This is a genomic window from Leisingera sp. ABM4_103 (assembly GCF_056158685.1).
Genome location: NZ_JBSWTU010000009.1, coordinates 1 through 55,287 on the forward strand (window position 1 = coordinate 1; position 55,287 = coordinate 55,287).

Below are 55,287 nucleotides of genomic sequence, written 5' to 3' on the forward strand. Positions count from 1 at the left end.
TCATGCCCGGCCACATAGACCTGCCCGTTGCGGTCGCTCGCCATCAGGGTGGAGCGGCGCGGCGCCTCATAGGTGGCGGACGGTTTTGCCTCCAGCCCGGCGCTCGCGTCATAGACGGCAAATTCCGGCTGCATTACTTCATAGCGGTCGGTTTTCTTACGCACAGGATTGCGCACCGTGTAGATCTGGCTGCCGTCCTTGGACACCGCCAGCGATGCCAGCGAGCGGCGGGTCACATCACCCTCGGACTGGGCGGCGTGAAAGACCCTCTCGCAGGTCCCGATATCGACGCCGACCACATCCTGCCAATGGTTCAGCAGCACATAGGCGATACGGTTGTCCGGCGACATGGCAATGACGCCGGGCGTCACATTCGCCCCCAGGTCGCAGTCGGCCTTGACCGAGCGGTCCTCGGCATCAAAGACATAGAGGTTGGAGGGCCGGGCCACCGTCACCAGAAGGTCGCCAGCGGCCAGCGGCAGGGCTGAAGCGCAAAACGCGGCAGCAGCAAAAAGCGCGGATTTCATGATGCAGGTCTCCTCAGGTTTCGGCGTCGGTGGGATAGGTGGCGCCGAGCGCCCGCCAGTCCTTGGCGGCATTGGGCGCGCCCTCGTCCCAGTTCGGGTGGTTGACCATGATGTCGGGCACCTGCGCGGGCCACCAGCAGGGGTCGGAGCAGCCGTAAAGGTCCGCCTCCATCGGCTGGCACAGGGCGGCAAGCCCGCCAAAGGGATCGACCTCCCAGCCCGGGTCGAATGTGGTGGCGCATCCGGCGGTCACGGTCTGCATCGCGCGGACCTCGTCCATCTGGCCTTCGGCCGCGGCCTGCTGAACGCGTTCGGCTTTCTGATTGAGCGGTTTCATTTTCCAAACGCCCTCCTCGGCGCAACATGGTGGTGAAAGAACTGCGGCGCCTGGGCGATCAGCCGGGCATAGGCGGCCACGCCAAAGTCGATCCAGTCGCGCATCAGGTCGCAGTAGTGATAGGTCGGCATCATCGGGTCGCTGAAATGGGCATAGCTCTCGTGGTAGCAGCCGCCCGCGCACAGGTTGCGGATCCGGCAGGTGGCGCAGCCCTTCTCGGTGCGGTCCGACCGCGCTTTGATGAACCCCGACAGCTCCTTGCGCTTGATGCCCTCATCGACGGTGCCGAACTGGTCCATTTCCGAGCCGGTGAACCGGTGGCACAGGTTCAGCGCGCCGTCGTGATTGACCGCCAGCATCCCCACCCCGGCCCCGCAGGGCAGCGCCTTGGAGCGCCCCTCGTAAAGGTCGCTCATCATCTGATGCATGTTGGAAAAGCCGATGTTGCGGCCCTCCAGCGCCGCCTCGAAATAGAGCCTGCCAAGGGATTTCATCCCCTCGAACACCTCCAGCAGCTCGGCACCGTTGAGGTTGAAGGCATCCATGTCTCCCGAAGTAACCGGCGAGAAGCCCACCTCGGCAAAGCCGATATCGTTGATCAGATGGTCCCAGATCTCGACAATATTGGTGACCCCCGCCGTCAGGGTGACACGGGCGCCCACCGGCTTGGACTTATACCGCGACAGCAGCAGCCGCGCCTTGGCGGCCACGGTGTCATAGGTGCCCTTGCCGCCCACGGTCTTGCGGTTCAGGTCATGCTGCGCCTTGGGCCCGTCGATGGAGACCGTCAGGCCAAAGCGATGGTCGTCCAGCCAGCCGATCAGCGGCTCGGTCAGCAGCGTCGCGTTGGTGGTGAGGCTGAAGTTCACCGCCTTGCCAAGGGCGGCGAAATGCGGCTCGGCCCAGTCCACCACCTGCCGGATCAAGGGCAGGTTCGACAGCGGCTCGCCGCCGAAGAACACGATGTTGTAGCTGTCCCGGTCCGGGTTCTCCGCCAGCAGCATCTCCGCCGACTTCCGCGCGGTGTCAAAGGCCATCTTCTGCCCCTTGGACGGCACTGCCAGATCCTCCTTGTAGCAATAGGAGCAGGCCAGGTTGCAGCCGGTGTTGACGTTCAGAACGATGGTAGTCAGCGGAAAGGTCTCGATCTCGATCGGCGGCCGTTCCGGCTGCAGCGGGCGGCCGTCATTGACGATATCCAGCCGCACCAGCCCGTCGAGCCGCGCCGCCGCGTCCTTGGCCGCAAACCGCGCTTCGAACTCGTCCATGGAGAACGCCTGCTCCTGCGCCGCATAGTCGAGAATATCCCGGTCCACCCTGTCCATCTCGAAGATCGAGGTGGTGGGCACATGGAACAGAACCTCCCGCCCCTCGACCTCAACCCGGTGCGCATTGGCCGGCTGATAGTGAAAGTCTTTCATGATCTCTCCCCCTTTCTCAGCGGATCGGCGGGTCAATGAAGCGCTGCACGGTGACGATCAGCATCGCCTCCGCCTGCTGGCCCATCGCCTCGGCCTGCACCGTCAGCTCACCCGCGTTGTTAGCGCTAAATGGGCGCTCGGGATTTGGGCCGGCAATGGCGGGCATAAAGATACCGTTGGCCTGCATTTCCCCTGCAAATTCAGTGTCTTTCATGTGCGCTGCGTGCTCATGCGCGTTGGCCACGGTCCATTGCGCCTCAACCCGTCCGATGCGCACATCATCCTCGGTCCCGGCCTCGCCGTCCGGCCCGTTCCACATGCCCACCGCGTTGAAATAGGCAGGCACCGCCGCCGGGCCTTCCTCACTGCCGCCGCCGACGCGGGCGATGGTGAACTCCGGCTCCACCTTCAGGCTGTCGAGCGAGGTGTAATGGGCGATCTGCCCCTCTGCCCCGCCCGCGCTGAAGGTGACAACACCATTGCCCTCAGCCGCCAGCGACAGCGCCGCACCATAGGTGTTCGCAGCCGCCTCACCGGCAGAGCTGTCCAGGCCGTCCAGCCCGGTGCCAACCACCTGCACCTGCCCCTCCCCTGCCGGGACGGCAGAGGGAACGGTGCCCAGGATGACGCTGCCAGCCCCGTCCCGCACACCGCTCAACGGCGCGCCCAGGGCGTCGTTGCTGCGGTCGAACTGGCGGCCCTGCAGGCTGTTGCCATCCTCCGACAGCGCCAGCACCTGGCGGTAGGCGGTGCTGCCAATGTCCAGATTGGCGCGCCATTCATAGCCCGTGTACAGGTTCATCTGCCCCGACGCCGGATGCGCGGTGCCATCCGCCGTCACGAACGCGCCGCTGACCTGATAGGGCGAGGCATCGCCCGTCACCGTCAGCTTGCCATAGGCCTCGCCGATGCCGGGCAGGTCGGTCATCACCACCCAATCGCCCGCCACCGGCTGTTTCTCCGCCGCCTGCCAGTCCGTCCAGGCAGCCGTTTCCAGCGGGTTCTGCTCCGCCAGATAGCCTGCAATCTCGGTCCGGGCGATCTTGTACCACTCCCGGTCGCGGCCAAGCGCCTGGTATTCGATGGTCGGGAAATGGCCGACATGGAAATCCATGTGCAGCTCCCATTCCTCTGCCGTGCGGTTCTGCAGCAGCGCCCGCGCGCCGGTATGGCAGCGCGCGCACATCGAGGCGAAGGGCTCGTCAAAGCTCTCCTGCGCGTTCGGGTCCTTCTCCAGCGCATAGCGGAACGGCGCAGCCTCGGACGGCGCCAAACCTTGGGTATCCGCCAGGTGCTGAACGATGGCGCGGCGGTCCCCGGCGCTGATGTCCAGACCATGCGCCTGCTGCATCCGGACGATGGTCATCATCCAGCCCTCGGGGCTTTTGCGCTGGCCGCTGATCCGGCTCAGACCGCCCTCCTCCGCCGTGTGGCAGCTTGAGCAGGTGTTTTTCAGCAGGTCCTCGCTGGCCAGTGCCGGCACCGCGCCCGCCGCGGATATCAGAAGTGCAGCCGTCAGGCCGCGGGGTCGTAGTTGCATGGATCAGTCTCCCTGTTTGCAGTATCCCAGGGGATCTGCGCCCCCTCGGTAAACCCTTGTGACAAAAGCCATTGGTGGATCGCCCGCGCCACCTGCGGCGGGGCCTCTGGCAGAATTGCGCTGTGAAAGCGGGCCGCGTCCGGCAGGGGCTGGCCGTTCAGGCGGCGCAGCAGCGGCACGATCTCCTGCCCGGCGGTAAAAGCCGCGCCGCCCGGGGCATCGCGGGTGATCAGCACCTCGCGCCGCACCAGATACCCGTCCTGCACCACCACCCGCATCGCGGTGTGCGGGCGAATGTCCGTGTCATGCGCCGGGGCCTCATCCGGCCAGGCAGCGCGCTGCTGCCAGAAGGGCGTTTCAAACCCCGCCTCGCGGTAGAAGTCCCGGCCCACCCGGGCCTGGCGCCAAAACGTCTCAGCCACCCGGTTACGGTAGAAATCGCGCGCCAAGTCCGCCTCTCCGGCCAGCAGCGCCCGCGCGATGGGCACCGCCATCAGCGCCGAGGACACCGCCCAGAACATCCCGTGCCCCGACAGGGGGTCCAGCGCCACCGCCGCATCACCCAGCCGCGGGCAGCGCGGGTCCAGATCCAGTGCCGCCAGCCGCGGCGCAATTGCATGAACAACGGAGCGGCGGGGCAGCGGGGTCTCTCCCGCCACAGCGCTCCACAGCGCTGCCACAGCCGTTTTGCCACCTGACTGCCCCAGCGAGGACGCAGCGCCCACCGCCTGCAGCCACAGCCGGTCCCGGTCCACCGGCACCGACCAGATCCAGCCATCGGGCCGGGCCTCGATCCGCGGCGTTTCCATGTCTCCCGCCTGCGGCGGCACAAACCCGGCAACGGAAATCGTGTCCGGCCCTACCAGCTCAGCGCGGTGCAATTTCGAACTCTGGCGCGGCGCGCGGCGGCCTCGGGCCTCGAACAGCAGCCGGGCGGAAAGGCACCGGCCACCGACCAGCCGGATTTCACCGGCCTCGGGCCGCACGCTGGCCACTGCCGCAAAAACAAGGCTGACACCCTCGCTCCGCGCCGCCTCCAGCAGCCCGGTATCAAAGGCACGGCGGTCGGCCAGATGCTCGCTGTTCTGCCCGCCCTGGAACGCGCCCCAGCTGACATGGCGCTGTGCCGCAGGGCCGATCCCGGCCAGCGGCAGCCCATGCCGCGCCAGGATCGCGGCGACGCGGGCGGACATCCCCTCATACCGGGGGCCACGCGGCGGCAGGGTGGCCAGCGCCACGCTGAACCCGGCCCGCGCCAGCAGAACCGCCGCCACCGACCCGGCCGGGCCGCCGCCTGCAATCGCAATATCAAAGGTGCCTGTTTGAGGTGCCATTTGCCTAGGCTGCCCTGCCGGGCGGTGCCGTGTGGCGGACACATCCGGACAACAACCCGACATTTCCGGACAGAATCGGCCGCTTGAGCGCTGCATACGGCAATTTTTCTGGAATAGCGGATTTTTGCGGTATTCTGGCGCAATCCTGAGGAACTGCGCGATGCCACACACCTATCAGCCCCGGATTTCCGCCTCCACTTTGAACGACCCGCTGCGGGCCGTTGAGTTCATGAATGGCGATGCCGCCACGATTTCCCGCAACGCCGGGATCAGCCCGCAGGACCTGGAGGGCGAGATCGGCCTGAAGAAGTTTGTGGACTTCTGCGAGCACGCCTCCGACCAGCTCGGCCTCCCTGATTTCGGCTGGCGGGTCGGATCGGTCTTTAATCTGCAAAACCTTGGAACGCTTGGGGAATACATCATGCAGGCGCCGACGCTCGGGGCCGCCCTGGCGCTGTTCCGCAATGCCTTTCCGATGGTGCAAAGCGACTCGGAACTGAGATTGACGATCGATGGGGACAAGGCTCGGCTGACCTACCGGATCCTCGACACCCGCATCTGGCCGCGGCAACAGGACGCGGAGCTGACACTGTCGGTGTTCCACAGCCTGATCCGCTCTGCGACCGGCCCGGACTGGCGACCCGAGCTGCTGTCCCTGGAGCACGAATCAAGCGCGCTGCACAGCCGCAGCGCCGCCGGGCCGCGCTGCCCGGTGCAGTATGCGGCGCCCTCGAACACGCTGGTGTTTTCCGCGGGCCTGCTGGAACTGCCTCTGGCGGGCGGCGAAAACCCGGCGTTCAAGACCGCCTCGCAGTCGATTGTCCGCACCGCCCGTCAGAGCGAACGCGATGCACCAGTCACCGTGCGGGTGCGCCGCGAGCTGTTGATGCGGATCGGCCGCGAAGGATTTGAGCAGACGGCCATCGCAGCCGCCCTGGGCATGTCGCGCCGCACCTTGCGGCGGCGGCTGGAGGATGAGGGGCAGAAGTTTTCCCGCCTGCTTGCAGGCTGCCGGATGGAGATCGCCAAGCGCATGCTGCTGGCCCCGGGCGCGCAGCTGCACGATATCTCGGAGCGGCTGGGCTATTCCGAAGTCTCCGCTTTCGAGCGCGCCTTCCGCCAGCACGAGGGCGCGACCCCCAGCCAGTTCCGCAAGCAGTCCTGTTCAGACAGCTCCGGGGCTACGGTCCGGAAACCGGTCTCAGCCGCCAACTGACCGGCTGCGCCGTTGAGAGGGTCGCGCTCCCCCCGGCCCGAGCCCGCACGGAGAGGTTTCGCAGCGAAACCTGCCGGTGCGGTCACAACCCTTAGAAGGAATTTCATGCGTTCCAAGAGTGCAGGTTGTTGGGCGAGCGGCATTGGGTTTCGCTGCGAAACCAGGGGCAAGCGCCCTGCCCGCTCAGCCGTTTTCCAGCAGATGGCGCACGTTGTCCATCACCGCGTCGACCAGTTCCGCGGTCACTTCGCTGCCGGAAAAGCGGATGGCATAACCGCTGGGGCCGAGCTCACGCTCGATGGTGATGCCCCGGGCCACCCGGGTTTTGCGCGCGCGTTCGATCTTTTGCGCGGCCTTCGGGCGGCCGCCGCGGCTGGGATCCTGCGGCGCGCCTTCAGCTTGTTCGATCAGCGGCAGCATGGCATCCCATTCCTCCGCGGCTGAGCGCCCGCCGGCCTGTTCCAGCGCGGTGCGGAGAGGTTCCGCCAGCCCGGCCCGCAAGGCGCCCGCAAGCCGCAGGCACTGGCGTTCGTTGAGGCCGGTAGCGTAGGCCAGCATATCGCCCAGCTCCTCGTGGATCAGGGCGAATGAGCGGATCTTGGAGCGCTTGGCCTTGGAGGCAGTCTGGAACAGCACCGCCACCGCCTCGTCAACGGTGGGGAACACGCCGTCATGCACCGCGGAGGCAGCAGCGCGGCCCCGCTCGTACTGGCTGAGGCCGGAGCGAACCTCGTTTTCCTCGATCATCGCCACCAGCGCATCGGCGATGCTGCCGGGGGCGCGGATGAAGGCGGGGATGGTCTGGAACCGGTCTCCACCGCTGAGCGCATTGAGGCGGCGGATCGCGGTCAGGCGGCGGTAGCCGGATACCAGCGCGTATTTCCCCGCGTCCTCGTGGTTCTGCGGCTCGAACACCTCAATGGGCAGGCGCAGGCCGTTGACGGAGATCGAGCTCATCAGTTCCTGCATCTCGTCTTCGTCCATGACGATGCGGTCGCGGTTCAGCGCCTCGGCGGTGATGTCGGTGATCGGCAGCTCCACCGCCACCAGCCCCTTTTCTTCCGCCGCGCGAAGCCGCTCGGCATCGGCGCGGTCGCGGGCCGCGGCCTCACGGCCTGCCTGGGGCAGGGGGTCGGCATGGCGGGCGGCGTCGGCCACCACATCGGCAATCGGCGGCCGCAGCCCGGGGCTGCGGGCCAGGTCGCGGTCGATGCCGGCTTCGATTTCTTTCAGCGCCTCGGGCGAGGGGGTCTCAAGCTGTCTGCGGCGTGCCATCTGCTCTGTCCTCTTCGTTGCTCTGTTCTGCCTGCTCCATCTGCTGATCGCGCCACCAGCTGCCGATCAGAAGCTCCTTGAATTCCGCATAGGTGCGGTCGAACACCTCGCGGCCGCGGGTGTAGGTCTCGCGGTTGAAGTTTCGGTAATCCGCCTCGTAGATGCCGGATACGCTTTCGCCGGCCTGGCCGACCAGGGCGGTGTAATCCTGGCGGTAGGCGTTCATCATGTCGCCGAAATAGGCCTGAATCACATTGGCCAGATCGGTCTGCTGGCTGGCGTCAAAACGGGTGATTAGGGCGCGCACCACGTCCCATTCGAACTTCATCTCCGGCAGCCCGGCGCGGCGGCGGGCGGCGTTCTCGCCATCCTCGATGGAGGCGAAGGTGGAATAGAGCATGTCGAAGAAACGCCCCGTCGAGTTGAACTCCAGGAACGACGCGCCCAGGGGCACCATCAGAATGTCGGCGGCGGCCAGCGCGTTGATGGTGAGGTAGCCAAGGGCAGGGGGGGTATCCAGCAGGATGATGTCGTAGCCGTCCAGCGCGCCGCCCTGGTCCAGCGCGTTGGTCAGCGCGTCCCACAGCGCCCAGTTGCGCAGGCCCATGCGCCAGACCGGGATCTGGAACTCGGCCCAGTAGAGGTTCAGCTGGGCGCCGATCAGGTCGATGTTAGGCCAGTGGGTTTTCTGGACCACGTTTCGCAGCGAAACCTCCCGCGCCTCGGTCAGAGTCTCATCCAGCGGGATCGGGTCTGAGCCAGCGGCGGCGCGGACCTTGTTCTCGGCCTCCACCGCCTCGGCATAATCGCGGGCGAGCAGGGGGAAGACGGTCTGCCATTCGTCGGCCACCTGGCCGCCCAGGATCGAGGTCATCGAGCCCTGGCTGTCGAGGTCCACCACCAGCACCTTGTAGCCGTCGAGCGCGGCGGACATCGCCAGATGCGCGGCGGTCGAGGTCTTGCCGACGCCGCCCTTGAAGTTGGCGACCGCGACCACCTTGGCGGGCAGGCCTTCGGGGCGGTAGGGGCGGTATTCCTTGGTGGAGATGCCTTCCTCCGCGAAATGGTCGCGCAGTTTCAGCACCTCCTCCAGCGTGAACCATTTGGAGCCGCTGGCGCCCTCGCCCTGGGGCAGGTCGGGGTTCTTGTTCAGGACCCGGCGCAGGTGCGCGGGGGCGACGGGGATCAGGTAGCGGGTGATCTCCCAGGTGGAGAATTTACGCAGCCGCTTGCGGCCGTCCGGCGCGTAGCCGCGCTTGGCCAGATCATCGCGCCCCCGGCCTGCAAACGCCGCGGCCTTGGCGAATCTGGCGGTGTCGACCAGCTCGCCCAGCTTGGCCGCTGCCGCCTCCGGATCCAGGTTGAAATAGGGGGGCAGGGGAGTGTCCGGTTTCTTTGCCATGTCTCGTGTGCCTCGGTAAAATCGCCTGTTTGGCGTGTTATCACCGTTTTTGTCGCACATCTGTGGGAGAGAGTGAATCATTATCTGGCAGCGCATCTGTTTTCCGCTGCCGTCCGTAATCCGCGGAATAAATGTCTCTTTTCCCCAAGAAATACTATGGCACAAACAGGTTGAAATGTTGTGAATTTTTGATTCAGTTTAGAGTCTTTAGGTCTGGTAATCCTTTTGATTTCATAGGCTTGAGCTTGTTTGGGAACCCGCATCCGGGAGCAAAGGAACCGGTTTGCAGGATCATGGGTACCTGTCTGCGGGAGCAAGGGTCCCGATTCGCGGGAGGACGGGTACCCGTGCCCCTGAGACCCGAAATCGGGCGGTTTGAGCGCCCGGAACGGCCGGAAACCGGGGGATTTGGGCGCTATCCGGGGCCTGCGGGGGCCGGTCCGCTTTAAAGGTACCCGTTTCCGGGATGGCCTTCTCCCGTAAACGGGTCCCCAAGCCGGGATTGAGCGCGGGTTCCTTTTGCGCCATAGTCTGTCCAGAGCAGAATCCCCGCAAGAGCGTCAAGCCGCCAGGGGCAAGAGGGCAGGGCGATGGATCCAGACGATATCCCGCACAGCAAGCTGACCGGGCCGTTGCGCCGGGGGTCGGTCAAGAAGAATGTCGCCGCGATCCATGTCTCGGGCAAGCTGACGCTGCTGCAGCGCAAGCTGTCCAATGTGCTGTTGCTTAACGCCTATGACGCGCTGATCTCCAAGCCCAAGCACCAGATCGATGCGCAGACGCTGTGCATGATGGTGGGCTATAACTCCAACGATATGGAAACCCTGAAGCAGTCGCTGCGCAGCCTGGCGGAGACGGTGGCGGAATGGGACATGCTGGATGAGAACGGCAAGCAGGAGTGGGGGGTGAGCTCGCTGCTGTCCTATGCCAAGCTGCAGGGCGGGGTGTGCGAATACGCCTATAGCCCGGCGCTGGCGGAGAAGCTGCATGATCCCAAGGTTTTTGCCCTGATCAATCTGAACATCCAGCGGCGGTTCACCAGCGGCCATGCGCTGGCGCTGTATGAGAATTGCTACCGGTTTGTGCGGACGGGCTCGACCGGGTGGTGGGACATTGCGCTGTTCCGCCGCCTGATGGGGGTGGACGGCAGCGCCTATTACGAGAGCTTCAAGCACCTGAATGCCAAGATCATCAAGCCGGCAGTTGCGGAGGTGAACAAGACGTCGAACATTCTACTGACGCCGGAGTTCAAGAAGATGGGGCGGCAGGTGGCCGAGGTGCGGTTTCTGATCAAGGAGAACCCGCAGCTGGCGATGCTGGATATCGACGATGGCGCCGGGGTGCGGCAGGGGGCGGTTTACGGCCAGCTGATGGAGCTGGGGGTGAGCGACCGGCTGGCGCGGCAGTGGATTGCCGAGCATGGCGAGGACTATGTCGCCGAGAAGGTCGGCTATCTGAAGGGGCGCAAGGGGGTGGACAGCCCGGTGCGTTACCTGAGCGCGGCGCTGAGGGACGATTATAAGGACGCGCCTGCCGAGGCGGTGAAAGAGGTTTCCCCGGAGGTGCTGGCGGCAGCTGAGGCGCGCAAGGCGGCGGAGGCTGAAGCGGCGCGTAAGGCTGCGGTAGAGGATGCGGCCAAGGCGCGGGAACGCACGCTGAGGGCGCAGCGGCTGGAGCGGATCCGCGATCTGGCGGCGGGGCGCTCGCCGACCCAGCGGGATGCCGACAAGCGGCTGTTCCTGAGCCGTCTGGAGGATGAGATCGACCGCGAGGAATTCCGCAACCGCGGCTGGGCCGCAGCCTTGCTGGCCAGCCAGATGGCGGAGTTCTGGGAGGAGCTGATACCCGGCGCGTTCGAGGAACTGGCCGGATAGGGCAGGGGACCCGGATCAGAGCGAGGCGGCGGCGCGGCTGGCCTGGTCGTAGTGCCCGGACAGCGCCCGCAGGCTGCGGGCCAGCTCGCGCAGGTCCTTGCCCGGCAGGTCAGCGGCAGAGAGACCGTCGAGCAGGCATTGGCGGCGCACGTCGCGGTAGGCCGAGCACAGCTCCGCGCCCTCGGCGGAGGTGCGGTAGAACACTTCCTTGCCGCGCTTTTCCGAGGCCAGCAGCCCGGCCTTGAGCAGCTTGCGCAGCCCGTAGTTCACCGTGTGGCTGTCCTCGATGTTGAGCAGGAAGCAGATGTCGGACAGGCGCTTGTCCTTGCCGCGGTGGTTGACGTTGTGGAGGATCAGGATTTCCAGCGGGTTCAGATCCGGCTGGCCGGCCGCCGCCATGCAGCGGGTCATCCAGCGGGAAAAGGCGTTGGAGGCGATGATCAGGCCGAATTCCAGCTCCGACAGCTCCCAGCCTTCGCCCTCTGCCAGGTGGCGGGAGGAGACGATTCGGCGGGAATCGGGTTTCTTTTCGGCCATGTTTTGCCCCTTCTTTGTTGATAAAACCCCGGCGTTTTATCTGCATGTGGTCATAAAAGGGCAAAGTATCAAGGAGATCAAGCAGGCTGTCAGAGCGTTGGCGGCTGCCGGGCGGGGCAGGGGTGGAGGTTGCATCTTGGCAAAACGTTGACAAATTATCAGCGTTATGGATACATTATTGCAATGTTTCGCATTGGGAGGTAAAAATGCAATTTTCGCGTATGCTGGGCGGCGCGGCCGTTCTGATCGCCGGGCTGTCGGTGCCGGCCCTTGCTGCAACCTGGGACATGCCGACGCCCTATCCGGACGCCACGTTCCACACCAAGAACATCGCAGAGTTTGCCAGCGACGTTGCCGAGGCGACCGAGGGCGGGCTGGAGATCAAGGTCCATTCGGCCGGATCGCTGTTCAAGCACCCCGAAATCAGCAAGGCCGTGCGCAGCGGCCAGGTGCCTGCGGGCGAGTTCTTCCTGTCGCTGCTGGCCAATGACAACCCGGCGTTTGGCGCCGACTCGCTGCCGTTCCTGGCGACCAGCTATGAAGAGGCCGAACGGCTGTGGGCGGCGCAAAAGGACGTGATCGACGGACTGCTGGACGAGCAGGGGCTGATGGCGCTGTACGCCGTGCCGTGGCCGCCGCAGGGGCTGTACACCACCAAGGAAATCAACAGTGTCGAGGATCTGGCGGGGCTGAAGTTCCGCACCTACAACGCGACGCTGGAGCAGTTCGCCAACCTGGCGGGCGCCGCGCCGACGCAGGTTGAGGTGCCGGACATTCCGCAGGCCTTCAGCACCGGCCGGGTCGAGGCGATGATCACCTCGCCCTCCACCGGCGTGAACTCCAAGGCGTGGGATTTCCTGACCCATTACACCGACATCCAGGCCTGGATCCCGAAGAACATCGTGGTGGTGAACAAGCGCGCGTTCCGCCGTCTGGACGAAGCCACCCAGACCGCCATTCTGGAAGCTGCGGCTGAGGCCGAGGCGCGCGGCTGGGAGATGAGCCGGGCCGAGACCAGCAGCCAGATCGAGGTGCTGAAGGAAAACGGCATCACCGTGTCCGAGCCGTCGGAAGAGCTGATGGAAGGCCTGCGCGCGATTGGCGCAGAGATGCTGGAAAACTGGAAAGGCGAGGCCGGGGAGGCCGGCGCCACCCTGCTGAACGCCTACCAGCAGTAACATGACCTTGACCGGACGCCGCGGGCGGCGTCCGGTCTCCTGGGGAGGAGGAGCAGCCATGCGGGTTGTGCTTGATTTCATCTACCGTGCGGCCGGCGGGCTGGCAGCACTGTTTATCGTGGCCATTGTGGCGCTGGTTTTTGCGCAGGTGTGCCTGAACCTCGCTGACAAGATCGCGGTGGCGCTGACCGGAAACGGCGTTGGCCTGACGATCCCGTCCTATGCGGATTTCACCGGCTTTTTCCTGGCGGCTTCGACTTTTCTGGCGCTGGCCTATGCGCTGCGCGCAGGCGGCCATATCCGGGTGACGCTGGTGACCAACCGCTTGCCGAAGGCTGCCCACCGGGCGGCGGAGCTGGGGGTGACCCTGCTGGCACTGGCGATGAGCGGCTATGCCACCTGGTACATGGGGCTGCTGCTGCTGGAATCGCTGGAGTTCGGCGACCGAAGCGCAGGCATGGTGTCGGTGCCGCTGTGGCTGCCGCAGGCGCCGGTGGCGCTTGGCCTTGCGATCCTCACCCTGGCGCTGGCGGACGAGCTGATCTCCATGCTGCGCGGCGCGCTGCCCTCCTGGGAGGGCAAGGGCGAAAATCTTCTGAGCGAATAGGGGATCATCATGTCGGTTGCCGCGCTTTCCATCATTCTTCTGGTCCTTCTTTTCCTGTTCCTGGGCGCCGGCCTGTGGGTGGCCTTTGCCCTCTTGGGCGTGGGCATCGCCGCGATGGCGCTGTTCACCGAGGCGCCGCTGGGGCTGGTGATGGCCACCACCATGTGGGGCCACAGCAACTCCTGGGCCTTGGCGGCGCTGCCGCTGTTCATCTGGATGGGCGAGATCCTGTTCCGCTCGCGCCTGTCGGAGGACATGTTCACCGGGCTGTCGCCCTGGATGAACCGGCTGCCCGGGCAGCTGCTGCATGTGAACGTCTTTGCCTGCGGGATCTTTGCTGCGGTGTCGGGGTCGTCCGCGGCCACCGCCGCCACCATCGGCAAGCTGTCGATCCCGGAGCTGGCGCGGCGCGGCTATCCTGAGAAGCTGGTGATCGGCACGCTGGCCGGGTCCGCCACGCTGGGGCTGCTGATCCCGCCGTCTATCATCCTGATCGTCTATGGTGTGGCGACCGAGCAATCCATCGCCCGGCTGTTTGTCGCAGGCGTGCTGCCCGGCGTGCTGCTGGTTGGTCTTTTCGTCGGCTATGTGGTGGTCTGGGCGCTGCTGAACCGCAGCAAGCTGCCCACTGAGGACATTGCGGCCACCTTCCGCGAGAAGCTGAAGCGCGCCCGCAGGCTGCTGCCGGTGGTGCTGCTGATCGGCGGGGTGATCGGCTCGATCTATGCGGGGATTGCCTCGCCCACCGATGCCGCCGCCGTTGGCGTGGTGCTGGCGCTGCTGCTGTCGTGGCAGTCCGGCTCGCTCACCCGGCAGAGCTTTACCGAGGGGCTGATGGGGGCGACCGTCACCTCCTGCATGATCGCCTTTATCCTGGCGGGGGCGTCGTTCCTGACCGTGGCGATGGGGTTCACCGGCATTCCGCGCATTCTGGCGGAGTGGATCGGATCGCTGAACCTGTCGACCTTCACCCTGCTGGCGGCGCTGACCATCTTCTTTGTGATCATGGGCTGCTTCCTCGACGGGATTTCGGTGGTGGTTCTGACCGCCTCGGTGATCATGCCGATGGTGCTGGAGGCGGGGATTGATCCCTTGTGGTTCGGCATCTTCCTGGTGATCGTGGTGGAGATGTCGCAGATTACGCCGCCGGTCGGCTTCAACCTGTTTGTGCTGCAATCGCTGACCGGGCGGGACATTCTGACCGTGGCCAAGGCGGCGCTGCCGTTCTTCTTCCTGATGGTCGTGGCGCTGGTGCTGATCGTGCTGTTCCCCTCCATCGTGACCTTCCTGCCGGAGCAGATGTGATGGCTGAGGTGAGCGCAGCAACACCCGGCCCAGAAATCCGCACGGTGGGGGTGGACGGGATGCTGGTGAGCTTTGGCAGCCGCCTGAGCGAGCCGGCCAACCGCGCCGCCCTGGCGTTCCGCGCGGCGCTGGCCGAGGAAAGCTGGGACGGGGTCGAGGAAGTCTCTACCTCGCTGGTTTCGGCCTATGTGCGGTTTGATTTGCGGCATCTGGACCATGCGTGCTTGCGGGCGCGGCTGGGGGCGCTGCTGGCGCAGCGCGACTGGTACGCGGCAGAGCTGCCCGGTCAGCGCCGCCTGTGGCGGATCCCGGCGGTGTTCGGCACCGAGCTGGCGCCGCAGCTGCCGCAGGCGGCAGAGGCCGCGGGCATGACGGAGGCGGAGGCGGTGGCCTCGCTGTCGGCGGCGCGGGTGCGGGTGCAGACCATCGGCTTTGCCCCCGGCCAGCCCTATCTGGGCGAGCTGCCGGAGGCCTGGGACATACCGCGCCAGACCCAGCTGACCACCCGCATCCCCGAAGGCGCGCTGGCGGTGGCGATCCGGCAGCTGGTTCTGTTCTCGGTGGCCACGCCGACCGGCTGGATGCACGCAGGCCAGACCGCGGTGCGGCTGTTCCGTCCGGATGCGGAGGAGCCGTTCCTGCTGCGCCCCGGCGATGAGGTGCAATTCACCCCGGTGACGCCGGAAGAGCTGCAGGGCTTGCGGCGCGATCCGCTGGGCGGCGCCAAGGCGGAGGATCTGTCATGACCGGCACGTTGACCGTACTGCGCGCAGGGCCAGGGGTGACGGTTCAGGACCTCGGCCGCCCGGGTTGGCTGGAATACGGGGTGTCGCGCGGCGGCGCTGCTGATCGGCTGGCGCTGGCCGAGGGCGCGGCGCTGTTGGGGCAGGGCGCGGATCTGGCGGCGGTCGAGATGGCCGGCATGGGCGGCGAGTTCCAGGCGGACAGCGATCTGCGCATCGCGCTGACCGGGGCGCCGATGCGGGCCAGCATCGACGGCGCCGCCGTGGCCTGGAACGCCAGCCACCTGCTGCCTGCGGGGGCGCGGCTGGTGATCGGCGCGGCACGCAGCGGCAGCTATGGCTATCTGCACGTGGGCGGCGGGTTTCAGACCCCGGAACATCTGGGCGCGCGCTCTGCGCATCTGGCGGCGGGCATCGGCGCGCCGCTGGCGGAAGGCGATGTGCTGGACACCGGCGCTGACAGCGGCCGCACCACCGGGTTGGGGCTGGCACCGGACGACCGGTTCGAGGGCGGCACCGTGCGGGTTGTGGCGAGCCTGCAGACGGCGCTGTTCCCGCAGGCTGAACTGGCGCGGTTCGAGCAGACCAGCTTCCGCCGCGGCGCCCGCGGCAACCGGATGGGCGTGCCGGTGGAGAGCGATGGCGAGGGCTTCCGCCCCGACGGTGCGCGCACGGTGGTGTCGGAGGTGATTACGCCCGGCGACATCCAGGTGACCGGCGACGGCACGCCCTATGTGCTGCTGGCGGAGAGCCAGACCACCGGCGGCTATCCCCGGATCGGCACCGTAGTGCCTTGCGACCTGCCGCTGCTGGCGCAGGCGGCGGCGGGGGCGGAGCTGCACTTCCGTTTCATTCCGCTGGAGGAGGCGGTAGAGCTGGAGCGGGCAGAGGCGGAGCGGCGCGAGGGCTTGCGCAGCCAGTGCTTTCCTTTGATCCGGGACCCGCGCAGCATGACGAACCTGCTGTCCTATCAGCTGATCAGCGGCGTGATTGCCGGTGAAGAAGATGTCTTGTGAGGAGATGACATGACCCGAACTGTCGATCTGAATGCCGATATGGGCGAAAGCTTTGGCGCCTGGTCGCTGGGCGATGATGCCGGGCTGCTGGATATCGTGACCTCGGCCAATATCGCCTGCGGCTATCATGCGGGCGATCCGGATGTGATGGCGGCGACGATGAAACACGCGGTGGCCAAGGGCACCGGCATCGGCGCGCATCCGGGTTTTCCCGACCTTCAGGGCTTTGGCCGCCGCCGGATGTCGGTGGCGCATGAGACGCTGGGCAATATGGTGCGCTACCAGTTGGGCGCGGCGCAGGCAATGGCGCGCGCGGCGGGCGGCGCGGTGCGGCATCTGAAACTGCACGGGGCGCTGGCCAATATGGCCTCGGAAGATATCGCGATGGCGCGGGCCTGCTACCAGGCGGCCCTGTCGGTGGACCCGGAAATCATCGTGATGGTGCTGGCGGGCACCGCGCAGCAGCAGGCGGCGCAGGAGCTGGGCTGCAAGACGGCCTGTGAGATCTTTGCTGACCGTGCCTATAACGACGATGCGACGCTGGTGGACCGCAGCCTGCCCGGCGCGGTGATCCATGATCCGGCAGAGGCCGGGCGGCGGATGGTGGAGATGGTGCGCGAAGGCGCCATCATCACCGCCAGCGGCAAGCGGATCCCGGCGCGGATCGACACCATCTGCCTGCATGGCGACACGCCCGCGGCGGTAGCGATTGCCGCCGATGTGCGCCGCGCGCTGCAGGAGAGCGGCGTCGAGCTGGCCCAGTTCAGCGGCGAAGTGCTGTAAAAGCGTGGGGCGGGGGCAGATCGCCCCCGCTTTTTTAAAGGCCTTAGCTGCGCGCCATAGCGGTAAAGGCGCCGCGGGCGGCTTGTTTGCCTGCGGTGAGGCCGTTCACCTTTTCGACGATGGCGGCGGCGTCGATGCCGTGGTGGCGGTAGAGATCGCCGATGGTGCCGGTCTGGCCGAAATGCTCCACCCCCATTGGGATGGTCTGATGGCCCGCCACTGATCCCAGCCAGGACAGGGTGGCGGGGTGGCCGTCGATCACGGTGATCAGCTTGCAGTGCGGCGGCAGGGCACCCATCAGGGTTTCGGCATGGGACTGCGCCGCGGTATTGCCGCGCGAGCGCGCCCGCTGGGCGGCGGTCCAGCCGGAGTTCAGCCGGTCGGCGGAGGTCACTGCCAGCACGCCGATGTCGCGGCGCGCCTCGGCAATCATGCCCGCGGCCTTGATCGCTTCGGGGGCCACCGCACCCTGGTAGGCAATCACCACCTCGCAGTTCGGCCCCGGCGGGCGCAGCCAGTAGGCACCGTCGATGGTGCCCTGGCGGAAGGCGTCGTCCGCCCGCTTTCCGGGTTGTTCCAGCGGGTTGGTGGTGAGGCGCAGATAGACCGAGCCGCCGGTTTCGTCGCGCAGCCAGGTGCGCTCGTCCGGGTCGCCCTCGCCATCGCGCTGCACATAGTCGAAGGCCCATTGCATGATCACCGCCAGCTCATCCGCGAAGGCGGGTTCAAAGGCGGCGAGGCCGTCCTGGGACATGCCGATCAGCGGGGTGCCGATGGACTGGTGCGCGCCGCCTTCGGGGGCCAGGGTGACGCCGGAGGGCGTGCCCGCGAGAATGAAGCGCGCGTCCTGGTAGCAAGCGTAGTTCAGCGCATCGAGGCCGCGGCTGACGAAGGGGTCATAGACCGTGCCAATGGGGATCAGCCGCTTGCCGAACAGCGAATGCGACAGGCCCGCCGCGCCCAAGAGCAGCATCAGGTTCATCTCGGCGATGCCCAGCTCGATATGCTGGCCCTCCGGCGTGAACTCCCATTTCGCGGTGGAGGGAATGCGGTGTTCGATGAAGGCGTCGGCCTGGGCGGTACGGGAGAACAGCTTGCGCCGGTTCACCCAAGGCCCGAGATTGGTGGTTCCGGTCACGTCCGGCGAGGTGGTGACGATGCGGTCGGCCAGCGCGCTGCTGCCCTTGGAGAGATCGTCGAGGATCTTGCCGAAGGCCATCTGGGTCGAAATCTCGCGTCCGGTAGGGGCGGCGATTTCCGGCACGTCCAGCCGCGTGTCGGCATAGCGGCGGGTGCCTTGGGCAAAGAACGGCACCTCCGACAGGAATTTGCGTAAGTCTTCCGGGTCCTGGACGGTGGCGAGGGGCTCCCACTCCTGGCCTTCGGCGACGCCCATGTGGGTCTGCCACTGGGCAAACTGGGTGGCGTTCATCAGGCCGCCGTGGTTGTCCTTGTGGCCCGCGATCGGGGTGCCCCAGCCCTTGACCGTATAGGCCAGGAAGCAGACCGGGAGGTCGTGGTCGATGGCATCGAAGGTCTCGGCCATCGTCTCGACGCAGTTGCCGCCGAGGTTTTCCATCAGCCCGGCCAGTTCCTCGTCGCTGCGGCGTTCGATCAGGGCGGTGACGTCGCCCTGGTCGCCGAGGTCGTCAAGCAGCCGCTGGCGCCAGACCGCGCCGCCCATGAAGGTGAGGGCGGAGTATTCCTGGTTCGGGCAGGCGTCGATCCAGCCGCGCAGCTTGTCGCCGCCGGGTTCGGCAAAGGCGGCGCGCTGCAGGACGCCGTATTTCACCCGCATCACGTCCCAGCCGAAGGCGTCGAAGATCTTCTCGATCCGCTCGAACAGGCCCTCGCGGACGATGCCGTCGAGCGACTGGCGGTTGTAGTCGATGATCCACCAGCAATTGCGCAGATCGTTTTTCCAGCCTTCCTGCAGGGCTTCGTAGATGTTGCCCTCGTCCAGTTCGGCGTCGCCGACCAGGGCCACCATGCGCCCCATCGGGGCGTCTGCGCCCCAGCTTTTGGCGGTGATGTAGTCCTGGATCAGCGAGGCGAAGGAGGTGATTGCCACGCCCAGCCCGACCGAGCCGGTGGAGAAGTCCACGTCGTCCACGTCCTTGGTGCGGCTGGGGTAGCTCTGCACGCCGCCGAAGCCGCGGAAGTTCTCCATCTTCTCGCGGGTCTGGTTGCCCATCAGGTATTGCAGGGCGTGAAAGACCGGGGCGGCATGGGGTTTCACTGCCACCCGGTCCTCGGGCCGCAGGGCGGAGAAATAGAGCGCCGTCATGATCGAGACCATCGAGGCGGAGGATGCCTGATGCCCGCCCACCTTGATGCCGTCCGCCTTGGGGCGGATGTGGTTGGCGTGGTGGACCATCCAGTGCGACAGCCACAGCAGCCGCTGTTCGATGGTCTTGAGATGGGCAGGATCGGGGCGCATGGCGGTCTCCTTGAGGGGCGGTTTACTCGGCGGCCTGAAGCGCTGCGGGGGGCAGGGCCTGTTCCAGGTCGGCGATGATGTCGTCGGCGTCTTCCAGCCCGACGGACAGGCGGATCAGGCCGTCGCTGATGCCGTGCTCGGCGCGCTCCTCGGGCGTGTAGGTGGAGTGGGTCATCGACGCCGGGTGCTGGATCAGGGTTTCGGCGTCGCCCAGCGAGACCGCGCGCTGGATCATCTGCAGGCGGTTCATCAGGGCGATGCCGCCGGCCAGGCCGCCCTCGGCCTCAAAGGCGATCATGGCGCCGGGCTGGTCCATCTGCCGTTCCGCGATACCGTGCTGGGCAAAGCTGTCGAGGCCGGGGAAATACACCGCGCCGACGGCGGGATGCGCCTCAAGATAGGCGGCGACGGTGCGGGCGGTGGCGCAGTGGCGGTCCATCCGCAGGTTCAGGGTCTTGATGCCGCGCAGGATCAGCATCGCGTTGAAGGGCGCCATCACCGCGCCGGTCATGTCTTTCATGCCAACGAGGCGAATTTCGGCGATCTGCTCGGCAGTGCCCACGACCAGGCCAGCCACTACGTCGCCGTGGCCGCCCAGGTATTTCGTGGCGGAGTGCAGCACGATGTCGGCGCCGTGTTCGATCGGGCGGGTCAGGTAGGGGGTGGCATAGGTGTTGTCGACCACCACGGTGGCGCCGGCCGCATGGGCGATCTCGGCGGTGGCGGCAATGTCGACCAGACGCATGTTGGGGTTGGCCGGAGTCTCGAAATAGACCACGCGGGTCTTCTCGGAGACCGCTGCGCGCAGGTTTTCCGGGTCGGTCATGTCGACGTGGGTGATGGTGACGCCCCATTTCGCCAGCCCGTGGCGCATGAAGGCGAAGGTGCAGCCGTAAAGGGTCTTGTCAACAATCACCTCGTCGCCCGGCGAGAGCAGCGTCCATAGAACCGCGGTGATCGCGCCCATGCCGCTGGAGAGGGCGAGGCCCGCCTCGGCGCCTTCCAGCACCGCGATGCGCTGTTCCAGCAGGTCGCAGGTGGGGTTGGAGATGCGGCTGTAGATATGGCCCTGACGCTCGCCCGCGAACATCTCGCCGCCGGCTTCGGCGGTCTCGAAGGTGAAGGTCGATGTCAGGTGCAGCGGCGGGGTCAGCGCTCCGTCGTGGTCCTGCGGGTCATAGGCGTGGTGAATGGCGCGGGTGGCAAATCCTGCGGAACGTTTCATGTCGGGCTCCTGATCTCTGTTATTGTCATATTGCGCCTGTCCGGAGGGTGATGGATTGCCAATTATGCCAGTATGACGATAGCTTTTGGCAGAATCTGCCAAGCGGGGACCTTATGGATAGCAAAGACAGACAGATCATCCGCGCCTTGCAGCGGGACGGGCGGATGACCAACCAGGATCTGGCCGAGGCGGTGAACCTGTCGCCCTCGCCCTGCCTGCGCCGGGTGCGGAACCTGGAGGCGAGCGGGGTGATCCGCGGCTACAGCGCCGATGTGGACGCCGCCGCCTATGGCATGGCGATCACCGTCTTTGTGCGGATCCGGCTGGAGCGGCACAATGAAACCGACGTGCAGAGCTTTGAAGGCAAGGTGCGGCGGATGGATGAGGTGCTGGAGTGCCATGTGCTGACCGGGGCGATGGATTACCAGTTGCGGGTGCTGGTGCCGGACCTGGAGGCTTATGAGAGTTTCATCCGCAACCGCATTCACCCGATTGGCGGCATTGCCTCGATCGACACCAGTTTCGTTTACGGCACGGTCAAGAAGACGGCAGTGTTCCCGCCGGCTTCCTGACCGGTTGGCAGAGGGGGGCGTCAGAAGCCCTCCAGCACGATCTTGCCGCGGGCCTTGCCGCTTTCCAGCAGCGCGTGGGCGCGGGTGACATTGGCGGCCGAAATGGTGCCAAAGGCTTCGGTTGCGGTGGTCTTGATGCGGCCTGCATCGACCAGTTCTGAGACCTCGTCGAGGATGGCGCCCTGGCGGGCGATGTCGGCGGTGGTGAACAGCGAGCGGGTGAACATCAGCTCCCAGTGGATCGACACGGATTTGCCCTTGAACGGCATGATGTCAAAGCTTTCGGGGTCGTCGATCAGCCCGAAGCGGCCCTGCGGAGCGATCAGCTCTGCGATCTGCGGCACGTAGCTGCCGGAGTGCTGGGTCGCAAAGACAAAGGCAGGGGCGCCGATGCCAAGGGCAGCGATCTGGTCCGGCAGCGGTTTGGTGTGGTCGATCACGTGATCTGCGCCAAGCTCCCGCACCCAGTCCTGCGTTTCGGGACGCGAGGCGGTGGCGATGATGGTGGCATCCGTCAGCTGTTTCAGCAGCTGAATGGCGATGGAGCCGACACCGCCGGCACCGCCGATGATCAGAACCGCATTGGCCGCGCCGGGCACGGGGCGGGCCACCTCCAGCCGGTCGAAGAGCATCTCATACGCGGTCAGCGTGGTGAGCGGCAGCGCCGCGGCGGCGGCATTGGCGGCGGAGGCTGGGGCGCGGCCCGCGATACGTTCATCCACCAGGTGGTATTCGGCATTGGTGCCGGGGCGGTCGATGGCACCGGCGTACCAGACGCGGTCGCCGGGTTTGAACCGGGTGGCGGCCCCGCCGGTTGCGACGACCTCGCCCACCGCGTCCCAGCCGAGGATGGCGGGGCTGTCGCCCTCGGGCGCGCGGTTCTGGCGGATCTTGTAGTCCACCGGGTTGACCGAGACCGCCTGAACCCGGACCAGAAGGTCGTGGCCTGCGGGTTCGGGCTTGTCCGTCTCGAAATCAATCAGCGCGCCGGGGCGGTCGATGGGGCCGGTGCTGGTGTAGCCTACAGCTTTCATCATTTTGGTCCTTCCTTGCGTGGTCTCAGCCGATCAGGGTCATTTCGTGCAGGGTGAATTCGGCCACTGCGCCCTCGGTGGCGGCCATATAGGCCGCCAGGTGCGGGGCCTGCATGTGGGTCTGCCACAGCTCGCGGCTCTCCCAGGTTTCATAGAACATGAAGTGGGCGGGGTTTTCGTTGTCCTGGTGCAGATCGTAGGTGATGCAGCCCTCTTCGGCGCGGGTGATGGCGATCAGCTTTTCCAGCTCGGCCTTCACCAGATCGGTCTTGCCGGGGTTTGCGGTGATGTTGGCGACAATGGTCAGGTTGGGCATTGGCTTGGTCCTTTGGGTGTGTCGATTTGCTGAGGGGAAGATACGCGCTGGCGATTTCCGGATAAACGGGCCAAGGTCGGAATGATAATCCGGAGAATCCGCATAATGCTGATCGACAACATCCGCCTGTTTCTGAAGATTGCCGAGAAGGGCAGCCTGGTGGCCGCCGGGCGTGAGCTGGGGCTGTCGGCCACCACCGTTTCAGAGCGGCTGGCGGCGCTGGAGGCGCATTACGGTGTGGTCCTGTTCAACCGCACCACCCGCTCCATCAGCCTGACGGAGGCGGGTCGGACGCTGGTGGAGGGCGCCCGGGTGGTGCTGGGCGAGGTCGACGATCTGGATGCCCGTATCCGCCACGGGGCGCAAACGCTGTCGGGGCCGGTGCGGGTCAGCGCGCCGGTGGATCTGGGCCGCAGCATCGTGTCGGATGTGGTGGCCGACTTTGCTGCCGCGCATCCGGCGATTTCGGTCGAGCTGTCGCTGTCCGACGGGTATGTCGATATCGTCGGCGAGGGGTTCGATATTGCGCTGCGGTTTGGCGCGGTGACCGACAGCACCCTGCGCATCCGCAGCCTGGGAGAGTTTCAGCGGATTGTCTGCGCCGCGCCCGCATACATCGCGGCGCATGGCGCGCCGGCGAAGCCGGGCGATCTGGCGGGGCACAACTGCCTGGTGATGCGGTTCGGGCGGACCCTGGACAATGTCTGGCGCTTTGGCAGCGGCAAGGCGCAGCAGGCGGTGACGGTGCGCGGCAACAAGACCGTGAATGACGGCTGGCTGGTGCGGCAATGGGCGCTGGCGGGGCAGGGGATCATCCTGAAATCGGAGCTGGATGTGGCGGGCGACCTGAAGGCCGGGCGGCTGGTGGCGCTGCTGGAAGACTATCTGCCGCCGCCCAATCCGCTGCAGATGATGTTCCCGCCGGGGCGCGCGCAGCCGCGGCGCGTCCGGGCTCTGGCGGAGGCGATTAGCGCGGCGCTGGCGGTCAGGACTTAGCGCGGGCGCTGGCCCCGATCCGGTTTCAAATGCCAAATGACCCGGTCTGTGCTATTATCCGGCCCCGGGGGCATGCGGGCCGGACTGTCCGGCATCGTGCCCAGGAGCGGCTCGCCTCACCACCCCCAGGGAGAGTCAGAATGCCAAGATTTATCGTGACCGGTTGCTATACGTCCTCTGCCATGAAGGCGATGGTCGAAAGTCCCAGTGACCGCGAGGCTGCGTCCCGCGCTCTTGTCGAAGCGGCTGGCGGCACCCAGGAGAGCTTTTTCCTGACCACGGGGGAAAGCGATTTTGCCATCCAGGTGAACATTGACGATGTGTCTGCATTGCTGGCGGGGCTGATCGCGGCCGGTGCCAGCGGCGCGGTCAGCAATCTCAAGACCGTGCGCGCCTTCACCTCGGGTGAATTCACCGAAATGCAGAAAAAAGCCGGCAGCATTGCAAGCGCATACAAGGCGCCCGGCCAGTAAGCGAAACCTGAGCCGGGTTTTGTAATCTGACAGATCCATTGCGCGGAAGCCGCCTGCGATCAGTGCGCGGAGGCTAGAGGGGCGCGCTTCCGGGGGGCCTTCCCCGAAATTTCCGCTTGAGGGGCGGCGGGCTGGCGCGCGCTGCCCCTCAAGTGCGGATGTCTGCGGTGCGGGTCAGATAGGTTCCAGTTCGGCCTAATGATAGCGAGTCGAAATAATACTTGCATAATGTAGCGAGTCGAAACTAAAAGGAGTCATCACAAACTGAACCGGAGACTCTGGCAATGCGGATTTCAATCATTTCGGGCGCGGCGCTGATGCTGGCCGCAGGCGCGGCCCTGGCGGATGACGGCCACGCCCATGCGGTAAATCAGGAGGGCGCTGTCCTGTCGGCAGCAGCGGAGGGAACGCGGGCGGCTTTTGACATTCTGGCGGCCCATGCCCACCGCAACGGCAACTTGGTCACCTTTCATATGACCACCAACGGCGATGCAGGCGCTGAGGTGCCGGAGGCGGCTGGCGCCGTGGGCGGGGCAGGGGTGCTGTCCTATGTCTGGCCGACCTCGCTGGACCCGTCGGCAGTCGGTTTTGAGGGCGGCACAGGTATTCTTGCGCTGGCCGCGACCAGCCATCCGGATTTCGACGACACGCCGCTGTATGACGAGAACGGGGACGGTGACCCGGCCAATGACGGGGTGGTCTGGCACAGCCATTGGGTGGTGCTGACCCCCACTGAGGCCTGCGGCCCCGGCGCGCTGGCGGTGCGGGACATTCCGGAAGGCGAAACCCCGCAGCTGCCCGCGACCTGGCCCGGATTCCCGATCTTTCTTGACAGCCCCGGATTTTCGCCGGTGTTCGACGGGCCGGAAATTGCGGTGACGGCAGCCTTTGGCCGGGACGTGGCGCTGGAGGGCGCGGCCTATGACGGGGTGACGGCGGCCTTGAGGGTGAACGCGAATATCCACGCGCCGCTCTTGTGCGTGACCGATGTGTTCGATGTGGCCTCTGGCGACCTGAGCCTGCCGGGCAAGCTGTGACATCTGCTGCCCCGGCGGCCCCTTTGGCGGGCGGGCCGGGGCGGCGCTTCTGACTGAGCGGACACAAGGAGAAAGACATGCCCGCCCCCGAACTCGATACCGTGCAATGGTTCAACAGCCCCGGTCCCGTCACCCTGCAGTCGCTGCGGGGCCGGGTGGTGGTTATCGAAGCGTTCCAGATGCTGTGCCCTGGGTGTGTCAGCCATGGACTGCCGCTGGCGCAGAAGGTGCGAGCCGCCTTTCCGCAGGACCGGGTGGCAGTGCTGGGCCTGCACACGGTGTTTGAGCACCATGCGGCGATGACGCCGGTGTCGCTGGAGGCGTTTTTGAAGGAATACCGGATTACCTTTCCGGTGGCCGTTGACCGCCCCGGCGACGGGCCGCTGCCGCGCACGATGGAAGCCTACGGGATGCGCGGAACGCCCAGCCTGCTGCTGATCGGCAAGGACGGGGAGCTGCGCGCGCATCACTTCGGCGAGGTCCCGGAGCTGCGGCTGGGGGCGGAAATTGCCACGCTGATGGCGGAAGGCGCGTCGTCGGCGGCGGCGGGCACGGCGCCGGACGGGGCCGTGGACGGCTGCGGCCCGTCGGGCTGCACGGTCTGACCCGCGCCGGGCCGGGAGACATCAGGAGAACAGGGCGTTCCAGGTTTCGATCAGGCCGGGAACAGCTTCGGGCGGCAGGGCCAGAAGCAGGAGCTCCTCTTCGTGCGCCGCCGCCAGAATGCGGATTTCAGGCGACACCGGCAGCAGCGTGCAGTCCGGCTTGCGGGCAGGCATTCTGGCCGAACCCGGGCGGGCGGCGCTGGCAGCATAGGCGCTGCGGACCGCTTGCAGCTGATTGAGCAGGGGCGCGGGACCGCCGGTGTCCGGTGCTTGCCTGCTAGGCCTGCAGTGGATCCATGCCAGCGCGTGTTTTGCGGCAGCGGCGCGGATGCTGCTGAGCGGGTTTCGGGCAGGGGAGGCGAGTGCTTCCTTCAGCATTTCCGGTGTGCAGCTCCCTGCGCCTTCCGGCGCCTTGCAGGGGCGCCGGCGGAGAGAGAACCCGGCACCTGCGGCCTCCGCCTCCAGCTTGCTCAGCCGGGCGGCAAACAGCCGGGCGGCGGCGGCGGGATCCTCCGGCGCAGTGCCCGCCTCCGCCGTGCCCTCCAGGGTTAGGCCTGCGAGCCTGCGGTGGGCGGCGATGAGAATGGCGGCGGGGGTCTGGCCGATGCAGAGGGTGATCTCGCGCGGCAGCATTGTCTCCCCGATCTCGCGCAGCACGGCGGGCAGCAGCGGTTCCCGCCCCGCGGCGGCGTGCTGTGTGCGGGCGGTCAGCGCCTGCACCGGCTGCGCCAGCTGCCGCAGCGCCTGGTGCAGCGCGTCCGGGGCGGGCTCAGCGCCCGGGATCTGGCGGGCGGGGCTTGTCATCCTGCCCCTCCGTTCAGGCTGGCCAGCAGTGTGCGGGCCGGGGCGGCGAGGCGGGCGGCGGTGTCTGCGTCGCTGCAAACGCACAGCAGCGCGTCGCCGGATCCGTCGGCCGCGCGGATGCAAAGGCGGGCTTCGCCTGGGGCAAGCATGAGGATGTCATCGGCGGGCGGGCGGGCGGCCTCCGGCCCGGCCTGCACCGCGGCGTCAAGCAGCAGGAAGCCGCGGCGGGCCTGCTGGCACAGCGCGTCGAGGTACTCCTGCGGGTGGCTGGCTGCGCTGCTGCTGCGCAGGACGATGCTGGCGCCCAGATCGCCGAAGGCCGCCAGGCGGCAGCCATCCGCGCTTTGGCGCAGGGTGTCGAGCTGGCGGGCAAGCGTCACCTTGGGTCTCCTTTGCGGCGCAGGCAATCCGGGGCGGCAGCGGCTGGCATGGCGGTATCAGTCTCCGGCAGGCTGGGTTTCAGGGCGGTCGCGGCCCGGACGCTGGCTGCGCTTGGCGGGAGGAGCCACGCGGCGCGGCATCACCCGGCTGGCGGGATCGGCGCTGCCGGCCCCCGCCTGGGCCTGCACCTGTGTCTGCGGCTGTACCTGGGCGGCGGCTTCGCGCTTGCTGCCGAAATCCAGCACTTCGGCGCGCGGTCCTCCGCCCGCTTGCGGTGAGGCTTGCGCGGCAGGCAGGGGCAGAGCAGGGGTTGCGGCCTGGACCGGGCGGCGGCCGGGCTCTTCCCAGTTCAGCAGCAGGTCCACCAGATATTCGACAAAGCGGTCGGCGCCGCTGGTCTTCCAGGCCTCCATATCTTCGCCCGCGGTCAGCGCCTGGCTGAGCGACAGCGGGAAGATGGCGTTGAAGGCATCGCCGGTTTCGTTTTGCACGCGGCGCAGCACGCGGTCCCGGTCGCGGGGATTGCGGAGCTTGTCGTAGTGGGTGATCAGCAGGGTGCTGGGGCCGCTAATATGGCTGGAAATCTCCTCCCACGCCGCGGCCTCGGACTGGCGCCAGGCCTGGGTGGCGTGGGTGCACCAGATAACGCTGTCGGCTTCGGGCAGCAGGTTTTGCCAGACACTGGCGGGCATGTTGGGGTCGGAAATGCCCGGCATGTCGATCAGGTCGCACAGCTCCAGCGCCTCGGCGGGCAGGGTCAGGCGGATCAAAGCGGTGCTCTCCAGCGGCGCATCAGCGATGTCTTCGAGCGGCACCGGAGTATCGCTGCCATCGGTGCCGATGATGCGGGCACCTTCGGCCCCGTGCGACAGCCAGACCGGGGGCAGGCGGGTGGCGGTGACGCGGGTGGGCAGCGGGGCGCGGCCGGCCAGCAGGTTGGTGAGCGTGCTTTTGCCGGCGCTGAATTCACCCATCAAGGCCAGGCGCGGCTTGCGCGCCGGGGCCGCGTCCGGAGCGAGGGTGGCGGTGATGGCGGTTTGATAGGTCATGCGGTGAAGCTCCTGAGGGTTTCCAAGGCATTGGCGGTCCGGGACTGGCGCTGGCGGGCCTCCTCGCCGGCGAACAGCGCCTGCATGTCGCCGCGGCTGCAGTCAGCGATTTCCAGCAGGATGTCGCGCTGCTCGTCCAGGAAGGCCTGCAGCCGGGCGAGGATTGCGGCGCTGGCCTCTGCCGTCTGCACGGTTTTGAGCTGGGTCATGAAATCTTCGGTCTCGCCCTCGATCAGGCTGCGGAACTGCTTGGCAAAGGCCTTGTAGCCGCGGGTGCGGCGCCACCAGGAGGCCCACCAGCTGTCGTTGAAATCCAGTGCAATGGACTGCGCCAGGGCGACGGGCGAGGCGGGCTGGGGCACCTCGGGCACCGCCAGCTGGATGCCCTCGACCGCCGGGCCGAAACCGTCGTAGAGCAGCTCGGCCACATCCTGCACGGCGGCCTCATAGCGGGTCTGCGCGGCGGATTGCAGGCGGCTGGCCATAACGGAATAGGCGGAGCGCAGCAGCATCCGCAGCCCGGCCGGGTCGTACTCCCAATGGCAGTCTTCGCCCCATTTCTCCAGATGGTCGATCAGCGCGTGGGTGGCGCGGTCCGTAAAGGTGGCGTGCGCCCGGTCAGCGCGGTCGCGGAAGGCGCCGAGGACGACTTCTATCTCCGCCTCCAGCGCTTGCAGATGGGTTTGGCACAGATCCTCAAAGGCGGTGCGGACGTCGTGCATGCTGGCGCCGCCGCTGCTGCCCTCGCCTTGCACAAGGACCGCGTTGGCGGCCTGCTGGCCGGTGGCGGCGGTGGTCGCGGAGGCGGCAATGCGCGCCAGCAGCGGTGTGCCGAGGTCGGCGGCGATGCGTTCAGAGACAGCGCGGTTCAGTGCCGGGATGCCCGACAGCTCCCACACCATGTTCTGGGCAGTGGCCTTGGCGTGGGAGGCGTTGACCGAAGCCTCGGCCCAATTCAGGAGCGCGGCGGAGCTGGTTTTGTCCATGTCCTCCAGCCCGCCGGTCAGCACCTTATTGGCCCAATAGGCGCTGCCGAACAGGATCGCGGCCTCCTGCGGGCCGTGGTGGTCGGCAAGGGTCTGGCGGATGCTGGCCTCAATCTCAGCGATCTGATTTGCAGGGTCGGCCAGCTCGTCGATGCGGTTGACGAAAATCACCACCTCGCGCGATTTGAGATTGGAAATCATCCGGATCAGCCCCATGTCGACCGAGGTCAGCGCCTGGCCTGCCGACAGCACAACGACGCAGATGCGGCTGTCGCGGATCGCTTGGATGGTGATTTGCTCGCGCATCATGAAGGTGTCGTTGACACCCGGCGTGTCGCGCAGGCAGAGGCGGTGCGGCACAGCCCGGCAATTGAGGTAGAGGTCGGCGGCGCGGGTTATATCGGCAAAGCGGCCCTGTTCGTCCAGCGCGCCCGGCTCCTCGTCGCCGAAGTCGTCGCCGAGGCAGATGTAGCGTTCGATCAGGTTCTTGTCGAAATAACCGTATTCGTGCTTCTGCCCCATCAGGAGCTCGAACTTGCGGCCCAGCCGCTGGCGGGAGCGCTCACGCATCTCCTCGATCTGGGTCCGGATCTTCTGCAGCTCGCTGTCCGCGCCTGCGCGGCCCGCCATTTCGCCGATGCGGCCGCCCTTGTTGAGCAGCCGGTCCCATTCCTCCTCGGTCATGAACTGGAAGCAGGCCTTGTTCTCGGTACGGGTTTCGCCCGGCTCCAGGTGCAGCGAGGTGACAACCGAGGTCCAGGGGTTCACATCAGACGGCAGCAGGTCGGCCCAGCCCGCCATCGCGTTAACCAGAGAAGTCTTGCCGGATTTCACCTGCCCCAGCAGGGTGACGCTGGGTTCAAAGGTGCCGAGCTCCGCCTGCAGGCGGGTCAGGCTGCGCCGGACGCGCTCGCCTGACACACCGGCAAGGGCGGCCAGCGCGGTGTCCAGCCGCTGCGCCTTGCGGGCGAAGGCCGCCAGCGGCTCCAGCCCGGCGTTCAGGTTGGTCGGCCGCGCAGAGGCACGGATGTCGGTTGCACTCTCGATCTGGGCTTCCATGTTCATGGCTTGGTCTTCTGTTCCTGCATCGGCTTGTTGCTTGGGCGCGTTTCCGGGCGGCTTTATCCGGGCGGGTCTTCGGCAAGCTCCTTTTTCAGCTGGAAAAGCAGCGTCACCGCGTCGATGGCCGCGTCTTCGTCCTGTTCCAGCTGACACAGCATCAGGAGCTCCTCGCCGTCCTGGGCGGCCTCTTTTGCAGCCGTCAACGCGGCGCTGCCGGGCAGGGCCTCCAGCGAGGCAGACAGGCCGCGGATCAGATCCATGCATTGTGCCAGAACGGGTCCCGCCTGCGGGCCGCCGGCCGCTTCGGCCTGGGCCAGCATGTCCTCGGCGCCGGTTTGCAGCTGGTCCAGCGCGGCCGCCAGGCTGGCGGCTGGAGCTTGCTGGGTTTCAGCGGTTGCGGCTGCGGGAGCGGGTGTGTCTGCCAAGGGCTCTCCGCCGAACTGGCGGATCAGCAGCTCAGCCTGATCCGCGTCCGAGGCGCGGCCCAGGTCGATCTGGCGTTTTACATCATCCGCAAGCTGCTTGCCGCCGCTGGAGCGCCAGAGGTCTTCCGCCGGGGTGTCGGCTGCCTGCGCCGTCAGCCCCTGGATCGCGGCCACAGGGTAGACGCCAAGGAACTCCTCTGCGGCCACCGGCTCCAGCGCCTCGATCAGGCCGGAGAGGGCACCGCGCATGATCTGGCGGTCGGCCATGGTGAGGACCAGGAAGCTGTGGTCCTTGGTGCGGTCGGGCATGGCCGCCCACAGGGACTGATCGGCCTCCGGGAAGGTTTCGCTGCACCACAGGACGATGTCTGCCATGGCAGCGGCCTGCTGCAGTGTCTCCTGCTGGCGGGCGGGAGGGCCGGACAACGGGATTTCGGTGTAGCTGTGGGTGCGCAGCCGCGGGTCGGGCAGATACTGGCGCGCCCGCACCGCGCCGGGCGGCACCGCAGCGTTTGCCAGGCAGCCCGCCTGCTGCAGGCGTTCGCCCGTAGCGGTTTCAAACTCCACCTGTTCCTGTGGCCCATGGCAGATCCGGGTCAGCAGGCCGGCGGCGTTCCTGCCGGTCACCACCCGGCCCAGCAGCATGTCGATCAGCGCCGATTTTCCGCTGCCCGGTGCGCCGGTAACGGCCACCTGCACCGGCTGGCGCAGGCGCTGCAGCAGCTGGCTGCCCCAGCCGCTGACATTTGATGGCAGCAGGCCGGAGCTGAGGGTGTGCTCCAGCTGGCCTGCAAGCGGCGTTATGTCTCTCTGGGGCAGGCTCACACCGGTGCATCCGTCTTGTTGCGGCTGGCGGCGGGCGCGGCGGACCACGTCGCAGAGGCCAGCAGGGTGATCACGCGGCGGCCGGCGCGGTGGCGGGGCGCCGCGGTCTGTTGCTGCGGTGCCGGAGCGGGCTGTACCGGATCCGGGTCCGTGGCGTGCGGGTCGAAAGGCTTGATGACGCAAAGCGCGGCGTTGTCCTGCTCCGGCGCGTCCAGCGCCTCCAGCCGCTGCATCAGCACCGCGCCGATACGGGCGCTGGGGCTGCGGCATTCGGCGGCCAGCACGGCAGCGATTTCGTCTTCGGGCAGGAATTGCAGCCCGTCGCTGGCGGCCAGCACGATATCGCCCGCCTGCAGGCGCACCGGAGCACTGCGGCAGTCGATGCGGGGGATGCCGGCGCCGGTCAGCACAGAGGTCACGCAGTGGCGGTCCGGGTGGCTGGCGGCCTCTGCCGGGTCCATGCGGCCTTCTGCCACCAGGCCGTCGAATTCCGCCGCCATCGAGTGGTCGGCGTTCAGACGGATCAGGCGGCCATCGCGGAACAGGTAAAGGGGCGAGTCGCCGGCCGAGATCCAGTAGAGCCGGTCGCAAAACAGCACCGGCGCCAGCAGGGTGGCACCCATGCCGCGGGCCTGGGGCTGGTGGCTGGCGTATTCGCCGAGGCAGGCGTCGGCGCCGCTGGCGGCCTGCTGCAGCACCGCGCCGATGGCCTGCTCCAGTGCCGCAGGGTCCCCGGCCTGCAGCTTCAGTTCGCTGAACACTTCGGTCACCACGATGCGGCTGGCGATGTCGCCGGCCGCGTGGCCGCCCATGCCGTCGGCCAGCACCGCAAAGCCGGTGCCGGTGCCGGCCGGGAAATCGGCGGCAACCGCATCCTCCTGGCGCTCGCGGCGGCCCTGGCTGATGGCCGTCGCGGCGTCGTATTCGACCTCAGCGGAACGCAGCATCTGCGGCATCGCTGTGTTGCGGCTGGTCCCAGCCGAAGTCCGCGCCGCACAGGGGCACGAAACGCAGGGTGGTTTCGCCGATCCGGATCACGTCGCCCGCCGACAGCTCCTCGGTGCTGAGCACGGGGCGGCCGTTGCGGCGCACCAGATTGGCCTTGCCGCCGTGGCCGATGAAGAAGGCTTTCTGCTCCGGGTCAAAGGCGATCGCGGCGTGGTTGTCGCGGGAGATGCTGTTGTCGCCGAAGTCCAGCCGCACGGTCTGGTCCTCGCCGCGGCCAATGACCGTCACGCCGCTGAACAGGGTGAAGGCCGCGCCGCGGCCCGGGCCCTGCACGATGGCGAGCCAGCCGACCGGGAACTGGGTGTAGCCGGGTGCCGTGCTTTCCGAGCTGCGGGCGAAGGGGTCGCTCCCGGCCGCCTGGGCAGGGCTGAACCCCAGAAGGCGGGTCTTGACGCGGCCCGCGCGGCTGGCGCCGCGGCCCATCGAGGGCGCGGGCACGTCGATGGGTGCGGCGGCAGGGGCCTGCGGCGCGGCTGCTGGCGGGGCTTCCGGTGCAGGCTGAGGCTCAGGAGCGGGCGCAGCTTGACGGGCAGGGGGGTCAGGCTGGAGAACACTGGCCTGCTGAGTGTCCTGTGTGCGGGCAAGCTCCGGTTCAGGCTGCAGAGCCGGGGCAGGGGCCGCGGGCGCGGGTTCGCCGTCGTCGGCCGCGGTGTCCAGTTCCCGCCCGGCGGCGTTGCTGCGCGTGAAGATCCGGTAGGGCTTGGCGGTGTCCTCTGCCGGCTCCGGCGGTTGCAGGCGGCCGAAATCCGGATCGGCGCCAAAAGGATCCGCCGTATCTTCCTCCACTTCTACTTCATCTTCCTCCGCTTCTGCTTGCTGCGGGGCATAGACGTCCTCATCCGGCGTTTCCACAGGCTCCAAATGCGCGCGGTCATCGTCCGGGGTGTCGAAGAAGGCGGCAGTGTCCGGGTACTCTTGTGCTGCGGGCTCGGCGGCCGGCGGCTGTTCGCGGGCGAAAAAGGCGGCAATGGCGTCCTCGTCCGGCGCAGCCGCATTCAAACCATCGAGGCTATCCTCCGGGTCCGCTTGCGGAAGAGGCGCCGGCGCCGGCTGCAAACCGCGGAAATCCTCCGGCAGGCCTGCAGACGCGGCAGGCGCTGGGTCTGCAGCCGGGTCCGGGTCCAGCCGGAAGCCGTGGCCGAGGCTCAGGGGAGCGCTGCTGCAGGTATCCTCCGCGGGCGGCTGCACGGGTTCCGCGATGGCCGTGGTTGGGCCGTCCAGGCGGACCCGTTCCCGCTTTTCACCGATGATATCCTTGATGAACTTCATACCCATTCCCTTCAATTCTTAACCGTTTGCGGGCTGCTGGCTTGCCGCCCGAAGATCCTGCGCAGGCGGCTGGCGAAGGCTGGCTTGTCCTGGCGCAGTCCTAATGCCGGATCCGCCGGATCGCTGAGCGGCACAGGGGCTGCGGCAGGCGGCTGCTGCGCAACCGGGGCGATTTTCTTGCGCCAGGCGATTGCGTCCTCTTCCTCCAGCCAGGCCTCCAGGTCGGTGACGGGCTCGCCGAAGATGTTGACCAGCGGGCGGCGGGGCTCTGACGGCGGGGCGGCAGGCGGCGTCTGCGTCTGGCGGGCAGAGCGGGGCAGGCGCGGCGTGAGGCTGCCGTTGGTCTTGGCAACCAGCTCGGCAATGGCCGTGACGAGACTGCAGCCGTCTCCGGCCGATCCGGCCGCGGCCGGATCGGCTTGCGGGATTGCGCTATCCTGCGGCGCGTCTTCCTCTGCCAGCGCATCCGCCCAGTCGCGCGCGCTCTGGAACCGTTCCGCCGGAAGCACCGACATCGCCATGTCCACGGTTGCCAGCAGCGCCGGATCAGCGGCCCACGGTCCGCCCAAGAGCGGGCGGCAGGGGTCAGGGGTGCCCCCCATCAGCGCCGCCAGACGCTGCTGGCTGGAGGCGGGAGGGGCGCCGGTGATCAAGTAGTAGAGCGTCGCGCCAAGGGCGTAGAGGTCACAGGCGGGGCGCTGGGGCAGATCGGGGCTGTAGAGCTCATGGGCGGAATAGCCGTCCTTGACCGCCAGCAGCATCGGCAGCGCGGTGCCGTCATCGGGTGTGCTGCCGCAGGCGGCGCCGAAATCGATCAGCGTCACCGTGCCGTCCTTGCCCAGCAGGATGTTGTCCGGCGAGATATCGCGGTGCAGGACGCCCAGCCGGTGCAGACAGTCCAGCGCCTCCAGCGATTGGTCGAGGATCTGGCGCAGAACTGGCCCGGTCAGCCGCTCCGGCTGCTCCTCGCGGACGGTCAACAGGTCCAGCCCGTCGATGAACTCCATCGCGATATAGGCGGTCTGGTTCTCCTTGAAGACCTGGTGCACTCCGACGATGGCCGGGTGGCGCGCACGCGCCAGCAGATGCGCCTCGCGCAGGAAGACGCGCAGCACGTTGCGGCAGGATTTGGCGTGTTCGGGGGCGGCGGGTTCCACATCGGTGCCGGCGCGGCGGCAGAGACCCGCCGGGAAGCATTCCTTGAGGACGACGCGCCGCTCCAGGCTGTCGCGGGCCAGGTAGGTGATCCCGAAGCCGCCGCTGATCAGCGGCCGCTCGATCTGGTACTGGCCCTGCAGCAGCTTGAAGCCGCTGGGCAGTTCGCAGGCCGGCGCCGGATCGGCGGAATGAGTGTCGTGCGGCACAGCGTCAGTCCCTCGTGGCAGTGCAGGATCCGGCCGGATGGCGCGGAGTTGCCTTCACGCTGAAAGCCAAATGCGGAATGTTCGCGGCGCTTTCCGGGCAATTGCGGCAGAGCTGCCCGATTTTGGCCGCATTTGCCGGGAAAGGGCTGTAAACATTGGGTTAAGGGGCGGCCGGCGACTTGCGTTGAAGTTAGTTAAACTGGCACCCAATACGGTGGAAAACACGGCTGGCAGGCAGCACGGTTTGACAAGGCCGGGCAAGCGGCGCGGCAGAGGCGCCGGATTGGACCAATGCTGATGATCTGTGCGGTCAACGGTTCCTAAAGCGTTGCAAAAATTTGCTTTTCCACTTCTGGTGTTGCGGTGTAATCCCATTGATTCGGCTAAGGCGAGCGCTATAGTGCTGCTGATAAGGGGAACGGTTCCGTGGCAGACGTCCAATATCAGAACTTGCGTGTCAGGCTGCGCGGGGACACGCGGCAATGCCATGTGGCCTTGGATGATCATGTGACCCGGCTGGACCGGCAGGGCGCTGAGGGCTATGCGCGCTTTCTGCTGCTGCAGTGGCGGCTGTTTGCGGCGCTGGAGCCAGTGAGCCGTGACGCGGCCTGCGCGCCGGTCATCCGCGATTTGAAGCAGCGGTCAGGAGCGGACCTGGAGCGGCTGGACCGCGCCGCACCGGTGCCTGCGCTGCCGCTGATGCCGCATCCGCTGGCTGTGGATTACCTGGTCTCAGGCTCGCGCCTGGGCGCGCAGGTGCTGCGCAAGCGCTGGCTGGACCGCGGTTTGCCTGAGGTTTCCAGTGCCTGCGCCTATCTGTCGGCCCCGTCCTATGCAGAAAACTGGCGCGGGTTCGTGGCCCGGGCGGAAAAGCTGCCGGGCGAGGGCGCCGCGGCTGACCGGATTGTCAAAGATTGTACCTGGCTGTTCGAATTTTGCTTAGAATGTATTGCTGCTGAGTTGGCTATTGGGAGGGCGGTTCATGCCTGACAACACATCCGGCGCTGCCAAGGCGCAGGTGGATCTGACCACATGCGATCAGGAGCCGATCCACATCATCGGCCATGTGCAGAGTTTCGGCTGCCTGATTGCAGTTTCTGCCGACTGGATCATCGCCCATGCTTCTGCCAACTGCGGCGAGGTCCTGGGGTTTGACGATTCCGGGCTGGCGGGGCGGCCGGTGACCGATATCCTTAGCCCGCAGGCATTGCACGACCTGCGCACGCGGATGCAGATGCTGCGGATGCAGCAAGGCGCTGTGCGGGTTTTCGGCTATGACCTGCGCGGCGACGGACAGCTGTTTGACGTGTCCATCCACATGTCCGGGCGGCTGTTTGTGCTGGAGTTCGAACGCCGGGACGCGGATGCCGGGGATGTGCATGATCCGGGCCTTGTGCAGGCGCTGATTGGCCGGATGCAGCGTTTCAATAAGCTGGAAGGCATGGCCCAGGAAGCCGCGCGGGGCCTTAAGGCGCTGAGCGGCTTCAGCCGGGTCATGGTATACAAGTTCGAAGAAGACGGTAGCGGCACGGTTATAGCGGAGGCCCGCGATTCCGGAATGGAGCCGTTTCTGGGCCTGCGCTATCCGGCCAGCGACGTCCCCAAGCAGGCGCGGGCGCTGTACGTGCGCAGCCTGCTGCGGATTATTCCGGACGCAGCGGCGCCGGTCTATCCTGTGCTGCCGGAAACCGATCCCAACGGCACCCCGCTGGACCTTTCGCTGGCGGTGACCCGGGCGGTCTCTCCGATCCATCTGGAGTACCTGAAGAACATGGGGGTTGCGGCCTCGATGTCGGTCTCCATCCTGCGCAACGGCCAATTGTGGGGGCTGTTTGCCTGCCATAATAACAGCCCGTGTTACCTCAGTTATGAAAAGCGCACCTCGGTTGAGCTGTTCGCGCAGCTGTTCAATTACGAGCTTGCGCAGATGGAAATGACCGAGGAACTGGGGGATATTGACCGCTCCCGGGCGCTGCACGACCATCTGATGCCGCAGCTTTCAAGCGGTTGCAGCCTGTTTGAAGCCTTTGACGAACTCTGCACCGGTATCGGGGAAGTCATCCCGTTTGATGGTGCTGCGATTTACTCGGACGGCGAGTACAAATCCGTCGGCTCCGCCCCGGCAGAGGAAGAGTTCCTGGGGCTGGTGCGGTTTCTGAACACAACGCCGCCCGGGCAGGTCTACTCCAACAGCAATCTGATTGCGCGCTATCCCGGCACTGACGGGTTTTCGGACCGGGTGGCAGGACTGCTGGCGATCCCTGTCTCGCGGACACCGCGGGATTATTTCGTTCTGTTCCGGCGCGAAGTGGTCAAATCAGTGACCTGGGCCGGAAATCCCGAGAAACCCGCCGAACCGGGCCCCAATGGTCTGCGGCTGACGCCGCGCAAAAGCTTTGAGGCCTGGCAGGAGGTGGCGCGCGGCCATTGCCAGCCCTGGAAACAGCGCGAACAGCGCACCGCCGAAGCACTGCGCACAACCCTGATCGAAGTGGTGCTGAAGCTGGCGGATGAAAACAATGCCGCCCGCAAGCGGGCCCAGGACCAGCAGGAACTGCTGATCGCGGAACTGAACCACCGGGTGCGCAACATACTGAACCTGATCCGCGGGCTGGTGTCGCAAGGCAAGGAGTCGGTGAAATCCGCCGACGCCTTTGGTGAAGTGCTGGACGCGCGCATTCACGCGCTGGCACGGGCGCATGACCAGCTGACCGGGTCGGAGTGGGACTGGAATACGCTGCACGGGCTGATCGGGACGGAAACCGAGGCTTTTCTGGCCGGCAAAAGCAGCCGCGTATCAATTGATGGCGACGCGCTGGAATTGTCGCCGGCGGCCTTCACCTGCATGGCGCTGGTCATACATGAGCTGGTGACAAATTCGGTCAAATACGGCGCGCTCAGCAATTCCTCCGGCCGGGTGGAGATCCGCACCGCCCTGAACGCCGATGGCACCGCTGCTCTCAACTGGTGCGAGCACGACGGCCCGCCGGTGAAGGCGCCGGAGCGCAGGGGCTTTGGCACCACGCTCATTGAGCAATCCGTGCCGTTTGAGCTGAAGGGGCGGGCGGACGTGAAGTACCGCGTCACCGGGCTGGAGGCAGGCTTTGTGCTGCCGGCCCGCCATGTGCGGAAAGCGGAAAAGCCTGAGGCTGCAATGCCGGCAGCGGCGGCGCAGAAGTCAGGGGTAGTGCGGCACCTGACCGGCGGCGCGCTGGTGCTGGAGGACAACATGATCATCGCGATGGATGCCGCGGACATGCTGACCCAGCTGGGCGCCGAAAAGGTGGAGACATGCAGCGGGGTGACCACCGCATTGAACCTGCTGGCGCAAGGCGGCACTCAGTTTGTGCTGGCGGACATGAACCTGGGGTCCGAAACCTCGCTGCCGGTGGTGGAGAAGTGCCGGGAGCTGGGCATCCCGGTCGTGCTGGCCACGGGATATGGCGAAACCGAAGATGTCATCACGCGCTTCCCGGGCCTGAAAATCCTGAAAAAGCCCTATACGGTTGAACAGCTTAGCGGGGTTCTGGAGGCGATGCCCCCAGCAGGCGGCGGCGGCTGACCTCCGGGCGCGGGCTGCGGTTCCATCTAAATCGAACAGGCCCGCCGGGGAGTACCGGCGGGCCTGTTCGTTCGCGGGTTGCGGCGCTTCCCCGGGTCAGGCCACGTCGCGGAAGTTTATCACACGGTGGATGCCGACGTCCGGTTCGCTCACGTCGTCGCGCATCGCGGCGTTAAGCATTTTCAGCCCGACCAGGATCGGGTTGGAATCCGAGGCCCAGATCGCCGCCTCGCGCGGGGTCAGTTGCAGCAGGGTGACCTTGGGATCCTCGCGGCCCTTCTCGAACCACGCGGCCACCGGCGGGCTCCACAGGCTGTCGAGCTTCTCGTCGCTTTCGTAGACCACGATCGGTCCCTTGACCGAAGCGTGGTAGTCGCCCTTTTGGGACTGATAGGCAAAAGTGGCCTCTGCGCCCAGGCCCACTGCGGCCACCAGATCGGTGTCAGCGGAGGTGATGAACCATATCTCGCCGCTGTCGGGGTCGGCAAAGTGGCTCATCGGCTGCGGGTGCTGGCTGCTGCCGTCCACCGAAAGCATGCCGGTGCGGGTGTCCTCCAGGCGTTTCCAAAGCTGGGCGGCGGCGTCTGCGTCACTGTCAGGTCTGCGGGCCATGTCAAATGCTCTCCAGCATCCGGTCCACGGTCTGGCGGACATCGTCCTTGGTCTTGCCAAGCCGCTGTTCCAGCAGCCCTTCGAGCTTCTGGCGTTCGCCCTTGGTTTCTTCCAGCTCGTCGTCGGTCAGCTCGCCGTAGGTTTCCCGCAGGCGGCCCTTGAGCTCGGTCCATTTACCGGTGATGCGGTCGTCGTCCATGTCGTGTCCTCCTTGGGAAATTGCGGTGGGCCGCCGCGTCGCGGCGGCGGCAAAGGGAGAACGCGGGGGAGGCTGCGAAGTTCCGTTTTTTCCTAGTATCTTTGCAACCCGGCCGGGAGGAGCTGCGGAATGGCTGATTACCAGACCAATTCCGGCAGCACGGCGCACTGCCGCCCGGGAAGGGGCAGTTATTCGCCCAAAAGCTGCATTACCGTGTCCAGATGCGGGGTTGCAAATGGGCGGCTAAGCATCGGCAGGGCCTTCAGTTCCGGCTCTGTGGTGTCGCCATTGATCAGAATGATGCGCCACTCCGTGGCCATGGCCGACTGCAGCCAGTCGCGTGCCTCCGGATCGCTGAGCGGGAAGCCGAAGAACACCATGTGAGGCACGCGCGCGGTGAATTCCAGCGGGTTGGCGAGACCATCCAGGCGGGTCTCGCTGCTGACCGCCGGATACCCCCGCCGCAGCAGGTAGTCGCTGATGTCCGCGGCTTCCAGCGCGTGTGGGGTCAGGATCAGAACGGGGGCGTTTGCGCCGGCGGCTTTAGTGCTCATTGGTCTTCCTCAAAATTTTTTGAACGCGAGGAATGGCACCTTTGCGCGTTGGCGCGCATTAAACTGTGACATATCAGAGGGGTGAAAATTCAGCGGGCGGCGACGGTGCGTCCCGGGCCCGTGCGGTTACGCTCTTGCACCGGCAGTTTGCTGCGGCAAAGACTGGTCACGTCCCGGTTTCCATGTGCGGGGCATGTATTTCATCGGGAGGATGCGGAATTGAACCGCGACATGACATGTTTGGCCCCGCGAGGGGGGCGCCGGTCCGGGGCGCGCCGGGCGCTGCTGGCGGGTTTGCATTTATTAATCCTGCTGGCGGCGCTGTGCCTTGGCGGCACCGGCGCTCAGGCACAGACTGCGGCGGATCCGGTGCAGACCGATGGCCGGATCGAAGTGGGAGAGGCGGCTGTTCGCGACAGTGAGATCCTGAGCCGGATCGAGAAGCTGCTGGCGGAAATCGAGGGATACGGGTCGGTGACCGTGTCTGTCTCCGAAGGCGTGGTCCGCATCACCGGCGAGGTGATCGACAACGCCGCCCAGGACCGGCTGACGCAGATCATCAACCGGGTTGCCGGGGTGGTGGCGATCGAAAATGAGACCCAGATCAGCGGCACCCTGGAGGAGCGGCTGGCCCCGGCCATGGAACGGATTGCCGCCCGGACCCGCAACCTGCTGGCAAACGGGCCGATCTTTCTGGTGGCGCTGGCTGCCTTTGCGGCGGTGGCGGCGGGCGGCTGGCTGCTGACCACGCGGATCGGCATCTGGACCCGGCTGGCGCCCAATGCCTTTATTGCCGATGTCTACCGGGCGGTGGCGCGGATTCTGTTCATTCTGACCGGGCTGGTGCTGGCACTCGACATCCTGAATGCCACTGCGTTGATCGGCGCGGTGCTGGGGGCGGCGGGGGTGGTCGGGCTGGCGCTCGGCTTTGCGGTGCGGGACACTGTGGAGAATTTCATTGCCTCCATTCTGCTCAGCCTGCGGCAGCCGTTCCGGCCCAATGACTTTGTCGATATCCAGGGCGATCAGGGCACCGTCGCGCGGCTGACCTCGCGCGCGACCATCCTGATCTCGCCCGAGGGCAACCACATCCGTATTCCCAACGCCACAGTGTTCAAGGGCCGCATCGTCAACTTCACCCGCGACCCGCGGCGGCGCTTCGGCTTTGATCTTGGCGTGGACGCGGACGCGGATCTGGCGGCGGCCCTGTCTACCGCCGTTGCCGCGCTGGAGGCGCAGCCCTTTGTGCTGGAGGATCCGGAGGTTGGTGCCTGGATCAGCGAAGTCGGTGATTCCAACGTGATCCTGACTTTCACAGGCTGGGTGGACCAGACCCGGGTGGACTTCGCCAAGGCGCGCGGCGAAGCGATCCGGGCCGCCAAGATGGCGCTGGAAGGGGCGGGCTTTGGCCTGCCGGAGCCGATCTACAGGGTCCGGCTGGACAACGCGCCCGTGGCAGCGGACGCCCGGGCCAAGGAGGCCCCGGCCGAACCGGGAGCGCGGGAAACAGCCAGCGCCGAATTGCCGGAAGCGGCCGACCCGGAGCGGGCGGAGCTGGCGGTTGCCGTAGCGGCGGAGCGGGAGCGCGAAGGGTTGGACGGCGGCGAAAACCTGCTGGACGCCGAGCAAAAGGCGGAGTGAGGCGGCCGCAATGGGCTTGCCTGGGCAAGAAACCGGCCCGGCTTCACAGAGCCGGGCCGGGACAATTCAATGACGGCAGTGTTAAATTTTTGCCGCGGAGGACCGCGGGCCTGCGATCAGCCAGGCAATGAAGCCCAGCACCGGCAGGATCAGGATAACGAGCACCCATACGATCTTGGCCGCGGTGGAGGCCCCGGATCCCAGGACCTGAATGATTGCGTAAATGTCGGCAGCCAGAACGAGAAGGCCAATCAGTCCATATTCCATCGTGTTTCCCCTTGGGCTTGATGATCTGAATACTCAACGCGCACAGCCGGAGATTGTTCCGAATTTAATCCAAACGGCTGGACCGCAGGGGCCGCTGCTCCAAACTCAGGGCTGTATGCCTCAGGCGATGCCAGAACATGAAAAAAGCGCAGCGGGCTGCGCTGCGCTTTTTATATCTGCCGGAAGTCAGGATCAGCTATCGTCCTTGGCATCTTCTTCCGGGCTTTGAATGTCGACGGTCGGGACAGTCACAGTCACGTCCTTGGAACCGGTTTCGATATCGCCGACATCAGCGTCGAATTCAGGCATCTGGCCGCCTTCAACGCTGACATCGACGTCGGGCAGGCGGGCTTCTTCGGTCTGATCAATGTCGATCATGTAAACAGCAAAAAGCAGCACAACAATGCCGGCCACCGCGGCGAAGATATAGGAGGGTTTCATAGTACTGTCCTTTCGGGTTGCTTCAGCCGGTCAACGCGCCTGTGTCCGAATTTGTTCCCGTGCTGTTTGCGGCCGCTGTTGGCATTTCCTAAGGTGTGTCGCTTCAATACGTTGATTGTAAAGGAAATATTTTTTGACCCGACCGAGGATATGCCGCGGTATTTTGCAGGGTTCGCAAGCCGGCGCCGCGGTCCCAAGGCGGAAGTTCGCCGCCCGACTGGTTTAGTATGACGGCTATGACCACCTTCACCTTGGCGCGAAGATGACTGTATTCGGGGTAGATCGGGTACAGGGCATGCGAAAACTTCTGGCCGGGTTCACGGCCTCGGAACCGAGCATTGCGACCTATCCCAAGTCTTGCGGCATAATCGAAACGGATGCGGAGGCCCGGGGCTGGGTGCAAAGGAAATTCAGTCCTCGGCACATCTCCCACGCAAGAGACGGCACCGGTATCAATGAAGCGGCAAGCCGGTGCTGCTGATGGCGCCGCTGAACGGAGACTAATAGCTGGACGCTGCCGGCGGCCGCCTCCGGAAGCTTTCTCCGTTTATGGCTGCCGGTTGAGGCAGGTTTCCATTTCGGTCTGCATGTTCTCGATGGCACTGCAGAGCCGTGCCGTGAAGGCCTCGGAGGTTAGAGACTGGGTGGCATATCCAGGTGTGAGAATCGAAACGCTGGAGCCGATTCGCGGCGTGAACCGGCGAATCGCCAGCCCTTCGGTTGTCTGGCGCTGCTGCAGACACCCATAGGCTGTGATCATGTCGCAAATCATGTAGCACATGCCAGCTGCAACGAACTGCAGCCCGGGCGCCCAGGTGCGCAGCTCCAGCCGCTTGCGGAACCGGCAGCCGCTGCGCTGAAACGCAGCCTCTGTCCGGGCCGTCATGGGGTGCTTTTCAAACAGCACCGCCATCGGCGCCCCGTCCAGGTCCTGCGGTGTGATCTCTTCCGCCGCGGCCAGCGGATCGCTTTCCGGAACGATGCAGACGCTTTCGAGGTCGAAATCCATCTGCTTGATGGACGGGCGCGGCACCGGGGTTTCGGCAAATCCGATGTCGTATTGCTGCGAGGCGATCAGATCCTCGATCACATCCGACGACCGCATGATCAGCGAGACCTCAAGCTCATCCTTGCCTAGCAGAAAATCCGTTAGAATCCGCGGCATGAACAGCCCGGCCGCCGCCGGGTGGCAGGCGACACGCAGCTTTCCGGCCTCGTGGCCGCGGATCTTGCTGACGGTGCGCTCGATCCGCTCGATGCGTTCCAGGACGGTCTCGCATTCCTCCAGAAAGAACCGCGCTTCCGGTGTCGGGATCAATTTGCCCTGCTCGCGGACAAACAGGCTGAAGCCCAGTTCGCCCTCCAGCGTTGAGATCATCGTGCTGACGGCGGGCTGGGTGCGCCCGACGGTGCGCGCGGCCTGCGAGATGGAGCCGCTGCGCATGACCTCGCGGAAGGTGAAGATCTGGCGGATCGAGAAGTTCATGGCGTGGGTATCAAGGCAATTTATGGAGTCACAGATATTTTGAAATTGATCTTATGCCCTTTGTCCAGCCAAATCCGCCAAACCGGTGAGGGGACACCGGAAGGAGGACCGATGGACACATTCTCAAAATACTTGCTGACGGGGCTGATCTGTCTGGTGGCGCTCGGGCAGTTTGTCCAGGTGGTCACCCGCTATCTGCTGCAGATCCCGGTGATGGGGCTGGAGGAGACCATGCTCTACCCGACTATCTGGCTCTACATCCTGGGCGCTGTGAACGCCTCGCGCGAGGATACCCACATCCGCGCCAACGTGCTGGAGATCGCCATCAAGACAGAGCGCGGCCATACCGTGCTGGCGATCATCGGGGAAATCATCAGCCTGACCGTCGGCCTGTGGCTGCTGAGCTGGGCCTGGGAATACACCCAGTACGCCTGGCGCGTCTGGAAGGAGAGCCCGACGCTCTACCTGCCGACATTCTATTCCGAAGTGGCGCTCGTGGCCGGTCTGGCCCTGATGATGCTCTACACCGCGGTGCACCTGTTCCGCCATATCAACGCCCTGCGCGCCGGAGCCGAAAAATGATTGAAATCGCACTCCTTGCCATCGCCGTTCTGGTTCTGACGCTGACCCTGGGCGTGCCGCTGCCCTACTGTTTTGGCGCCGCCCTGATGATCATGTATTTCCTGGGCGATGTGACCATGAAGGGCATGATGCTGTGGGGGTCCCAGCAGCTGGGCAACCCGGTTCTGCTGGCCATTCCGCTGTTCGTGCTGGCTGGCACCATCATGTCAGCCAGCGGTATCGCGGCCTCGCTCTTGAACTTCGTAAATGCTTTCATCGGCCATATCCGCGGCGGCCTGGGCGTGGTGGCGGCGGTCAGCTGCGCCATCATCGGCGCGATCTCCGGCTCCGGCCTGACGGGCATCGCCGCCATCGGCCCGCTGCTGATCCCCGAGATGGAGAAGCGCGGCTACCCGCGGGAATACGCCACCGCGCTGATTGCCAACTCATCCATCCTGGGCCTGCTGATCCCGCCGTCGGTCACCATGATCGTCTATGGCTGGGTGACCGACACCTCGATCCTCGCCTGCTTCCTGGCGACCCTGGGGCCGGGCCTGCTGATCATGTTCAACTTCTCGGCCATGAACCTGTGGATGAGCCGCAAGTTCAACCTGGTGCTGGACGACGCGCCCAGCTTTTCCCAGCTGGCAGGCGATGTGGCCAAGAAGGGCTTTAACGCCACCCCGGCACTGCTGATGCCGGTGATCATCCTGGGCGGCATTTATGGCGGCATCATGACCCCGACCGAGGCCGCGGCCCTGTCGGTGATCTATGCGCTGCCGGTCGGCTTCTTCATTTACAAGGGCCTCAAGTGGAACAGCTTCCTGGAGGCCGGCAAGGAAGCCGCCACGGCGGTGGGCGCGATCATGGTGATGATCCTGTTCTCGATGATCCTGAGCCAGATGTTCGTCTATGAAGCGATCCCGCAAAAGATGGTCAGCGCGATCTTCGAGATCACCGAGAACAAGGTGCTGCTGCTGATCTTCATCAACATCCTGCTGTTCCTGGTCGGCATGGTCGTGAACGACGTCACCGCCATCATCCTGATCGCGCCGCTCTTGCTGCCGCTGATGCAGGCAATCGGTGTCACCCCGGTGCAGTTCGCCGCGATCATGGGCGTGAACACCGCGATGGGCGGCGTCACCCCGCCCTATGCCTCAATCCTCTACCTTGGCGCGCGGATCGGCAACGTGAAGGTCACCAAGGTGATCCCGCCCGCGATGGTCCTGATCCTGACAGGCTATGTGCCGGTGGTCTTCCTGACCTCCCTGTGGCCCGACCTGTCGCTCTTTCTGCCGCGTTTCTTCGGCTACTGACCCCATCCCTGACACACCCCTGATACCCTACGGAGGAGACTACCCATGAAAAACTTTCTGACCGGCACCGCTGCTGCTGCCCTGATGTCGCTGGCGGGCCTCGCCCAAGCTGCCGACCTCAAGATGAGCCACGTGCGCCCGCAGGACACCACCATCGACAAGGAGCTGCGCGCCTTTGCAGCCCAGGTGAATGAGTCCACCGGCGGCGACGTTTCGATCAACATCTTCCCGGCCTCTGCGCTCGGCGACTACACCACCGTGCAGGAGCGCATCAGCGTCGGCGCCATTGACATGGCGACCCAGCCGGCTGCTGCCGCAGCAGACCGCCGGATGCAGATCAGCTCCTTCCCCTACCTGGCCAACACCTGGGCCGAGGCGCGCGAGATCTATGGCCCCGGCGGTGCGGTGCGCGACGTGATGGCAGAGCTTTATGCCAAGCAGGACATCACCATGCTGGCGGCCTACCCGGTCTACTTCGGCGGCATTGCGCTGAACACCGATGCGGTCAACCCGGGCGACCCGTCGCAGTCCAACGGCATCAAGGTGCGGGTGCCCGGCATCAAAAGCTTCCAGCTGACCGGCGAAGCGCTTGGCTACATCCCCTCACCGATCCCGTTCTCCGAAGCGTTCACCGCGATCCAGACAGGCGTGGTCGACGGCGTGATCGGCTCCGGCGCCGAAGGCTACTATGCCTCGTTCCGCGACGTGACCAAGACCTATGTGCCCGCCAACACCCACTTTGAGGTCTGGTACATGATCATCTCCAACGGCTCGCTGGCTGAGCTGGACGCAGAGGATCAGGAAGCGCTCAAGGCTGCCGCCGCCGACTTCGAGGCGCAGCGCTGGACCGTTGCCGAAGAGGATCAGGGCAAGTGGGAGCAGCGCCTGTCCGATGAGCTGGGTGCCAAGGTGGTGGATCTGAGCGACGACGAACTGTCTGCGATGGCCGCCAAGGTGCGCGAAGACGTCTGGCCGGTGGTGCTGGAAGACGTTGGCGCCGACTGGGGCCAGGGCATTCTTGACCAGATCGGCAAGTAATCCCGCATGACAGACCGGGGCGGCCGCGCGCCGCCCCGAAACCGCAGCCAACCTTTGGGGTACGGCAGAATGGAAGCAGATTATGCAGTGATCGGCGGCGGCGTTGTCGGCCTGTCGGTGGCCTGGGGGCTGCTGCGGCGCGGCAAGCGCGTCACGGTTCTGGACGGCGATGACGGCTCGTTCCGCGCCAGCCGCGGCAACTTCGGCCTGGTCTGGGTGCAGTCCAAGGGCATGAAGCAGCCGCGCTATGCCAGCTGGAGCCAGCAGTCCGCCGCCGCCTGGGCCGGATTTGCGGCGGAGCTGAAAGACGGCACCGGCCGCTCTGTCGGGCTGCAGCAGAACGGCGGTTACGACCTGCATTTCTCCGAGGAAACGCTTTACGCGACCGTCGCGCAATATGACACGCTGAAGGACAAGCTGGGCGGCAACTACCCTTATGAAGTGCTGGGCCGCAACGCGCTCAGCCGCGAAGAGCCGCATATCGGGCCCAAGGTCGCAGGCGCGATCCTGCATCACCAGGACGGCCACGCAAACCCGCTGCGCCTGCTGGTCTCGCTGGCCGACGACGTGCGGCGGCTGGGCGGCACGGTTCTGAACGGCAAGACCGTCACCGCGGTCTCCAAGCCGGATGCGTTCAAGGTCCAGTGCAGCGATGGCACCACCGTCACGGCCGGCAAGGTTGTGCTCTCCGCCGGTCTTGGCGCGATGGAGCTGGGCCCCAAGCTGGGCTTCAAGGCGCCGGTGCGGCCGCAGCGCGGCCAGGTGCTGATCACCGAGAAGCTGCCGAAACTGATCAACCGCCCCTCGCTGATTGCCCGCCAGGTGGACGAGGGCGGCATCCAGATCGGCGCCACCAACGAGGAGGTCGGGCTGGACGACAGCGTGACGCAGCCGGGCCTGTCGGGCCTCGCCGCCGAGGCGATCGCGGCCTATCCGGCGCTGGCCCGCGCGCAGCTGGTGCGCAGCTGGGGCGCCCTGCGCATCCTGTCGCCCGACGGCTTGCCGATCTACCAGGAAAGCCCCGAGATGCCGGGCGCTTACCTTGTCACCTGCCACAGCGGCATCACCCTGGCCGCGGCCCATGCGCTGTTCCTGCCCGACTGGCTGGAAGGCACCGCAGCCGCCCCTGATCTGGAGGTGTTCAGTGAAGACCGATTCCCCGTTTCTTGAGCTGGCAGGCGATGCCCCCCGTGTCCGGGTCTGGTTTGACGGTTTGCCGCTGGACCTGCCCGCAGGCGCTAACCTTGCGGCGGCGCTGCTAGCCGCCGGCGTGCAGGTGTTCCGCCACACGCCGGTCTCCGGCGCGCCGCGGGCACCGTTCTGCATGATGGGCGCCTGTTTCGAATGCCTGGTAGAGACCGGCGGCCGCGTGCAGCAGGCCTGTATGCTGGAAGTGGAAGAGGGTATGAAAATTGCCCGCCCGCATGAAGCGGAGGCCAATGATGCAACAATGTGATCTGGCCATCATCGGCGCGGGCCCGGCCGGCATGGCCGCCGCTGCCGAGGCAGCCCAACAGGGCCTGAGCGTCACCCTGCTGGACGAACAAAACTGCCCCGGCGGGCAGATCTACCGCGAGGTGGACCGCGCCGCGGGGCCGCGCGGCGGCATTCTGGGGCAAGAGTATCTGCACGGGGCAAGCTTGACGGCTGGCCTTGGCGCTTCGGGGATCACTCACCTGTCAGGTGCCGTTGTCTGGGCCATCGAGGATGGCTTCCGCATCTCCTTCATTCGCGCTGGCCGCGGTGAACAGGTGGAGGCCGCGCGGGTGATCCTGGCCACCGGCGCGCTGGAGCGCCCGATGCCGCTTCCCGGCTGGACCCTGCCGGGGGTGATGACCGCAGGTGCAGCGCAGATTCTCCTGAAGCAATCCGGCGTGCTGCCGCGCCGGGCCGTTCTCGTCGGCAGCGGGCCGCTGCTGTATCTGATCGCGGCGCAGATGGTGCGCGCCGGAACGCCGCCGCTGGCCCTGGTCGAGACCCAGACCGCGGCCAGCCCGCTGGCCGCTGGCCGTCACCTTCCCGGCGCACTGCGCGGCTGGCGCTATCTGGCGAAGGGCCTGAAGATGCTGGCGGAGATCAAGCGCGCCGGCGTGCCGCGCTATACCGGCGCAACGGAGATCGCGGTGGCGGGCAGCACCCGGGCCGAGGCGGTGACCTTCCGCAGCAAGGGGCAGGAGCATCGCATCGCTTGCGACACCGTGCTGCTGCATCACGGAGTTGTGCCGAACACCCAGGCCGCCTGCTCGATCGGGGTGCCGCATGTCTGGTCCGAAGCGCAGCAATGCTTTGTGCCTGAAACCGGGACCTGGGGCGAGACCGCCAAGCCAGGTGTTCTGATCGCCGGGGACGGCGCGGGCATCGGAGGTGCCATGGCCGCAGAATATGCTGGCCGAATCGCGGCCCTGAAAGCGGCGGAGGAGCTGGGCCGGATCACCGTGCAGGAGCGCGACCGCCTGGCCGCGCCGCTGTTCAGCCGCCGCAGCCGGGAAACAGCCGTGCGCCCGTTCCTCGATGCGGCCTATCCGCCCTATGGTCCCGCCCTGCGGCCCGCCGACAGCACCATCGTCTGCCGTTGCGAGGAAGTCACCGCAGGCGACATCCGCAGCTATGCCAAGCTCGGCTGCCTTGGCCCGAACCAGGCCAAAGCCTTCGGGCGCGCGGGCATGGGGCCGTGCCAGGGCCGCTATTGCGGGCTGACCGTGACTGCCCTGCTGGCGGAGGCCAACGGGCAGACTCCGGATGAGACCGGTTACTACCGCATCCGGCCGCCGATAAAACCCGTGACACTGGGCGAACTGGCAGCGATGGAAGACCCATCTGCCACTGCCGCCGAATAGGAGAACAAGATGATTGAACGGATCGAAACCGGCCCCCGAATGAGCAAGATCGTGAAGCACAACGGCGTGGCCTATCTCTGCGGCCAGGTCGGAGATGGCGCCGATGTGGCTGAACAGACCCGTGATTGCCTGTCCCGGGTCGAGGTGCTGCTGGAGAAGGCCGGCTCGTCGCCGCAGCAGATGCTGCAGGCGATTGTCTGGCTGGCCGACATGAAGGACTTTGCGGAGATGAACGCGGTCTGGGATGCTTGGGTGCCCAAGGGCCACGCCCCGGCCCGGGCCTGCGGCGAAGCCAAGCTCGCACGGCCGGATCTGAAGGTGGAAATCATCGTGACCGCCGCCTGCTGATAAGGCACCTTGGCACAGACCCTGAACCCGGCCCCGGCACCAGACCGGAGCCGGGCACTTTTTCGGGACCTCATGCGTTGTATACATAAAGCAGCAACGAGGTCTCATATGCTCAAGCAAGTCCTGCACCGCACCGCCCTGCACGCCGAGCGCCTGCTAGACAGGCTTTTGCCCCGCAGGCCGCGCCGCGGTGCTGATCTGGTGATCGATCCCTACATCGGATACGCCACACCGGAGCATTTGATCGTGCGCGGCCGTGTCCTGACACAACTGCGCGGCAGCACCCCGCGCGATGGCCAGAGCGTGCTGAAAAATGTGCGGCAGATGATCTCGCTCTTTCTGACGGATGAAGCCGCCGGCGTTACCGTGACCCACGATGGCACCACCGCGGTCAGCGATGAAGAGGGATATTTTCAGCTGCCGCTGCCGCCGGGCAGGGACCCGGGCTGGCACGAAGTTCAGGTTGCCATCGCCGATAGCGGGGCACAGACCGCGTGCCCGGTGCTTGTTCCCCGTCCGGAAGCCCGGTTCCTGGTGGTATCCGACATTGATGACACCGTGATGCAGACCTCCGCCTATTCGCTGGCCCGGAATTTGTGGACCACGTTCAGCGGCAACGCTCTGACGCGGCGCATCTTTCCGGATTCGGCGGATCTGCTCCGCCAACTGTCAGAAGAGGGCCGCAACCCTGTGTATTACGTCAGCTCCTCTCCCTGGAACATGCACGCCTTTCTGGCACAGGTGTTCCGGCAGGCAGGTCTGATCCGCGGCCCGATGTTCCTGCGTGACTTGGGGCTAAGCGAAACCCAGTTCATTTCCGCAGGCCACGGCAGCCACAAAGGGCAAAGTATCGACCTGCTGCTGAACGCGCATCCGTCCCTGCCTGCGGTGCTGATTGGCGATACGGGACAGAAAGATGCGTCCATCTACGCCGACGCGGTGCGCCGCCATCCGGGCCGTATATCGGCGGTGCTGCTGAGGGTGCCCGCGGACGGGCTGAGTGCGCAAGACAAACGCGATCTGGATGCTTTGAGGGAAACAGGCATCGCTGTTCATGCTGCATCCAGCTTTGCAGGGGCAGCCCAGAAGCTGGGGCTGAAACTGGCAGGTGGACTGCCCATTCAGCAAGTCCCCCGGCAGGGTTGAAAGGGCTCTGAGCTTGTGTCACCCGCCGCTGCACCCGGGTTCCGGGACAGCCGCCGAAACACCTGCGGGGGCTTCGCGGCTCTTAAAGGATGGTGAGTGACCGCAGACGCCACGCGGCCTCCTCGTGGAAGGTCCGGCGTGCGGCGGCCCAGTCCTTTGTCGCCGGATCATTGTGATTGGCAGCCAGCTCAGTCAGCGTGTGGAGGTGACCGGCCAATTGTTCATGCCCGCCCGCCAAGTCCGCGACCGTCCAGCCCGCGCCTGACTTTTGATCCTCTGCGACGGCGCGGGACTCCTTGATAACGTGTTCCAGCTGCGAGGGCGGCAAGTGTCCCATCACCCGCAGTTGTTCCGCCAGCTTGCCCGCTGCCGAAAACATGCTGGTGTAGTGCTGTTCGGTTACTTCTTTGACAGAGGGTGGCATCGCGCTGCCCGCGTCCCGGTGCAATGCGTGCGTCTGGAATACCAGGCGGCAAATACCGGAAAGAACAGCAGACAGCGCCTGTGCCAGAGCCGAAGTCTCGCGGGCACAGGTGGAAAGGCTGGATTCGGACGGGGCAAATTGCTGTGCGTCTGCCATGCGGCTCTCCTGTTCCTTGTTCAGAAAACAAACGCGGTCGCCGCCCCGAAGGTTCCGGGATCTGCAGTATGCCGGCCCCGGGTCAGGCGGGGCTCTGGGCTGCACGGATTTCGGGGCCGGCGTTCTTCAGCGGGCGGATTCCCGTTTCTCCGCTTCCATCACTTCCGGCCGGATCTGGGCCCATGTCAGGAGCGTGAAAACGACCGTGCCGCCGATAATATTGCCTGCCAGCACGGGCAGGAAGAAGCGGAACAGTGCCGGAATCACGGACAATTCTCCCTGTACCATCAGAAAGGCCATCTCAACGGAGCCCGCGATGATGTGGGTGAAGTCCCCCAAGGCAATCAGCCAGGTAATTATGATAATCAGCGGCAGCTCCGAACCATTGGCCTGCGGCAGCATCCAGACCAGCGCCGCAATCAGCACGCCCGCAGGGATGCCGCGCACCAGACCCTCGACCCACGGCATCCCGGTCGCGTGGTGGCTCAGCGCCAGCATCGCCTCTGCCATCTTTTCCGACATGACCGGGGCGAAGGCCAGGAAGGCGGCGGCAAGAAAGGCGCCCACAACGTTTGCCGCCAGCACCACCGCCCAAAGCCGGGCAGTGCGCCCTAACGACTGCCATGTCGGGCAGAGGGTCACCGGCACCACGGTCGTTATCGTGTTTTCAGTAAACAGCTGCATCCGGCCCAGAATGACTAGCACGAAGCCCAGCGTGTAACCCAGATTCTCAATAATGAACCGCCAGCTGCTCTCGGGCAGGCTGGAGCGGAGTATCGCCTCGCCCCAAACCGAGAAGCACATCAGCAGCCCCGCCGCCAGGCCCGACCACCACAAGGCCCGCACCGGGCGCCGCAGCTCTTCTTCCCCAGTCAGCCGGATAGCCTCGAAGATAAGCTTGGCGGACAGGCCAGTGGCCTCCTCCACCGCTTCGCGCTCCTTTTCTTCTGCGGCAAGCACATGCTTGTCAGTGGGGGTCATCATCGGTCTCCTGCTTGTCCGGAAAGCCTGCGCGGGTGCCGGGAGCGTTCCCGTGTCACCGCAGCGGCCGCGGCGGCTGGTTTTGGACCTGCCATCCGCACCGCTGTTTTCCTGTAAGCGGCGGCGGCCGGGGGGATCATTCTATTCGATACAGCTGCCCGTCATGGCGCGCGCAGCCTGCTGCCACTATAACGCCGTCCAAGCGGAAAAGTTCCCGGCACCACCAAGTTTGCAGGGCAGCTTCTGGGCATTTTGCCTCCGGAAGGGTTCGCAGGGGCACGGTCACAGCCTCTTAATTGCGGCGCTCAAGCCCGCGAAGCCGCCACTACGCGGCAATGTGCCGGGTGATCCGGGCGCTTTCCGGCCACAGTCCGGTGCGCCGGGCTGCCCACACCGCTCCGGCGACAGCGGAGAGGTTGGCGGCAACGGCCGCCGCCAGGATCCCGCTATAGCCAAAAACCCACACCCCAAGCCAGGCCAGCGGCACATAGACCAGCGTGATCCGCCCCAGGCTCAGCCCCATCGAATGCAGCGCCTTGGACCGCGCATTCATCGCCGCGTTTGCAGTCACGAGGATACCATAGCCGAACAGGCTCCAGCCGACGATCTGAAGATACCGGCGGGTGTAGTCCGCCGCCTCCGCGTCCTCGGCAATGGCAGAGGCGATCCAGCCGCCGCCCAGGCTCAGCACCGCGCCCAGGGCCAGGCCGTACACCAGGCAGAAGGCCCAGGCCTGCACCACCGCGGACTGCGCCCGCTCCTCCTTGCCTGCGCCCCAGTTCTGGCCGACCACCGGGCCGATCCCGGCAGACAGCGCCAGCAGCACCACAATCGCCAGCGACTGCACCCGCGTCGCCGCGCCGAACCCCGCCACCGCTGCATCGCCCAGCGTGGCCACCGCAGCGGTGACCAGCGCCATCCCCGCCGGGTTGATCGCATTGGAAAAGGCGGCCGGCGCGCCAACCTGGGTAATTTCGCGCAGGCTTCGCCACAAGTCCTGCCAGATCCGGCCGCACAGCCGCAAATATCCCGCATGAACGGCAAACGCGATGGCGCCGGCCGCGGCCGCCAGCCGCCCGGCCAGCGTCGCCAGCGCGGCGCCGCCGGTCTCCAACGCGGGCACCGGACCCCAGCCGAAAATGAACAGCGGGTTGAGCGCGATGTTCACAGCCGCCGCCAGTATCATGAACATTGACGCATGAACCGCATTGCCATGCGCCCGGAACAGCGCGTTGACCAGCATCATCAGCACCAGAAACGGGAACGACAGCGCCCAAAGCGGGACATAGGCGGAAATCTCCTCCATCACCTTGCCGCGCGCGCCCATCAAGCCGAAGATCTGTCCGTGCAGGACGTAAAAGCCAAGCGCCACCAGCACCGACAACAGCAGGCCGAGCCCCGCCGCATGCAGCGACATCCGCGCCACCGCGCTGTCCTCATCCTCGCGGCCCAGGGCCTGGGACACGGCAGCATTTGCGCCTGCCGACAACCCGATTGCCAGCGAAGCCAGTGCCGTTGTGACCGGATAGATGAACCCCACCGCTGCCAGCGGCGCGCCGCCCAGCTGGCCTAGGAAATACGCATCGGCCAATCCGATCGACAAAACTGCCAGAATGCCCAGCGACATCGGCGCCGAAACCCGCGCCAGCGCGCGCCAGACCGGCCCTTCGGTCAGATCAGACCGTGCCATACATGTACCTCCCGCTGCGGATGGGTGTTGCAGACCCAACGCCGCAACCGGGCGCAGCGTTCCCGGCAACCGGTAAAAGAGGTGAAAGCGTCAGCCGTCCCGCCCTGCGGATCTCGTACTTACCATAACCCGGATTATCACCCGCAGCGGCCGCCCGCCCGCGCGTGTCTCGCGGATCAGCTGTTGATCGTAACGGCGGCGCAGCCCTTCAGCGCCGCGGCGTCGTCGAGGATGACATACACCGGCGCCTCTATTCCGGTATTCAGTGCGAAGGGCTGGCGGAAGGCCTCCGCAAACACCTGCCGCGCCGGGGAGGCCAGCAGGCTGCGCGCCACCGCACCGGCGAAATAGATCCCCTGCGCGGGCAGAAACGCCAGCACCAGATTGCGCGCCAGCAGCGCCAGCAGCTCTGCATAGAACGCCTGAAACGCCTGCGCGCCTTGGTCATCGTCCGCAAACTGCCCCCGCACCGCCGCATGGCCGCGGCCGGAGAACAGATGTTCCACCGTAAGGAATTTCACAGCCGCATCACCAATCCGGCTGCGCAGATGCCCGGCTACGTCCAGCGGCAGGCTGACATGGCCGTATTCCACGTTGAGGCATTGCACCAGCCCGCCGGATTGCAGCACCGGCGACAGGTTGAAGCCGGTGCCGATGCCCACCACCAGCCGCTGGCCATCCTCGCTTGCGCCGTCCGCGGGCGCAACCACGGTGTCCAGACACTCCGGCCCCAGATGCGGGCAGGCCTGTCCCAGAGCGGCCAGGTCGTTGAGCAGATGCACACGCGCACCGCCCAGGCGCTGCGACAGCGCCGCAGCGTCAAAGTGCCAGTCGCGGTTGGTGAGCCGCGCGGTCGAGCCGGTGACCGGCCCGGCAATGGCAATCGCCACCTCCGCCACTCCTCCGGGCGCGGCGCCTTGCAGGTACTGGTTCATCACTTCCGCAAAGCCGGAAAACTCGTCATTGCGGAAGCTTTGCACCGTGTCCGCCAGCAGCGCACCACCCTCGGCCAGTCCCAGCCGGGTGTTGGTGCCACCAACGTCGGCGGCCAGCCGCAGCCCG

The 55,287-nt window shown here is 66.1% G+C and carries 53 protein-coding genes and 1 pseudogene (1 of these 54 only partly in view); 24 read left to right on the forward strand and 30 right to left on the reverse strand.

Going from position 1 to position 55,287, the window contains the following annotated elements:
* The 5 genes and pseudogenes from ACXAED_RS24505 to qhpG form a co-directional block, all read right to left on the reverse strand.
* Nucleotides 1–527: pseudogene (locus ACXAED_RS24505) on the reverse strand (quinohemoprotein amine dehydrogenase subunit beta); the annotation flags it as partial.
* 13 nt (nt 528–540) lie between these two features.
* The gene (qhpC, locus tag ACXAED_RS24510) at nt 541–864 is read right to left on the reverse strand and encodes a quinohemoprotein amine dehydrogenase subunit gamma (RefSeq protein WP_019297900.1); all 324 of its coding nucleotides are present in this window, start codon (nt 862–864) and stop codon (nt 541–543) included.
* Complete coding sequence (gene peaB / locus ACXAED_RS24515) at nt 861–2,285, reverse strand: quinohemoprotein amine dehydrogenase maturation protein (RefSeq protein ID WP_475054367.1); 1,425 nt, start codon at nt 2,283–2,285, stop codon at nt 861–863. The genes qhpC and peaB overlap by 4 nt, the downstream gene beginning before the upstream one ends.
* A gap of 16 nt (nt 2,286–2,301) precedes the next feature.
* Nucleotides 2,302–3,825, reverse strand: coding sequence for a quinohemoprotein amine dehydrogenase subunit alpha (peaA, locus tag ACXAED_RS24520; protein WP_475054368.1), 1,524 nt, complete (start codon nt 3,823–3,825; stop codon nt 2,302–2,304).
* Entirely contained in the window at nt 3,801–5,159 is a 1,359-nt protein-coding gene (qhpG, locus tag ACXAED_RS24525; protein WP_475054370.1) for a flavin-dependent monooxygenase QhpG, read from the reverse strand. Before qhpG ends, peaA begins: the two co-directional genes overlap by 25 nt.
* A 160-nt stretch (nt 5,160–5,319) precedes the next feature.
* Between qhpG and qhpR the strand changes: the two genes are divergently transcribed.
* Nucleotides 5,320–6,375, forward strand: a complete 1,056-nt coding sequence (gene qhpR / locus ACXAED_RS24530) for an AraC-like transcriptional regulator QhpR (RefSeq protein ID WP_475054371.1) — start codon at nt 5,320–5,322, stop codon at nt 6,373–6,375.
* A 183-nt stretch (nt 6,376–6,558) separates the two neighbouring features.
* On the opposite strand, the gene ACXAED_RS24535 is transcribed toward qhpR, so the two are convergent.
* Both ACXAED_RS24535 and ACXAED_RS24540 read right to left on the reverse strand, forming a co-directional pair.
* Nucleotides 6,559–7,650, reverse strand: coding sequence for a ParB/RepB/Spo0J family partition protein (locus tag ACXAED_RS24535; RefSeq protein ID WP_475054374.1), 1,092 nt, complete (start codon nt 7,648–7,650; stop codon nt 6,559–6,561).
* A complete protein-coding gene (locus ACXAED_RS24540; protein WP_475054375.1) occupies nt 7,628–9,052 on the reverse strand; it encodes an AAA family ATPase in 1,425 nt (474 codons plus the stop codon). Before ACXAED_RS24540 ends, ACXAED_RS24535 begins: the two co-directional genes overlap by 23 nt.
* A gap of 590 nt (nt 9,053–9,642) precedes the next feature.
* Between ACXAED_RS24540 and ACXAED_RS24545 the strand changes: the two genes are divergently transcribed.
* A complete protein-coding gene (locus tag ACXAED_RS24545; RefSeq protein ID WP_475054376.1) occupies nt 9,643–10,926 on the forward strand; it encodes a replication initiation protein in 1,284 nt (427 codons plus the stop codon).
* Between the two features lie 15 nt (nt 10,927–10,941).
* Here the strand turns inward: ACXAED_RS24545 and ACXAED_RS24550 are convergent, their stop codons facing one another.
* Nucleotides 10,942–11,463: a winged helix DNA-binding protein gene (locus ACXAED_RS24550; RefSeq protein ID WP_027234624.1), complete on the reverse strand. Its 522-nt coding sequence runs from the start codon at nt 11,461–11,463 to the stop codon at nt 10,942–10,944.
* Between the two features lie 206 nt (nt 11,464–11,669).
* Between ACXAED_RS24550 and ACXAED_RS24555 the strand changes: the two genes are divergently transcribed.
* Genes ACXAED_RS24555 through ACXAED_RS24580 form a run of 6 tightly spaced genes read left to right on the forward strand, consistent with a single transcriptional unit; the run spans nt 11,670 to nt 17,095 of the window.
* Nucleotides 11,670–12,641, forward strand: a complete 972-nt coding sequence (locus tag ACXAED_RS24555; RefSeq protein ID WP_475054378.1) for a TRAP transporter substrate-binding protein — start codon at nt 11,670–11,672, stop codon at nt 12,639–12,641.
* Between the two features lie 58 nt (nt 12,642–12,699).
* The gene (locus tag ACXAED_RS24560) at nt 12,700–13,248 is read left to right on the forward strand and encodes a TRAP transporter small permease (protein WP_475054380.1); all 549 of its coding nucleotides are present in this window, start codon (nt 12,700–12,702) and stop codon (nt 13,246–13,248) included.
* Between the two features lie 9 nt (nt 13,249–13,257).
* Entirely contained in the window at nt 13,258–14,553 is a 1,296-nt protein-coding gene (locus ACXAED_RS24565; RefSeq protein ID WP_475054382.1) for a TRAP transporter large permease, read from the forward strand.
* Nucleotides 14,553–15,299, forward strand: a complete 747-nt coding sequence (locus tag ACXAED_RS24570) for a 5-oxoprolinase subunit B family protein (RefSeq protein WP_475054384.1) — start codon at nt 14,553–14,555, stop codon at nt 15,297–15,299. Before ACXAED_RS24565 ends, ACXAED_RS24570 begins: the two co-directional genes overlap by 1 nt.
* Nucleotides 15,296–16,312: a 5-oxoprolinase subunit C family protein gene (locus ACXAED_RS24575; RefSeq protein ID WP_475054386.1), complete on the forward strand. Its 1,017-nt coding sequence runs from the start codon at nt 15,296–15,298 to the stop codon at nt 16,310–16,312. Before ACXAED_RS24570 ends, ACXAED_RS24575 begins: the two co-directional genes overlap by 4 nt.
* 9 nt (nt 16,313–16,321) lie before the next feature.
* Nucleotides 16,322–17,095: a LamB/YcsF family protein gene (locus ACXAED_RS24580; RefSeq protein ID WP_475054387.1), complete on the forward strand. Its 774-nt coding sequence runs from the start codon at nt 16,322–16,324 to the stop codon at nt 17,093–17,095.
* Between the two features lie 43 nt (nt 17,096–17,138).
* On the opposite strand, the gene ACXAED_RS24585 is transcribed toward ACXAED_RS24580, so the two are convergent.
* Both ACXAED_RS24585 and ACXAED_RS24590 read right to left on the reverse strand, forming a co-directional pair.
* Entirely contained in the window at nt 17,139–19,535 is a 2,397-nt protein-coding gene (locus ACXAED_RS24585) for a 1-deoxy-D-xylulose-5-phosphate synthase N-terminal domain-containing protein (protein ID WP_475054389.1), read from the reverse strand.
* Nucleotides 19,536–19,557: 22 nt separating this feature from the next.
* A complete protein-coding gene (locus ACXAED_RS24590) occupies nt 19,558–20,760 on the reverse strand; it encodes a methionine gamma-lyase (RefSeq protein WP_475054390.1) in 1,203 nt (400 codons plus the stop codon).
* Between the two features lie 113 nt (nt 20,761–20,873).
* Between ACXAED_RS24590 and ACXAED_RS24595 the strand changes: the two genes are divergently transcribed.
* Nucleotides 20,874–21,332 (forward strand): Lrp/AsnC family transcriptional regulator, encoded by a 459-nt coding sequence (locus ACXAED_RS24595; RefSeq protein WP_475054392.1) that lies wholly within the window; start codon nt 20,874–20,876, stop codon nt 21,330–21,332.
* Between the two features lie 20 nt (nt 21,333–21,352).
* Here the strand turns inward: ACXAED_RS24595 and ACXAED_RS24600 are convergent, their stop codons facing one another.
* Both ACXAED_RS24600 and ACXAED_RS24605 read right to left on the reverse strand, forming a co-directional pair.
* Nucleotides 21,353–22,369, reverse strand: a complete 1,017-nt coding sequence (locus tag ACXAED_RS24600) for a zinc-binding alcohol dehydrogenase family protein (protein WP_475054394.1) — start codon at nt 22,367–22,369, stop codon at nt 21,353–21,355.
* Nucleotides 22,370–22,391: 22 nt separating this feature from the next.
* A complete protein-coding gene (locus ACXAED_RS24605) occupies nt 22,392–22,682 on the reverse strand; it encodes a putative quinol monooxygenase (RefSeq protein ID WP_475054397.1) in 291 nt (96 codons plus the stop codon).
* Nucleotides 22,683–22,787: 105 nt separating this feature from the next.
* Here ACXAED_RS24605 and ACXAED_RS24610 point away from each other — a divergent pair, with 105 nt between their 5' ends.
* The 4 genes from ACXAED_RS24610 (at nt 22,788) to ACXAED_RS24625 (ending at nt 25,793) form a co-directional block, all read left to right on the forward strand.
* Nucleotides 22,788–23,678 carry a LysR family transcriptional regulator gene (locus ACXAED_RS24610; protein WP_475054398.1) on the forward strand — a complete coding sequence of 297 codons (891 nt, stop codon included), beginning with the start codon at nt 22,788–22,790 and terminating at the stop codon, nt 23,676–23,678.
* A gap of 140 nt (nt 23,679–23,818) precedes the next feature.
* Entirely contained in the window at nt 23,819–24,151 is a 333-nt protein-coding gene (locus ACXAED_RS24615) for a GYD domain-containing protein (protein WP_475054400.1), read from the forward strand.
* A 284-nt stretch (nt 24,152–24,435) separates the two neighbouring features.
* Nucleotides 24,436–25,188 (forward strand): hypothetical protein, encoded by a 753-nt coding sequence (locus ACXAED_RS24620; protein WP_475054402.1) that lies wholly within the window; start codon nt 24,436–24,438, stop codon nt 25,186–25,188.
* 77 nt (nt 25,189–25,265) lie between these two features.
* Nucleotides 25,266–25,793, forward strand: a complete 528-nt coding sequence (locus ACXAED_RS24625) for a redoxin domain-containing protein (protein WP_475054404.1) — start codon at nt 25,266–25,268, stop codon at nt 25,791–25,793.
* Between the two features lie 21 nt (nt 25,794–25,814).
* On the opposite strand, the gene ACXAED_RS24630 is transcribed toward ACXAED_RS24625, so the two are convergent.
* From ACXAED_RS24630 to ACXAED_RS24665, 8 genes are read right to left on the reverse strand one after another with little or no spacing between them, the layout of a single operon-like run.
* Nucleotides 25,815–26,597, reverse strand: coding sequence for a hypothetical protein (locus tag ACXAED_RS24630; RefSeq protein ID WP_475054406.1), 783 nt, complete (start codon nt 26,595–26,597; stop codon nt 25,815–25,817).
* Nucleotides 26,594–26,977, reverse strand: coding sequence for a hypothetical protein (locus tag ACXAED_RS24635; RefSeq protein ID WP_475054407.1), 384 nt, complete (start codon nt 26,975–26,977; stop codon nt 26,594–26,596). Before ACXAED_RS24635 ends, ACXAED_RS24630 begins: the two co-directional genes overlap by 4 nt.
* A gap of 57 nt (nt 26,978–27,034) precedes the next feature.
* Nucleotides 27,035–28,027 (reverse strand): dynamin family protein, encoded by a 993-nt coding sequence (locus ACXAED_RS24640; RefSeq protein WP_475054410.1) that lies wholly within the window; start codon nt 28,025–28,027, stop codon nt 27,035–27,037.
* On the reverse strand, nt 28,024–30,078 hold the full coding sequence (locus ACXAED_RS24645) for a dynamin family protein (protein ID WP_475054411.1): 2,055 nt from the start codon (nt 30,076–30,078) through the stop codon (nt 28,024–28,026). Before ACXAED_RS24645 ends, ACXAED_RS24640 begins: the two co-directional genes overlap by 4 nt.
* Before the next feature lie 56 nt (nt 30,079–30,134).
* A complete protein-coding gene (locus tag ACXAED_RS24650; RefSeq protein WP_475054412.1) occupies nt 30,135–31,325 on the reverse strand; it encodes a hypothetical protein in 1,191 nt (396 codons plus the stop codon).
* Complete coding sequence (locus ACXAED_RS24655) at nt 31,322–32,272, reverse strand: PP2C family protein-serine/threonine phosphatase (RefSeq protein ID WP_475054415.1); 951 nt, start codon at nt 32,270–32,272, stop codon at nt 31,322–31,324. The genes ACXAED_RS24650 and ACXAED_RS24655 overlap by 4 nt, the downstream gene beginning before the upstream one ends.
* A complete protein-coding gene (locus tag ACXAED_RS24660; RefSeq protein WP_475054417.1) occupies nt 32,256–33,602 on the reverse strand; it encodes an FHA domain-containing protein in 1,347 nt (448 codons plus the stop codon). Before ACXAED_RS24660 ends, ACXAED_RS24655 begins: the two co-directional genes overlap by 17 nt.
* Before the next feature lie 11 nt (nt 33,603–33,613).
* Nucleotides 33,614–34,966 (reverse strand): serine/threonine protein kinase, encoded by a 1,353-nt coding sequence (locus ACXAED_RS24665; protein ID WP_475054418.1) that lies wholly within the window; start codon nt 34,964–34,966, stop codon nt 33,614–33,616.
* A 426-nt stretch (nt 34,967–35,392) separates the two neighbouring features.
* Between ACXAED_RS24665 and ACXAED_RS24670 the strand changes: the two genes are divergently transcribed.
* Both ACXAED_RS24670 and ACXAED_RS24675 read left to right on the forward strand, forming a co-directional pair.
* On the forward strand, nt 35,393–35,956 hold the full coding sequence (locus ACXAED_RS24670) for a biliverdin-producing heme oxygenase (protein ID WP_475054419.1): 564 nt from the start codon (nt 35,393–35,395) through the stop codon (nt 35,954–35,956).
* Nucleotides 35,949–38,528 (forward strand): HWE histidine kinase domain-containing protein, encoded by a 2,580-nt coding sequence (locus ACXAED_RS24675; RefSeq protein WP_475054421.1) that lies wholly within the window; start codon nt 35,949–35,951, stop codon nt 38,526–38,528. The genes ACXAED_RS24670 and ACXAED_RS24675 overlap by 8 nt, the downstream gene beginning before the upstream one ends.
* Before the next feature lie 96 nt (nt 38,529–38,624).
* Here the strand turns inward: ACXAED_RS24675 and ACXAED_RS24680 are convergent, their stop codons facing one another.
* From ACXAED_RS24680 to ACXAED_RS24690, 3 genes are all read right to left on the reverse strand, one after another.
* Entirely contained in the window at nt 38,625–39,140 is a 516-nt protein-coding gene (locus ACXAED_RS24680; RefSeq protein ID WP_475054422.1) for a pyridoxamine 5'-phosphate oxidase family protein, read from the reverse strand.
* Between the two features lies 1 nt (nt 39,141).
* Nucleotides 39,142–39,339, reverse strand: a complete 198-nt coding sequence (locus ACXAED_RS24685; protein ID WP_475054424.1) for a CsbD family protein — start codon at nt 39,337–39,339, stop codon at nt 39,142–39,144.
* 188 nt (nt 39,340–39,527) lie between these two features.
* On the reverse strand, nt 39,528–39,893 hold the full coding sequence (locus ACXAED_RS24690; RefSeq protein WP_475054426.1) for a hypothetical protein: 366 nt from the start codon (nt 39,891–39,893) through the stop codon (nt 39,528–39,530).
* 231 nt (nt 39,894–40,124) lie between these two features.
* On the opposite strand from ACXAED_RS24690, the gene ACXAED_RS24695 reads away from it, so the two are divergent.
* Nucleotides 40,125–41,534: a mechanosensitive ion channel domain-containing protein gene (locus ACXAED_RS24695; RefSeq protein ID WP_475054429.1), complete on the forward strand. Its 1,410-nt coding sequence runs from the start codon at nt 40,125–40,127 to the stop codon at nt 41,532–41,534.
* Nucleotides 41,535–41,615: 81 nt separating this feature from the next.
* Here the strand turns inward: ACXAED_RS24695 and ACXAED_RS24700 are convergent, their stop codons facing one another.
* The 3 genes from ACXAED_RS24700 to ACXAED_RS24710 form a co-directional block, all read right to left on the reverse strand.
* A complete protein-coding gene (locus tag ACXAED_RS24700) occupies nt 41,616–41,801 on the reverse strand; it encodes a PLDc N-terminal domain-containing protein (protein WP_475054430.1) in 186 nt (61 codons plus the stop codon).
* Between the two features lie 192 nt (nt 41,802–41,993).
* Nucleotides 41,994–42,242 carry a hypothetical protein gene (locus tag ACXAED_RS24705; protein ID WP_475054432.1) on the reverse strand — a complete coding sequence of 83 codons (249 nt, stop codon included), beginning with the start codon at nt 42,240–42,242 and terminating at the stop codon, nt 41,994–41,996.
* A gap of 547 nt (nt 42,243–42,789) precedes the next feature.
* Nucleotides 42,790–43,728, reverse strand: a complete 939-nt coding sequence (locus tag ACXAED_RS24710; RefSeq protein WP_475054433.1) for a LysR family transcriptional regulator — start codon at nt 43,726–43,728, stop codon at nt 42,790–42,792.
* A gap of 111 nt (nt 43,729–43,839) precedes the next feature.
* On the opposite strand from ACXAED_RS24710, the gene ACXAED_RS24715 reads away from it, so the two are divergent.
* The 8 genes from ACXAED_RS24715 (at nt 43,840) to ACXAED_RS24750 (ending at nt 50,974) form a co-directional block, all read left to right on the forward strand.
* Nucleotides 43,840–44,310: a TRAP transporter small permease gene (locus tag ACXAED_RS24715; protein ID WP_475054434.1), complete on the forward strand. Its 471-nt coding sequence runs from the start codon at nt 43,840–43,842 to the stop codon at nt 44,308–44,310.
* Nucleotides 44,307–45,605: a TRAP transporter large permease gene (locus ACXAED_RS24720; RefSeq protein ID WP_475054436.1), complete on the forward strand. Its 1,299-nt coding sequence runs from the start codon at nt 44,307–44,309 to the stop codon at nt 45,603–45,605. The genes ACXAED_RS24715 and ACXAED_RS24720 overlap by 4 nt, the downstream gene beginning before the upstream one ends.
* A 45-nt stretch (nt 45,606–45,650) precedes the next feature.
* Nucleotides 45,651–46,643: a TRAP transporter substrate-binding protein DctP gene (gene dctP / locus ACXAED_RS24725; protein ID WP_475054438.1), complete on the forward strand. Its 993-nt coding sequence runs from the start codon at nt 45,651–45,653 to the stop codon at nt 46,641–46,643.
* 69 nt (nt 46,644–46,712) lie between these two features.
* Entirely contained in the window at nt 46,713–47,813 is a 1,101-nt protein-coding gene (locus ACXAED_RS24730; RefSeq protein WP_475054440.1) for an NAD(P)/FAD-dependent oxidoreductase, read from the forward strand.
* Nucleotides 47,788–48,099, forward strand: a complete 312-nt coding sequence (locus tag ACXAED_RS24735; protein WP_475054442.1) for a (2Fe-2S)-binding protein — start codon at nt 47,788–47,790, stop codon at nt 48,097–48,099. Before ACXAED_RS24730 ends, ACXAED_RS24735 begins: the two co-directional genes overlap by 26 nt.
* On the forward strand, nt 48,086–49,480 hold the full coding sequence (locus tag ACXAED_RS24740; protein WP_475054445.1) for an FAD/NAD(P)-dependent oxidoreductase: 1,395 nt from the start codon (nt 48,086–48,088) through the stop codon (nt 49,478–49,480). The genes ACXAED_RS24735 and ACXAED_RS24740 overlap by 14 nt, the downstream gene beginning before the upstream one ends.
* A gap of 9 nt (nt 49,481–49,489) precedes the next feature.
* Nucleotides 49,490–49,828: a RidA family protein gene (locus ACXAED_RS24745; protein WP_475054447.1), complete on the forward strand. Its 339-nt coding sequence runs from the start codon at nt 49,490–49,492 to the stop codon at nt 49,826–49,828.
* A 108-nt stretch (nt 49,829–49,936) separates the two neighbouring features.
* The gene (locus tag ACXAED_RS24750) at nt 49,937–50,974 is read left to right on the forward strand and encodes an App1 family protein (RefSeq protein ID WP_475054450.1); all 1,038 of its coding nucleotides are present in this window, start codon (nt 49,937–49,939) and stop codon (nt 50,972–50,974) included.
* Between the two features lie 82 nt (nt 50,975–51,056).
* Here the strand turns inward: ACXAED_RS24750 and ACXAED_RS24755 are convergent, their stop codons facing one another.
* From ACXAED_RS24755 to ACXAED_RS24770, 4 genes are all read right to left on the reverse strand, one after another.
* Nucleotides 51,057–51,554, reverse strand: coding sequence for a ferritin-like domain-containing protein (locus ACXAED_RS24755; RefSeq protein ID WP_475054451.1), 498 nt, complete (start codon nt 51,552–51,554; stop codon nt 51,057–51,059).
* Between the two features lie 126 nt (nt 51,555–51,680).
* Nucleotides 51,681–52,538, reverse strand: coding sequence for a formate/nitrite transporter family protein (locus ACXAED_RS24760; protein WP_475054454.1), 858 nt, complete (start codon nt 52,536–52,538; stop codon nt 51,681–51,683).
* A gap of 322 nt (nt 52,539–52,860) precedes the next feature.
* Nucleotides 52,861–54,225 carry an MATE family efflux transporter gene (locus ACXAED_RS24765; protein ID WP_475054456.1) on the reverse strand — a complete coding sequence of 455 codons (1,365 nt, stop codon included), beginning with the start codon at nt 54,223–54,225 and terminating at the stop codon, nt 52,861–52,863.
* 176 nt (nt 54,226–54,401) lie between these two features.
* Nucleotides 54,402–55,287, reverse strand: partial view of a glucokinase gene (locus tag ACXAED_RS24770; RefSeq protein ID WP_475054458.1) — the 3' portion only. It continues 5 nt past the right edge of the window; the window shows 886 of its 891 coding nt (coding positions 6–891); its start codon lies beyond the right edge, outside the window; its stop codon occupies nt 54,402–54,404.

Bases quoted from the DNA above. Each gene is read 5' to 3' on its own strand.
- qhpC (WP_019297900.1), bottom strand. From the start codon at position 864: ATGAAACCGCTCAATCAGAAAGCCGAACGCGTTCAGCAGGCCGCGGCC.
- peaB (WP_475054367.1), bottom strand. From the start codon at position 2,285: ATGAAAGACTTTCACTATCAGCCGGCCAATGCGCACCGGGTTGAGGTC.
- peaA (WP_475054368.1), bottom strand. From the start codon at position 3,825: ATGCAACTACGACCCCGCGGCCTGACGGCTGCACTTCTGATATCCGCG.
- qhpG (WP_475054370.1), bottom strand. From the start codon at position 5,159: ATGGCACCTCAAACAGGCACCTTTGATATTGCGATTGCAGGCGGCGGC.
- qhpR (WP_475054371.1), top strand. From the start codon at position 5,320: ATGCCACACACCTATCAGCCCCGGATTTCCGCCTCCACTTTGAACGAC.
- ACXAED_RS24535 (WP_475054374.1), bottom strand. From the start codon at position 7,650: ATGGCACGCCGCAGACAGCTTGAGACCCCCTCGCCCGAGGCGCTGAAA.
- ACXAED_RS24540 (WP_475054375.1), bottom strand. From the start codon at position 9,052: ATGGCAAAGAAACCGGACACTCCCCTGCCCCCCTATTTCAACCTGGAT.
- ACXAED_RS24545 (WP_475054376.1), top strand. From the start codon at position 9,643: ATGGATCCAGACGATATCCCGCACAGCAAGCTGACCGGGCCGTTGCGC.
- ACXAED_RS24550 (WP_027234624.1), bottom strand. From the start codon at position 11,463: ATGGCCGAAAAGAAACCCGATTCCCGCCGAATCGTCTCCTCCCGCCAC.
- ACXAED_RS24555 (WP_475054378.1), top strand. From the start codon at position 11,670: ATGCAATTTTCGCGTATGCTGGGCGGCGCGGCCGTTCTGATCGCCGGG.
- ACXAED_RS24560 (WP_475054380.1), top strand. From the start codon at position 12,700: ATGCGGGTTGTGCTTGATTTCATCTACCGTGCGGCCGGCGGGCTGGCA.
- ACXAED_RS24565 (WP_475054382.1), top strand. From the start codon at position 13,258: ATGTCGGTTGCCGCGCTTTCCATCATTCTTCTGGTCCTTCTTTTCCTG.
- ACXAED_RS24570 (WP_475054384.1), top strand. From the start codon at position 14,553: ATGGCTGAGGTGAGCGCAGCAACACCCGGCCCAGAAATCCGCACGGTG.
- ACXAED_RS24575 (WP_475054386.1), top strand. From the start codon at position 15,296: ATGACCGGCACGTTGACCGTACTGCGCGCAGGGCCAGGGGTGACGGTT.
- ACXAED_RS24580 (WP_475054387.1), top strand. From the start codon at position 16,322: ATGACCCGAACTGTCGATCTGAATGCCGATATGGGCGAAAGCTTTGGC.
- ACXAED_RS24585 (WP_475054389.1), bottom strand. From the start codon at position 19,535: ATGCGCCCCGATCCTGCCCATCTCAAGACCATCGAACAGCGGCTGCTG.
- ACXAED_RS24590 (WP_475054390.1), bottom strand. From the start codon at position 20,760: ATGAAACGTTCCGCAGGATTTGCCACCCGCGCCATTCACCACGCCTAT.
- ACXAED_RS24595 (WP_475054392.1), top strand. From the start codon at position 20,874: ATGGATAGCAAAGACAGACAGATCATCCGCGCCTTGCAGCGGGACGGG.
- ACXAED_RS24600 (WP_475054394.1), bottom strand. From the start codon at position 22,369: ATGATGAAAGCTGTAGGCTACACCAGCACCGGCCCCATCGACCGCCCC.
- ACXAED_RS24605 (WP_475054397.1), bottom strand. From the start codon at position 22,682: ATGCCCAACCTGACCATTGTCGCCAACATCACCGCAAACCCCGGCAAG.
- ACXAED_RS24610 (WP_475054398.1), top strand. From the start codon at position 22,788: ATGCTGATCGACAACATCCGCCTGTTTCTGAAGATTGCCGAGAAGGGC.
- ACXAED_RS24615 (WP_475054400.1), top strand. From the start codon at position 23,819: ATGCCAAGATTTATCGTGACCGGTTGCTATACGTCCTCTGCCATGAAG.
- ACXAED_RS24620 (WP_475054402.1), top strand. From the start codon at position 24,436: ATGCGGATTTCAATCATTTCGGGCGCGGCGCTGATGCTGGCCGCAGGC.
- ACXAED_RS24625 (WP_475054404.1), top strand. From the start codon at position 25,266: ATGCCCGCCCCCGAACTCGATACCGTGCAATGGTTCAACAGCCCCGGT.
- ACXAED_RS24630 (WP_475054406.1), bottom strand. From the start codon at position 26,597: ATGACAAGCCCCGCCCGCCAGATCCCGGGCGCTGAGCCCGCCCCGGAC.
- ACXAED_RS24640 (WP_475054410.1), bottom strand. From the start codon at position 28,027: ATGACCTATCAAACCGCCATCACCGCCACCCTCGCTCCGGACGCGGCC.
- ACXAED_RS24645 (WP_475054411.1), bottom strand. From the start codon at position 30,078: ATGAACATGGAAGCCCAGATCGAGAGTGCAACCGACATCCGTGCCTCT.
- ACXAED_RS24655 (WP_475054415.1), bottom strand. From the start codon at position 32,272: ATGCTGCGTTCCGCTGAGGTCGAATACGACGCCGCGACGGCCATCAGC.
- ACXAED_RS24660 (WP_475054417.1), bottom strand. From the start codon at position 33,602: ATGAAGTTCATCAAGGATATCATCGGTGAAAAGCGGGAACGGGTCCGC.
- ACXAED_RS24675 (WP_475054421.1), top strand. From the start codon at position 35,949: ATGCCTGACAACACATCCGGCGCTGCCAAGGCGCAGGTGGATCTGACC.
- ACXAED_RS24680 (WP_475054422.1), bottom strand. From the start codon at position 39,140: ATGGCCCGCAGACCTGACAGTGACGCAGACGCCGCCGCCCAGCTTTGG.
- ACXAED_RS24685 (WP_475054424.1), bottom strand. From the start codon at position 39,339: ATGGACGACGACCGCATCACCGGTAAATGGACCGAGCTCAAGGGCCGC.
- ACXAED_RS24690 (WP_475054426.1), bottom strand. From the start codon at position 39,893: ATGAGCACTAAAGCCGCCGGCGCAAACGCCCCCGTTCTGATCCTGACC.
- ACXAED_RS24695 (WP_475054429.1), top strand. From the start codon at position 40,125: ATGACATGTTTGGCCCCGCGAGGGGGGCGCCGGTCCGGGGCGCGCCGG.
- ACXAED_RS24700 (WP_475054430.1), bottom strand. From the start codon at position 41,801: ATGGAATATGGACTGATTGGCCTTCTCGTTCTGGCTGCCGACATTTAC.
- ACXAED_RS24705 (WP_475054432.1), bottom strand. From the start codon at position 42,242: ATGAAACCCTCCTATATCTTCGCCGCGGTGGCCGGCATTGTTGTGCTG.
- ACXAED_RS24710 (WP_475054433.1), bottom strand. From the start codon at position 43,728: ATGAACTTCTCGATCCGCCAGATCTTCACCTTCCGCGAGGTCATGCGC.
- ACXAED_RS24715 (WP_475054434.1), top strand. From the start codon at position 43,840: ATGGACACATTCTCAAAATACTTGCTGACGGGGCTGATCTGTCTGGTG.
- ACXAED_RS24720 (WP_475054436.1), top strand. From the start codon at position 44,307: ATGATTGAAATCGCACTCCTTGCCATCGCCGTTCTGGTTCTGACGCTG.
- dctP (WP_475054438.1), top strand. From the start codon at position 45,651: ATGAAAAACTTTCTGACCGGCACCGCTGCTGCTGCCCTGATGTCGCTG.
- ACXAED_RS24730 (WP_475054440.1), top strand. From the start codon at position 46,713: ATGGAAGCAGATTATGCAGTGATCGGCGGCGGCGTTGTCGGCCTGTCG.
- ACXAED_RS24740 (WP_475054445.1), top strand. From the start codon at position 48,086: ATGCAACAATGTGATCTGGCCATCATCGGCGCGGGCCCGGCCGGCATG.
- ACXAED_RS24745 (WP_475054447.1), top strand. From the start codon at position 49,490: ATGATTGAACGGATCGAAACCGGCCCCCGAATGAGCAAGATCGTGAAG.
- ACXAED_RS24750 (WP_475054450.1), top strand. From the start codon at position 49,937: ATGCTCAAGCAAGTCCTGCACCGCACCGCCCTGCACGCCGAGCGCCTG.
- ACXAED_RS24755 (WP_475054451.1), bottom strand. From the start codon at position 51,554: ATGGCAGACGCACAGCAATTTGCCCCGTCCGAATCCAGCCTTTCCACC.
- ACXAED_RS24760 (WP_475054454.1), bottom strand. From the start codon at position 52,538: ATGATGACCCCCACTGACAAGCATGTGCTTGCCGCAGAAGAAAAGGAG.
- ACXAED_RS24765 (WP_475054456.1), bottom strand. From the start codon at position 54,225: ATGGCACGGTCTGATCTGACCGAAGGGCCGGTCTGGCGCGCGCTGGCG.